Raw genomic sequence first — 56,121 nt, 5'->3', positions numbered from 1 at the left:
GGAAATGGTGGCGGCGTCCAAGATGCGCAAGGCTCAGGAACGCATGCAGGCCACGCGCCCGTATGCGGACAAGATGCGGCAGGTCATCGGGCACATCGCACGCGCGAATGCCCAGTATGTGCATCCGTTCATGGTCGAACGCGACGTCAAGCGCGTCGGCTATATCGTGGTGTCCTCAGACCGGGGCCTCTGTGGTGGTTTGAACATCAACCTGTTCAAGACCCTGGTCCGGGATATGCGGCAATGGAAGGAAAAGGGCGTGGACGCCGATCTCTGTGCCATCGGCCAGAAAGGCGCCTCCTTTTTCCGCAACTACGGCGGCAACGTCATCGCAGCACTGACCCAACTGGGGGACACCCCGGGTGCCGACCAGCTGATCGGTAACGTCAAGGTCATGCTCGATGCCTTCGCCGAAGGCAAGATCGATCGTTTGTACCTGGTGTCGAACGAGTTCGAGAACACCATGACGCAGACGCCGAAGGTTGATCAGCTGCTGCCGTTGCCGGCGACTGAAGACACTGATGAAGACGTCAAAAAGAACCAGTGGGATTACATCTACGAGCCAGATGCCCGGCCGATTCTCGATGGTCTTCTGACACGTTATATCGAATCTCAGGTTTATCAGGGTGTGATGGAGAACCTTGCCTGTGAACAGGCGGCGCGGATGATTGCGATGAAGAGCGCCACCGACAACGCGGGCAACATCATCGACGACCTGCAGCTGGCCTATAACAAGGCCCGCCAGGCAGCGATCACCCAGGAGATTTCGGAAATCGTGAGTGGTGCAGCATCGGTCTGATGACCTCACGACCCAACTGGTTTTTGTGACTTTAAGATAACGAGGAACCGAGCATGAGTAGCGGACACATCGTTCAGATCATTGGCGCGGTTATCGACGTGGAATTCCCGCGTGACTCCGTACCCAAAGTATATGACGCGCTGCTGCTTGAAGGTGGCGAAACAACCCTGGAAGTCCAGCAGCAGCTGGGCGACGGTATTGTTCGTACCATCGCCATGGGCAGCACTGAAGGCCTCAAGCGTGGCCTGAAGGCAGAAAACACTGGCAAGGCCATTTCCGTTCCGGTCGGCACCCCGACCCTGGGCCGGATCATGGACGTGCTGGGCCGTCCCATCGACGAAGCCGGCGACATCGGCGAAGAAGAGCGTTGGGAGATTCACCGCAAGGCGCCGGGCTACGCCGACCAGGCCGCTTCCGCCGACCTGTTGGAAACCGGCATCAAGGTCATCGACCTGATCTGCCCGTTCGCCAAGGGTGGTAAGGTTGGCCTCTTCGGGGGTGCGGGTGTTGGTAAGACCGTCAACATGATGGAGCTGATCAACAACATCGCCAAAGAGCACTCCGGCCTGTCCGTATTCGCCGGTGTCGGTGAGCGTACCCGTGAGGGTAACGACTTCTACTACGAAATGAAGGAGTCCAACGTTCTCGACAAGGTGGCGATGGTTTACGGCCAGATGAACGAGCCCCCCGGGAACCGTCTGCGTGTAGCCCTGACCGGCCTGACCATGGCGGAAAAATTCCGTGATGAAGGCCGTGACGTCCTGCTGTTCGTCGACAACATCTACCGTTACACCCTGGCGGGTACCGAAGTATCGGCCCTGCTGGGTCGTATGCCGTCCGCGGTAGGTTACCAGCCGACCCTGGCCGAAGAGATGGGCCAGCTGCAGGAGCGGATCACCTCCACCAAGACCGGCTCCATCACGTCAGTCCAGGCGGTCTACGTACCGGCGGATGACTTGACCGACCCGTCGCCGGCCACCACCTTCTCGCACCTGGATGCGACCGTGGTACTGAGCCGTGACATCGCCTCCAAGGGTATCTACCCGGCGATCGACCCGCTGGATTCCACCTCCCGTCAGCTGGATCCGCTGGTCATCGGTCACGAGCACTACGACGTGGCCCGTGGCGTGCAGACCGTTCTGCAGCGCTTCAAGGAGCTCAAGGACATCATCGCGATCCTGGGTATGGACGAACTGTCAGAAGAAGACAAACTGACCGTCGCCCGCGCCCGTAAGATCGAGCGTTTCCTGTCCCAGCCGTTCCACGTGGCTGAAGTCTTCACCGGCGCACCGGGTAAATACGTGCCGCTGAAGGAGACCATCAGCAGCTTCAAGGGTATCCTGGACGGTGACTATGACGACATGCCTGAGCAGGCGTTCTACATGGTCGGTACAATTGAAGAAGCCGTTGAGAAAGCGAAGGAAATGAAGGCCAAAGAAAGCTGAGGCCCGATTTCCTAGGAGCCTCTGATTAAGTCTATTGGCGATTCTGCAAGCCTTGTGAGCCTTTCTGGCAAGGCGCGAATCGCCAACAATGGTGGTTCCATTGGCAAGATGAGCAACGCAGACCAGAAAGGCTCACAAGGCTTGCCCGTAAGGGGCTCGCCCTGAAAGCCGGACTCTGCGTTGCGCCTTTTTGAAAGGCAACCAGCCTTCCTGCAAAGCCGCGCCTTGATTCCGGCTTTCAGGGCGAGCCAGAATCACCAATAGACCTGATCAGAGGCTCCCTACTGATCAAAGAGGCTAAGAAATGGCTATGACCATACATTGCGATGTCGTCAGTGCTGAACAGAAAATCTTCTCCGGACTGGTCGAGATGCTGATCGCGGCCGGTTCCGAAGGGGACCTGGGTATTGCACCGGGACACACGCCGCTGCTGACGGCCCTGAAACCGGGGCCGGTTCGCGTGATCAAGCAGGGCGGTGAGGAGGAAATCCTCTACGTGTCCGGGGGCTACCTGGAAGTTCAGTCCAACCTGGTGACCCTTCTGGCGGACACCGCTGAGCGCGCCAAGGACGTGGATGAAGCCGCGGCCCAGGAAGCCCAGCGTGAAGCCGAGAAGGCACTGGCGAACAAGACCAGTGAGTTTGAGTACAGCCGGGCGGCTGCCGAACTGGCAGAAGCCGTGGCCAAGCTGAGAACCATCCAGCAGCTGCGCAAGAGCCGCTAAACAGCGCTCCCGCTGTACTGTAAACTCGAAAGCCGCCTTCCGCTGTAACGGCGCCTCCGGGCCTGTTGCGACGGAACGCGGCTTTTTTCATAACGGCCCGGGCCGATTTTCCCCGGCTCCAGCACAGTGGGTCGAACGCACGGATCATTGATGATGCAAGGAACCGACATTCCATGACATCCCCCCTCCACGTCGTCATTCTCGCCGCGGGTGAAGGCTCGCGCATGAAATCCAGCCTGCCCAAGGTCCTCCATCCGGTGGCCGGCAAACCCATGCTGCATCACGTCATCGATACGGCCCGCTCCCTGGACGCCGCCGGCATCCACGTGGTGATCGGTCACGGCGCGGACAAGGTGCGGGCGTCGATCAGCGACGACAACCTGCACTGGGCGCTGCAGGAACAGCAGCTGGGGACTGGTCATGCCGTGGCCCAGGCGCTGCCGGACGTGCCCGAGGACGCCCGGGTGCTGGTCCTGTACGGCGACGTGCCGCTGATTCGCAGCGAAACCCTGAGCCACCTGGCCGGCCAGGTGAGTGAGACGGCGCTGGGGCTGCTGACCGTGGAACTGCCGGATCCCGACGGCTACGGCCGCATCGTGCGGGACGACGGGGGCAATGTGCAGGCGATCGTCGAGCAGAAAGACGCCAGCGACGACCAGAAGCGCATCCGTGAAGTGAACACCGGTATCCTCGGCGTTCACGCCCGCCACCTCAAGGACTGGCTGCCCCAGCTGTCGAACAGCAACGCCCAGGGCGAGTATTATCTGACCGACGTGATCGCCATGGCGGCGAGTCGCGATGTGGCGGTGAAAGTGGCCCATCCGCAAACCGCGTTCGAAGTGCAGGGCGTCAACAACCGCATCCAGCTGGCGGAGCTGGAGCGCTGGCACCAGGCGGAGGAAGCCCGTCGCCTGATGATCGAAGGCGCGACGCTGCTGGATCCGGCGCGGGTGGACGTGCGCGGCCGGCTTGAGGTCGGGCGCGACGTCGTCATCGACGTTAACGCCGTGTTCGAAGGCGACGTGACCCTTGCCGACGGCGTCGAGATCGGTCCCAACTGCCTGCTGCGCAACGCCCGTCTGGGCCCCGGCACCAGAGTCGAGGCTAACAGCGTGATCGACGGCGCCATCGTCGGCGCCGGTGCCCAGATCGGACCGTTTGCCCGCCTGCGTCCCGGCACGGAGCTGGCTGATCGCACCAAGGTGGGTAACTTCGTCGAAACCAAGAAAGCCGTGGTCGGCGAAGGCTCCAAGATCAATCATCTCAGCTATGTGGGCGATGCCACCCTGGGGCGGGACGTCAACGTGGGTGCGGGGACCATCACCTGCAACTATGATGGGGTGAACAAGCACCAGACCCGCATCGGCGATGGCGTGTTCGTAGGGTCCAATACCGCGCTGGTGGCGCCGGTCAGCATTGCCGACAACGCCACCGTTGGCGCCGGTTCGACCATCACCCGCAACATCGAGGCGGACGAACTGGCGGTGGCCCGGGGCCGGCAGCGCAACATCCAGAACTGGTCACGCCCGGAAAAGTCGTAATCCGTAACAGCAGCAACATCAGGTACAGGACAGTCACATGTGTGGAATCGTAGGCGCCATATCCGAGCGGGATGTTCCCGCCATTCTCCTGGAAGGGCTCAAGCGCCTGGAATACCGGGGCTACGACTCGGCCGGCATGGCCGTGCTCAATCCGGACGGCGAGCTGCAGCGGGAGCGGGAAGTGGGCAAGGTCAGCGCCCTGGCCGAGGTTCTGGACAAGGCCCATCACCGCGGTGTGATCGGCATCGCCCACACCCGCTGGGCCACCCACGGTGAGCCGTCCCAGCGCAACGCCCACCCGCACATGTCCGGCGAGCGCCTGGCGGTGGTCCACAACGGCATCGTTGAGAACTACCAGGCCCTGCGCGAGCGTCTGAAAGGCGAAGGCTTCGAGTTCAGCTCCCAGACCGACACCGAGGTGGTCGCCCACCTGATCGAATCCTGGTTCCGCAAGCAGGGCGATTTCATCAGCGCGGTGAAAGCCGCCATCGCCGAGCTGGAAGGCGCCTTTGCCCTGGCCGTGCTGCACGCCGACGAGCCCGAACACCTGATCGTTGCCCGCCAGGGCAGCCCGCTGGTGATCGGCGTTGGCATCGGCGAGAACTTCATCGCCTCCGACCAGCTGGCGCTGCTGCCGGTCACCGACCGTTTCATGTTCCTGGAAGAAGGCGACATCGCCGAGATCCGCAAGGACCGGGTGCAGGTCTGGGACGCCGACGACAAGCCGGTGGAGCGCCCGGTCAGCCGTTTCGAGCACAGTCTGGAAGCCGCCGACAAGGGCGAGTACCGGCACTTCATGCTCAAGGAAATCTACGAGCAGCCCAAGGTCATCCAGGCCACCATGGAAGGCCGTCTGACCGAGACCAAAGTGCTGGAACAGGCCCTGGGCACCAGCGCCGGTGATCTGTTGGCCGATGTGCGCCACGTGCAGATCATCGCCTGCGGCACCAGCTACCACGCCGGCATGGTGGCGCGCTACTGGATCGAAGAGCTGGCCGGTATTCCCTGTTCCGTCGAAGTGGCGTCGGAATTCCGCTACCGCAAGCACGTGGTCCAGCCCGACACCCTGTTCCTGACCATCTCCCAGTCCGGCGAAACCGCCGACACCCTGGCGGCCCTGCGCCAGGCCAAGAAAGCCGGCTTCCGCGCCGCCCTGGCGGTGTGCAACGTGCCGGGCAGCTCGCTGGTGCGCGAATCCGACCTGGTGATCATGACCCAGGCCGGCCCGGAAATCGGCGTGGCCTCCACCAAGGCCTTCACCACCCAGCTCACCGCGCTGCTGATCTTCACCCTGGCGCTGGCCCGTCACAACGGCCTGGACGCCGAGCAGGAGGCCGACATCGTGCGCGCCCTGCGCGATGTGCCGCGTCAGACCGAGCAGGTCCTGGCCCTGGACGGCCGCATCGCCGACCTGAGCCGGGCCTTCATGGACAAGAACCACAGCCTGTTCCTGGGCCGTGGCGCCATGTTCCCGGTGGCGTTGGAAGGTGCCCTCAAGCTCAAGGAAATCTCCTACATCCACGCCGAGGCCTACCCGGCCGGTGAACTCAAGCACGGTCCGCTGGCGCTGGTGGACAGCGAAATGCCGGTGGTCACGGTGGCCCCGAACAACGCGCTGATGGAAAAGCTCAAGTCCAACCTGGAGGAAGTCCGGGCCCGGGGCGGCGAGCTGTTCGTCTTCGCCGACAACGGTGCCGGCCTGGAAGAGGAAGAGGCGGTGCACGTGCTGTCGATCCCGGAGGTGCATCCGATTACCGCGCCCATCGTCTACACCCTGCCACTGCAGCTGCTGTCCTACCACGTGGCGGTGCTCAAGGGCACCGACGTCGACCAGCCCCGCAACCTGGCCAAGAGTGTGACGGTGGAGTAGCGGCGGGTTGATCGCCACGTAACCCGATCCAGCCATCGAGCATAAGTGTTTTCCGAAATAGCTGTCCTTGCTACTATGCGATGAAGGGTGTCCCGCGAGGGACCCTCGTCGCAGCGGGAGAGACTGGTTCAATCCAGCGCCGAAGGAGCAACGACCCCGGAAACTCTCAGGCAAACGGACCGCTGTTACGATCACTTTCCGAAGAGCTGCCGACGCCCCCAATACAGGGCGTGCGGCACACCGAAGGAGCAAGCGGTCTCCGCCCGCGGAGAATTCGTGAATCTCTCAGGTTCCATGACGGAAGGGGTGCTTTCGCCGGAAACGGCGCAGGGAAACCCATTCGACCTGGAGATCTGCATGAAACGCATTGCAGTCATCGGTGGTGGCATTACCGGCATTACCACCGCATACAGTCTGGCCAAGCGCGGCTACGACGTGTCCGTTTTCGAGAAGAACCGTTACGCGGCGATGGAAACGTCCTTTGCCAACGGCGGCCAGCTCTCGGCCTCCAACGCCGAGGTCTGGAACAACTGGCAGACCATCATCAAGGGCCTGAAGTGGATGATGCGCGCCGACGCACCGCTGCTGGTCAACCCCAAGCCCTCCTGGCACAAGCTGAGCTGGTTCGCCGAGTTCATGGGCGCCATTCCCCAGTACGCCGACAACACCACCGAAACCGCCCGCCTGGCCATCACCGCGCGCGACTACCTGTTCCAGTGGGCGCGCGACGAAGGCATCGACTTCGATCTCAAAAAGAAGGGCATCCTGCACATCTATCGCGACAAGGCCGGCTTCGACCACGCCGCGAACGTATCAAAGCTGCTGGCGGCCGGTGGCCTGGAGCGGCGCGCGGTCACGCCGGAGGAGATGCGCTCCATCGAGCCCACCCTGGCGGGGACCTACTACGGCGGTTTCTTCACCGAGAGCGACGCCACTGGCGATATCCACAAGTTCACCTTCGGCCTGGCCCGGGCGGCGGAGCGGTTGGGGATGTCCCCGTTCTACGAGCACGACGTGAAAGATGTGGGCGCCAGCGACAGCCATGCCTGGGTCGTGGCGGACAACGGCGAAGGCGAGCGGCGTCATACGTTTGATGGCATCGTGATTTGCGCGGGCACCGGCAGCCGGGCGCTGGCGGCCAAGCTGGGTGATCGCGTGAACGTCTACCCGGTAAAAGGCTACTCCATCACCGTGCAACTGGACGACGAGCGGTCACGGGCCTCTGCGCCGGAAGTGAGCCTGCTGGACGACGAGACCAAGATCGTGACCAGCCGTCTGGGGGACGACCGTTTCCGGGTGGCGGGCACCGCCGAATTCAACGGTTTCAACCGGGACATCCGCGCCGACCGCATCCGCCCGCTGACCGATTGGGTGGAACAGTGTTTCCCCGGCGTGAGCACACGTCGTGTGGTGCCCTGGGCGGGCCTGCGACCGATGCTGCCCAACATGATGCCCAAGGTGGGGTCAGGGCACCTGCCGACGGTGTTCTACAACACCGGCCATGGCCATCTCGGCTGGACCCTGTCCGCGGCCACGGCCGAGCTACTGGCCGACGCGGTGGAAGGTGCGAACGCGGCCGAATCGGTCAGCGTGTCGCACTGATCCGACGTCTGTCGATCCTCGGGGCGGGGCGAGACCGCTCCGCCGTACTTCCGGTATCCCCGTCAGGAGGAGGCCGTCGCCGATGCGGGTCGACCGCGCGGACGACGCGGGATCGGCTGGCGTTCGTTGCGGGCCTGATTGCGCAGTTTGCGCCAGGCCTGGCACAGGGTGGTGGACGATCCTGCCATCTGGGTCACGGATTCACTCATGGGGCTGCTCCACTGATATCTTCCCACTGGTGAGTCTCTGAAAAGTCCAGACCCTGCCGACCGCACTGTTGGCGGAGTCGCCGCAGCTTGGGCTTTTCAGAAGCTCCCTAGCAGATTGGTCCAGCTCGCCGCAAAAGGCAAATGAAAATTATTATCATTTGATGAGCGGTGCAATGTTTTACCTATCAGCGCTGGCCTCCAGCCAGGAGAGGTCCGTCCGGGCTTCTGCCTTGGTGCCGAAGGGATACGTCTTTAGGCCTCTATTCCCGGCCTGATATGCCATTCATTTGGCCTGTTTGCTAAGATGCCGGACATTTTTCAGACAGGCCGTGCGGGCGATCCTCGCCGCAGCCGGCTGCAGCGAATCAATCGGCCAAGGCTGTCCATCCATGCCAAAGACACTGTTCGGCGGTTTTTCCGCCAATTTCCTGGGCAATGCGCCCAACTGGTACAAGCAGACCATCCTCTTTTTCCTGGTCGCCAACCCGTTGCTCATGCTGTCCGTGGGGCCGGTGGCGACCGGCTGGTGCCTGGTGGCGGAATTCATCTTCACCCTGGCCATGGCCCTCAAGTGCTATCCGCTGCAGCCGGGCGGCCTGCTGGCGGTGGAAGCCCTGCTGATCGGTCTGACGGATTCCGACTCGGTCTATCTGGAAGTGCTGCACAACCTGCCGGTGATCATGCTGCTGATGTTCATGGTGGCGGGGATCTATTTCATGAAGGACCTGCTGCTGGTGACCTTCACCCAGATCCTGGTGGGGGTGCGGTCGAAGACCAAGCTGGCGTTGCTGTTCTCGCTGATGGCGGCGCTGCTCTCGGCGTTCCTCGATGCCCTCACCGTCACCGCCGTGATCATCAGCGTCGCGGTTGGCTTTTACTCGGTCTACCACCGGGTGGCCTCAGGCAAGGGCTATCATCACGACGACCACGATGCCCAGAGCGACCACGAGGTCGTCGAACTGCACCGGGAAGACCTGGCGCAGTTCCGCGCCTTCCTGCGCAGCCTGTTGATGCACGGCGCGGTGGGTACGGCGCTGGGCGGTGTGGCGACCATGGTGGGCGAACCCCAGAACCTGCTGATTGCCAAGGAAGTGGGCTGGGATTTCGTCGCTTTCTTCGAACGTATGGCGCCGGTTAGCCTGCCTGTGCTGGCGGCGGGCCTGCTGACCTGCCTGCTTCTGGAAAAGACCGGCCGCTTTGGTTACGGCGCACGGTTACCCAAACCGGTACGCCGGGTGCTGGAGGAGTTTGCCGATGACCAGCGCCGCAAGCGCACCCCTGCCGACCGGGCGGCACTCTGCGTCCAGGCGCTGGCGGCCGTGGTTCTGGTGCTGGGGCTGGCGCTGCACGTGGCGGAAGTGGGGCTGATCGGGTTGCTGGTGATCGTGCTGATCACGGCGTTTACCGGCATCACCGATGAACACCAGATTGGCAAGGCGTTTCAGGAGGCCCTGCCGTTTACCGCGCTGCTGGTGGTGTTCTTCGCGGTTGTCGCGGTGATCCACGAGCAGCACCTGTTCTCGCCCGTGATAGACTATGTGCTTTCGCTACCCGATGCCCAGCAGCCGGGCATGTTCTTCGTGGCGAACGGGTTGCTGTCGATGATCAGCGACAACGTGTTCGTGGCCACCGTGTACATCGGCGAAATCAAGCAGGCCCTGGAGTCAGGCGCGATCTCCCAGGCGCATTTCGAACAGCTGGCGGTGGCCATCAATACCGGCACCAACCTGCCCAGCGTGGCCACGCCCAACGGGCAGGCGGCCTTTCTGTTCCTGCTGACCTCCGCCATCGCACCGCTGGTGCGGCTGTCCTACGGCCGCATGGTGATGATGGCCTTCCCCTACACGCTGGTGATGGGGAGCGTCGGGCTGTTGTGTGTCATCTACCTGACGTAATCGACTGGCACAACCAATGCTTCAAACAGACACGGTGCGCAGGCGCCGTGTCTGTTTTCGTATGACATCCCCCAAAGGTTTTTGGCATGTTGAATTCCATTAAGAAAAACTGGTTCTCCAACACGCGTGCGGACGTGCTGTCCGGCATCGTGGTGGCGCTGGCGCTGATTCCCGAGGCCATCGCGTTCTCGATCATTGCCGGCGTGGACCCGCGTGTGGGCCTCTACGCCTCGTTCTGCATCGCGGTGGTGATTGCCTTCGCCGGCGGTCGGCCGGGCATGATTTCCGCGGCCACCGGCGCCATGGCGCTGCTGATGGTGACCCTGGTCAAGGAGCACGGACTGCAGTATTTAATGGCGGCGACGTTGCTGACCGGTGTGTTCCAGATAATCGCCGGCTACATCCGGCTGGGTTCGCTGATGCGCTTTGTGTCGCGCTCGGTGGTGACCGGCTTCGTTAATGCCCTGGCGATCCTGATCTTCATGGCGCAGCTGCCGGAGCTGACCAACGTCACCTGGCACGTCTACGCCCTGACCGCCGCGGGTCTGGGCATCATCTACCTGTTCCCGCTGATACCGAAAGTGGGCAAGGTGCTGCCGTCGCCGCTGATCTGCATCATCTCCCTGACCATCGTCTCCATCCTGCTGGGGCTGGACGTGCGCACCGTTGGCGACATGGGCGACCTGCCCGACACCCTGCCGGTGTTCCTGTGGCCGGACGTGCCGATGAACCTCGAGACCCTGTGGATCATCCTGCCGTACTCGCTGCCACTGGCCGCGGTGGGCCTGCTGGAATCGCTGATGACCGCCACCATCGTCGACGACCTGACCGACACGCCCAGTGACCGCAACCGCGAGTGCAAGGGCCAGGGCCTGGCCAACATCGGTTCCGGCCTGCTGGGCGGCATGGCCGGTTGCGCGATGATCGGCCAGACGGTGATCAACGTGAAATCCGGCGGCCGCACCCGGCTGTCCACCCTGGTGGCCGGCTGCTTCCTGCTGTTCATGGTGCTGGTGCTGCAGGACTGGCTGGTGCAGATCCCCATGGCGGCCCTGGTGGCGGTGATGATCATGGTGTCGATCGGGACGTTCAGCTGGGATTCGGTGCGCAATCTGCGCCACTACCCGCTGTCCACCAACCTGGTGATGCTGGTCACCGTGTGTGTGGTGGTGGCCACCCACAACCTGGCGCTGGGCGTGCTGGCCGGCGTGTTGCTGGCGGCGCTGTTCTTTGCCAACAAGATCGGGCACTTCATGGCGGTCACGTCCGAGCTGGATGGCGCAGGCCGTCGCCGCGTCTACACCGTGGTGGGGCAGGTGTTCTTCAGTTCCACCGAGAAGTTCCTGGCCTCGTTCGACTTCAAGGAAGGCGTGGATAACGTGGTCATCGACCTGAGCCGGGCCCATTTCTGGGACATCACCGCCGTCGGCGCGCTGGACAAGGCGGTCATCAAGTTTCGCCGGGAAGGCGCCGATGTGGAAGTGATCGGCCTGAACGAGGCCAGCGCCACCATCGTCGACCGCTTCGGCGTGCACGACAAACCCGGTGCCGTCGACGATCTGATGGGCCACTGATGACGTGGCCCCGTCATTCGGGGCAAACTGGTCGAAACTGCTTTGATCGAACAAGAAAGCCGGACCCACAAGCGAAAGGAATACTGACATGTCCGACGTCGTCGCCTGTATCGATGGTTCCCGTGCCACCACCGCGGTGTGCGATTACGCCGCCTGGGCCAGCCAGCGCCTGGATGCGCCCGTCACCCTGTTTCACGTGCTGGATCAGGAGCGCTACCCGACCGAGCCGGACCTGGCGGGCAGCATCGGGCTGGGCAGTCGCGAGCACCTGCTCGAGGAGCTGGCGGACCTGGACCAGCGTCGCAGCAAGCTGGCCCTGGAGCAGGGGCGCCACATGCTGGATGCGGCGGAGTCGCGGATCCGCGAGGACGGCGTCAGCGAGGTCCGCCAGCGCCAGCGCCATGGCGACCTGGCGGAAAGCCTGCTCGACATCGAAGACGAAACCCGCCTGCTGGTGATGGGGCTGCACGGGGAGAGCAGCACCGATCGCGATGTTCACATCGGCAGCCAGCTGGAAACCGTGATCCGTACCCTGCACCGGCCCATGCTGTTGGTGCCGGATGAGTATCGCGAGCCGCGCAGCGCCATGCTCGCCTTCGACGCCAGCGAGACCATGCAGAAAGGCGTGGATCTGCTGGCCAACAGCCCGATCTTCCGCAAGGTTCCGCTGCATCTGGTGATGGTTGGCGACGAGACCGATGAACGCCGTGCGGCCCTGGACGCCGCCGCGCAGAAGCTGGAAGCGGCCGGTTGCTCGGTGGAGGTGGCGGTGCGGGCTGGAGACGTGGAAAAAACCCTGCACGCCTACCAGGAAGAGCAGGGCATCGACCTGATGGTGATGGGCGCCTACGGCCATTCCCGCATCCGTCAGTTCCTGGTGGGCAGCACCACCACCAGCATGCTCAAGACCAGCGAAACGCCGCTGATCATCCTTCGATAGTAAGTGCTTGCTTGCGCCGTTGGCTTCTCATGCCGGCGTCTATCCTGTCAGCGTGAGAGCCGGATGTCCCCGTAGTAGGCGGTGGCGGCCGAGCCGGTATTGTCGCCGTCCGTCATCACGGCAATGCCGGTTATGCGCGGCGGATCCTCGCCGAAGGCGGCGCGGTAGTCCGCCACCAGATCCCGGCTCTCCTCCATCCACTGTCCCGCATGGTCCGATCCGCTCTGCACCGCGATCATTCGTGTTTCCTCACTGAACGGGTTGGGCACGGATTCGCCCCGGGGCAGGCGGTTGGCCCAGATGTAGTTGAGCGCGCTGCCGGGCAGGGCGTCGCCGTGAACCAGCTCCACCGCTTTGCGTTTGGCCCGCTCGAAAAACCCCGCCTTGTCCGGTTCGAAGGCAAACGCCACGTAGATCCGGGCGGGATAGTCGTCACCGTCCTTGCGGCGTGCGTCCCCCTTTGCGTAAACGCCGTCCACTTTCCAGCGCCAGTGCAGCACCAGCTTTTCACCGGGCTCGATGTCGACCCGGTGAATCAGTCCCGAGGCGCCGCCGTCGGTGTCCGCGCGCAGCACTTGGGTACCCTGGTCGTCGACCAGTCGGTAGCGGGTGTGGGTATCGATATCGGGGAAGGTCAGCGGGGTCCAGCCGTCGTCCAGGGTCTGCAGGGTGGAGAAGGGCGTCAGCGACTCGGCGGTGGCCGGAACGCTCTGCAGCGCCAGCGCCGCCACCAGTAGGGATGTGGCCATTCGTATCAACATTGGCTTGTTCCTGTCAGGCTTCATCTATATAGTGCTCTTATCCTTGGTTAGACACCAGATCTAGTGGTTTATCGTTAACCAGCGCACTGCCAACCGGGAGTCGTAAGGCGCTCCCGGCTGCACAGCGCCGTTATCCACAACCTCTGGTGTCCGGGAATCCGGTGAGAATCCGGAACTGACGCGCAGCGGTATTGGGGCACGAGCGTGACACGATGACACTGGCATCTGCTGGGAAGTCGTTACGCGAGGCGAACCGGAACGGTTCAGACCCCTGAGTCCGAAGACCTGCCAGGGAGGTGTGGCCCCACCAATGGGACCACGCGACTGCACCTTCGCGACTCAGGGTGAGCAGCAAACGGCAATCCGACTCCACACCCCCGTGGAGGCCTGCCGTCCTGCGTACGCGAAGGTAAGACTTTTGACAACGCGTACCCAGGAGAACCGTCATGTCCAGCGCTGCAGCAGCCCCAACCGATGCCCAGGAACAGACCCTGGCCCTCCGAGTCATCAAGCGAAACGGCCAGTTGGTCGATTTCGATGCCAGCAAGATCAGTGTCGCCATCACCAAGGCGTTCCTCGCCGTGGAAGGCGAGAAAGCCGCCGGTTCTGCCCGTATCCACGACAGCGTCCGCCGCGTCAGCCGTCAGGTCATCCAGGCCCTGAGCCGGCGCCTGCAGGCTGGCGGCACCGTGCACATCGAAGACATTCAGGATCAGGTGGAACTGGCCCTGATGCGGGCCGAGGAACAGAAGGTGGCCCGGGCCTACGTGCTGTACCGCGAAGCCCACGCCCAGGAACGTGCCACCCAGGCGCCGGTGGAAGCCCATCCCACCCTGACGGTCTCCCTGGCCAACGGCCAGACCGTGCCGCTGGACGTGGGCCTGATGAAACATCAGGTGGAGCAGGCCTGCGCCGGACTGGACGCGGTGGACGCCGAAAGCGTGGTGGAAGACGCCGTGCGCAACCTCTACGACGGCATTCCCGAGAAAGACGTGCTCAACGCCCTGGTCATGACCGCCCGCGGGCGCATCGAGCAGGAGCCGGACTACAGTGCCGTCACCGCCCGCCTGCTGCTGGAACAGCTGCGTCTGGAGGCCGGTCAGGCCCTGTCCCTGCCGCTCGATCAGACCCTGGCCGAGGTTTATCCACAGGCGCTGTCCAGTTTCATCGGTTTCGGGATCGAGCGTGAGCTGCTGGACCCGGCCCTGGGCGAGTTCGACCTGGAGCGCCTGGGCGCTGAAATCAAACCCGAGCGCGACCGGCAGTTCGGCTTCCTCGGCCTGCAGACCCTGTACGACCGCTACTTCGTCCATTTCGAGGACCAGCGCCTGGAGCTGCCGCAGGTCTTCTTCATGCGTGTCGCCATGGGCCTGGCTTTGCGCGAGGACGACCGCAACGCCCGCGCCATCGAGTTCTACGATCTGCTGTCGTCGTTCGACTACATGGCTTCCACGCCGACGCTGTTCAACAGTGGCACCCGGCACTCGCAGCTGTCCTCCTGCTACCTGACCACTGTGTCCGACGACCTGGAAGGCATCTACGGCGCCATCAAGGACAACGCGCTGCTGTCCAAGTGGGCCGGCGGCCTGGGCAACGACTGGACGCCGGTGCGTTCGCTGGGCTCCCACATCAAGGGCACCAACGGCCGCAGCCAGGGCGTCGTGCCGTTCCTGAAAGTGGTCAACGACACCGCCGTGGCGGTCAACCAGGGCGGCAAGCGCAAGGGCGCGGTCTGCGCTTACCTGGAAAGCTGGCACCTGGACATCGAGGAGTTCCTGGAACTGCGCAAGAACACCGGCGACGAGCGTCGCCGCACCCACGACATGAACACCGCCAACTGGGTGCCGGACCTGCTGATCGAGCGCATGCGCGCCGATGCCGACTGGACGCTGTTCTCGCCGAGCGACGTGGGCGACCTGCACGACCTTTACGGCAACGAATTCCGCACCCGCTATGAAGAATACGAGGCGATGGCCGAGCGCGGCGAGATCAAGCTATCCAAGAAGATTTCCGCCAAGCAGCTCTGGCGCAAGATGCTGACTGTGCTGTTCGAGACCGGTCACCCCTGGATCACCTTCAAGGATCCCTGCAACCTGCGTTCGCCGCAGCAGCACAGGGGCGTGGTCCACTCCTCCAACCTGTGCACCGAGATCACCCTGAACACCAGCGCCGACGAGATCGCCGTGTGCAACCTGGGCTCGATCAACCTGGCGGCCCACATCGACAACGGCGAGCTGGACGTGCTGCGCCTGGAGAAGACCGTTAACACGGCGGTTCGGATGCTCGACAACGTCATCGACATCAACTTCTACGCCGTGCCTCAGGCGCGCCAATCCAACCTGCGCCACCGTCCGGTGGGCATGGGCATCATGGGCTTTCAGGACGCGCTTTACCGCCTGGGCCACGCCTACGCCAGTCCGGAAGCGGTGGAATTCGCCGACCTGGCCATGGAGCAGATCAGCTACTTCGCCCTGCGGACCTCCGCCCTGCTGGCGAAGGAGCGTGGCGCCTATGAAAGCTACGAGGGCTCGCTCTGGTCGCAGGGCATCCTGCCCATCGATTCGTTGAACAACCTCAAGGAAGCGCGTCGCGAGGGCGACCTGAGCGTCAACACCGAGACGCGCCTGGACTGGGAGCCGGTGCGCAAACTGATCGCCGAGCATGGCATCCGCAACTCCAACGTCATGGCCATCGCGCCGACCGCGACCATCTCCAACATCGTCGGCGTTAGCCAGTCCATCGAACCGGCGTACCAGAACCTGTTCGTCAAATCGAACCTGTCCGGCGAGTTCACGGTGATCAATCCTTCGCTGGTGGCGGACCTGAAAGCCGAAGGGCTATGGGACAACGTGATGGTCAACGACCTGAAGTATTACGACGGATCGGTACAACAGATCGACCGCATTCCGCAGGCGATCAAGGCCCGCTACGCCACCGCCTTCGAGATGGACGCCCGCTGGCTGGTGGAAGCCGCCGCGCGCCGCCAGAAATGGCTGGACCAGGCCCAGAGCCTGAACCTGTACATGGCCGAGCCGTCCGGTCGCAAGCTGGACGAACTCTATCAACTGGCGTGGGAACGCGGTCTGAAGACCACCTACTACCTGCGCTCGCTGGGCGCGACCGGCGCAGAGAAAAGTACGCCGGTGGCCGCCCCGGCGCCGAAGGTGTGCACCATCGACGAGCCGGATTGCGAGGCCTGTCAGTAGCGGGCTGCTAGAAGGGGGACGGATTTAAATCCGTCCCCTAAACCATGGGCACCTTGCGGCGCCTCAGAAGCTGAAGCGTCTGCTACATACTCGAGTTCGATGAAAAATGTAGCCGATGCTTCAGCTTCGGAGCAGCCCACAGGGCTGCCCATGTCCCGCACCGAACTCACGGATTTCCAAAGAGGAACAACCATGCTGGACTGGGACGACGAACCCAAGACGCAAAAACAATCCCGAACTCCGGGCGAAGGCCCGGCGCCGGTCAACGTCGACGATAAGCGCGTGATCAATGGCGAGACCGACATCAACCAGCTCGCCCCGTTCAAGTATCCCTGGGCCTGGGAATACTTCATGAACGCCAACAAGAACCACTGGACGCCCCTGGACGTGAATATGTCCCAGGACATCCACGACTACCACCATCGCCTCAACGACGCCGAAAAGCACGTCTACGAGAACGTGCTGGCCTACCTGACCACGGCGGACATACTGGCCATGCGCAATATCGGCCTGGCGGTGATGGAAAAGATGAGCGCGCCGGAACTGCAGATCTACCAGGCCCGCCAGGTCTACGAGGAATCCATGCACACCTGGGCCTACCAGCACTGCATCGAAACCCTGAACCTGGACCAGAGCGAGATCTACAACCGCTACCGCGTGGTGCCGGAAATCAACCGCAAGATCCAGCTGGCCAACCGCCGCCTGGACGCCGCCATGCGACCGGACATGAACCTGCGCAACCCGGACGACCTGCACGAGTTCGTCATGTCCTACCTGTTCTTTGCGGCGGTTTTCGAGGGGGCCTGGTTCTACAACGGCTTCAGCCCGATCTTTGCCCTCCAGCGCCGGGGCCTGATGCGTGGCACCGGCGAGCAGCTGCAGTACATCCTGCGGGACGAGGCGATGCACTTCTCGTTCGGGCTCAAGGTGGTCAACCAGATCTTCGAGGAAGAGAACATCACCCTCGACCCGAAGGCCCTGCGCGAGATGTGGGACGAGGCCGAAGCCGCCGAGAACGACTACGCCAACTACATCCTGCGCGACCCGATCCTGGGCTACTCGGCGGAATACCACCGCGAGCAGTTCCGCTTCATCGCCAATCGCCGCGCTCGCACCGTGGGGCTGGAAGAGCCGTTCCCCGGGGCGAAGAACGTCTCGCCCTGGCTGGATGAGCAGGCGACGATGCGCAAGGAGAAGAACTTCTTCGAGACCCGTGTGATCGAGTACCAGACCGGCGCGCAGCTGGAGTGGTAACCGTCGCGCCATCGGGGCGTCCATTCCCTTCCCGGTGAGTCATCGGGACGACGGGGAGTGGACCCCCGGCCCCACGTGGAAACCGGATCGCCGCCACAACAGGGCGATCCACAGGGCGTGCAGGTTTAACAGCAGTGCCAGCCACCATTCGAAGGCGTCCTCGAAGCGTTCGTGGGTCTCGGGCGCGACGGCGTCCATGATGAGCGAGGCGATGCCCAGCGCCAGGGTGAGCTGGCACAGCCGCAGCAAGCGCCGGCCTGTCGCGGCCCAGTCGGGCAGAGTTAGCAGGCGCGCCGTCACCAGCAGCTGCGCGATGAAAGTGAACGACAGGTAGGTGATCACCCCGATCCGGCGCACCAGCCAGTACCCGTCGCCGGTATGCCCCAGCGCCAGGGTATAGGCCACCAGCGCCAGCCCGCCGATCAGACCCAGCCAGAACAGCCCGCGCAGGCCTTTGGCGGAAGCGCCCAGCGAACGCAGCCAGACGCCGTTGAGCCACCAGTAGGTCATGCCCACCACCGCCGCCGGCAGCATGCCGCCCTTGAACAGGAAATAGGCCAGCCCCTTGTGGCCCGTGCGGCTGATGCTGTGGCAGTCCAGCCCGTAGGGCAGGCACCCGTGGATGTAGCCTTCCAGCGTGGCCACCGGCCAGGTGGTGTGCATGGTCACAAAGGGGAGCAGGGCCGCCACGAGGGCCAGCCACCAGAGCGGAATGTCGTGGTGTCGAAGGGATGGATCGGTCATGGCGGCACCGGTCACCGTGTCCTGCGTCCAGTATAGAAAGCTTTGCCTGCCAAGCGCAGCCTGATTACTCTGGAAGCCTGCCATCGCGCCAGGGAGGGGCAACCGATGCAATCGGGACATGAACAACGCGGCCGCACACGCCGGCGCTGGTGCCTATTGGGCCTGCTCTGGCCTTTCGCACTGAGCGCTCAGGAAAGTGACACCCTGCAGACCGGGCGTGAGCTGACCGAACGGTTCTACGCCGGCCAGACCGACGCGCTTTGGGATCGCTTCAATCCGGCCATGCGCGAAGCGCTGGGGAGCCTCCAGCAGTTCGCGGACTTCCAGCAGCAGGTCGCCGGGCAGTTGGGCGACGAGCAGGCCGTCCTGTCCGAGAACGTGGCGCCGGCCGCCCGGTACCAGGTGTATCTGCGCCAGGCCACGTTTGAGCAGGGACCCGGTCCCATCGTGATCCAGTGGACCGTGACCGACGCCGACCAGGTGGCGGGTTTCTTTATCCAGCCGGCGCAGGCCGCCCCGAGCCCTTATACCGATTACCAGACCCATGCCCGGCTGCGTTTGCCGTTCCGCGGAGACTGGTTCGTCTACTGGGGCGGCCGCGACGTGGCCTCCAACTACCACGCCCGCGCCCGGGACCAGCGCTACGCCTACGATTTCCTGCGCCTGGAGGACGGGCGGTCCTACCGCGGCGAGGGAACGCGCAACAGCGACTACTACTGCTTCGACGAGCCCATTCTGGCGCCGGCGCCCGGCACCGTGCTGGCGGTGGAGAACGAGCTGCCGGACAACGCGCCGGGCGCCATGGACCCACTCCGGCCGCTAGGCAATCACGTCATTCTCGATCTGGGGCAGGGGGAATACGCGTTCTTCGCCCATTTTCGCCAGGGCAGCGTAGCCGTCGAAACGGGCGATCAGGTGGCGACCGGTGACACGCTGGGGGCGTGTGGCAACAGCGGCAATTCCAGCGAACCCCACCTGCATTTCCACCTGCAGGATTCGCCCCAACCGTTCGGCGGCGATGGCCTGCCCGCGGCGTTCATGGATTACCGGGTGGATGGCGAAACGGTCGAGCGGGGTGAGCCGGTGCGCGGCGAACGCATCCGGCCGCTGGCGAAGTGACTCAGCCGCGTTCGCCGAGGCGCGCCAGCTTGTGGGCGAGGGACTTCTTCACCGTCGGCCACTCGCTTTCCAGGATCGAGAACACCACCGTGTCCCGGTAGGCGCCGTCCGGTTCGATGTGATGGTTGCGCAGCACCCCGTCCTGCTTGGCGCCCAGCCGGGCGATGGCCTGGCGCGAGGCGTGGTTGTGCCAGTGGGTGCGGAACTCCACGGCAATGGCGTGGAGCGTTTCGAAGGCGTGGGTCAGCAGCGCCTGCTTGCACTCGGTGTTGACGCGGGTCTTCTGGAAGCGCCGGGCGTACCAGGTGTAGCCGATTTCCAGGCGGCGATGGGCGGCTTCGACGTGACAGTAGCGGGTGCTGCCGATGACGTCGCCGGAGGACTTATCCACAACCACGAAAGGCAGTGACTCGCCTGCCGCCTTCTGCGTCAGGGCACGCTCGATGTAGCCGTCGACCGTGTCGGCCGAGGGCACGCCGGTGAACCAGAGTTCCCACAGGCGGCCATCGGACGCCGCTTCGAGCAGCGCGTCGCGGTCGCGGACCGACAGCGGTCGCAGGATGACACTGGGGGTTTCGAGCTCGACGTCCTGAATCCATTGCTGCATGCTTTTTCCCTGATTGCCGAAAGGTTGTGCGAAGGAAACCGTCCATGGAGTTGTACCTGTTTTTCCTGCTGGTGGCGACTGCCACCGCATTCAGCCCCGGCCCGGGCGTGGTGATGACGTTGTCCAACGCCTTGCGCGGTGGCTGGCGGGAAACGGCGGGCGGCATCCTGGGCATTGCTGCCGGCGCGTTGTTGGTGGCGGTGCTGTCTGCCACCGGTCTGGGCGTACTGCTGATGACGTCGGCGGCCGCCTTCACCGTGCTCAAGGTGATCGGCGCCATCTACCTGTGTTACCTGGGCATCAAGCTGTGGCGTTCGCCGTCGCTCCCGATCCGGGTGGAGGGGGCCGAGCGCACCGTTGTCCGCCCCGGCCGGCGTTTCGTCGAAGCGATGATGCTGCAGGTCACCAACCCCAAGGTGCTGCTGTTCTTCCTGTCGGTCTTCCCCCAGTTTATCGACGACCGCAGCGCCTATCTCGAGCGTTTCCTGCTGCTGTCGCTGACCTACGCGCTGGTGGTGATGGTGGTGCACACGGTGTACGCCGGATTCGCCATGCGCGCCCGTCACTGGCTGCTGTCCGAGCGCGGCGGGCGGCTGGTGAACCGCACAGCCGGCGGACTGCTGGTGTTCTTCGGCGGCGTGCTGGCCACGGCGCATCGTTAGACGGGACACTAGGGATTGCTGGCCGTGCGCCCGTTGGGGGTGTACCAGTAGCGGGCCGGAATCCGCCCCAGCGCGCTGGACTCCGGCAGCGCCAGGCGGATGAGCCGCCGGTTCTGCAGGCGACTCTGGTCAAGGGCGGTGCGAATCTGCGGGTGGGACAGGAAATGATCCATGAAGGCGCCGTTGCGATAGGCCGTCTGTAACCCCTGGAGCAGGATGTCGTGCAGGTCGGTTCGATCCCGGGCGACGTAGAGGAAATAGTCGTAGCGGAAGGCCAGGGCGACGCCGGGCAGAACCGCCAGGTTTTCGCGGCCGGGGCGGGCCAGCTCGGTGAAAATCTCCTGGATGCCCCGGTGGAACAGGTCAAAGCGCTCGTAGTTGAGCATCTCCCAGAGGTTGTCGTAGCTGCTGGTTTTCAGGTCGAGTCCGTTCTGGCGCATGATCGTATTCTCCGGCCAGCCGGTCCCCGAACCGATGCGCCACTGGCGCAGATCGTCGAGGCTGTGGATGCCGCTCAGCTCGTCCAGGCGCGCGTTGTCCACGGCGAACAGCCGGACCCCCAGCAGCCCGCGGGTCATGGGGATGTCCACCTGGCGCAGACGCTGCTCCCGCTCCGGGCTGTAGCCGCTGAAGAAAAGGTTAATCGGGCCGGGTGTCTGATTCAGGATGGCGAAGATCCGGTTCTGCGGGACGCCGGGCATGGGCACCACTTCCAGCTCGTGCTGCCCCGGCGCATGGGCCAGGGCCAGGCGAATCACCGACAGCTCGTAGTCGAAGATCCTGGCGTCCCCGTGCAGCAGACCGACCCGAAACGTGGCGGCGCTGGCCTGCGTCGCGAACAGCAGACACAGTAATCCCGGTAATACGCGAAAAAGCATGACGATCGCTCCGGTGGATCATTTCCCGCCGCGTTGGATCATGGATAGCGGTTATCCACAGGGCTGGAGGATCGTGTTGTGTCCCCAACTCTGGTAACCTGCCTGGCTTCCTGCCTCTAAGGATTTACCGCTTCCAGTGCGGTGACCCCATGCCAGACGGCCTTTCAGAGGGCAGCGCCGATGAACCGGGCGCCTGCAGTCGTTGTTTTTATCATAGCAGCCGCGCTCTGTCAGAGGGCCGTTGCGACCAAGAGAACCTGTCTATGAGTTTTGCTTCACTCGGCTTGTCCGAGGCGCTGGTGCGCGCGACCCGCGACCAGGGCTACGAAACCCCGTCCCCGATCCAGGCCCAGGCTATTCCGGCCGTGCTGTCCGGCGGTGACGTCATGGCCGCGGCCCAGACCGGCACCGGCAAGACCGCCGGTTTCACCCTGCCGTTGCTGCAGCGTCTGGCGGAAATGCCGCGTCGGGGCAAGGGCGTGCGCGCGCTGATCCTGGCGCCGACCCGTGAACTGGCGGCCCAGGTGGGCGAGAGCGTGGCCCTGTATGGACGTCACCAGTCGATCCGTTCGGCGGTGGTGTTCGGCGGCGTGAAGATCAACCCGCAGATCCGCACCCTGCGTCAGGGCGTGGACGTGCTGGTGGCAACGCCGGGCCGGTTGCTGGACCTGCACCAGCAGGGCGTGGTCAGCTTCGACGGGCTGGAAACCCTGGTGCTGGACGAAGCCGATCGCATGCTGGATATGGGCTTTATCCGCGACATCCGCAAAGTCCTGTCCCTGCTGCCGAAACAGCGTCAGAACCTGCTGTTTTCCGCCACCTTCTCGCCGGACATCCGTAAGCTGGCGGAAGGCCTGCTGAACGACCCGGTCCAGGTGGAAGTGGCCGCCCGCAACACCACGGCGGAAACCGTTCGCCAGACCGTGCATCCGGTGGACCAGACCCAGAAGTCCGCGCTCCTGAGCCGGCTGGTGCACGACAACGACTGGCAGCAGGTGCTGGTGTTCACCCGCACCAAGCACGGCGCCAACCGCCTGTCCCAGAAGCTGGAACGCGACGGCATTACCGCTGCGGCGATCCACGGCAACAAGTCCCAGAACGCTCGCACCCGGGCCCTGGCCAGCTTCAAGGACGGCGACATCCGCGTCCTGGTGGCCACCGACATTGCCGCTCGCGGTCTGGACATCAAGCAGTTGCCCCAGGTGGTCAATTTCGAGCTGCCCAATGTGCCGGAAGACTACGTGCACCGCATCGGCCGCACCGGCCGGGCCGGCGCCGATGGTCATGCGGTATCGCTGGTCAGTGCCGACGAAGGCAAACTGCTGGGCGGTATCGAGCGGCTGATCAAGAAAGAGCTGCCGCGTGAGGTCGTGGACGGTTTTGAACCCAGTGTGGAAATCACCACCAAAGGCGGCCCGGGCGGCAATGGCGGTCGTGGGCGGGGCAACGGCCAGCGTAACGGCGGCAACCGGAACGGTGGTAATGGCAACGGCCGTCGCAATAACCGTAGCCGTGGTCGCGGGCAGGGCGCCCGTTCTTCCGGGCAGCGCAACGCCGGTCGTCAGGACGGCTAAGGCGTGCCCTGAGCGCCCGTGACCGACGGTCACGGGCGCTTCCTCTTCTCCCTGACCGGTTGGTTTAGAACCGGTAGCTCAGCCCCACCATGTACACGAACGGATCGATATCCACGTCGACTTTGCCCGTGGCCACCTTGGCCCCGCTGCTGTCGTAGGCCTTGATGGTCGCTTCGGTATCGATGTCCGCATACCACACCGCCGCGTTCACGCCGACGTGATCGGTCAGCATCCAGTCCAGCCCGAGTTCCGCCGCCAGGCCCACGCTGTCGTCCAGGTCGATGTCGGTGGACGCCGCGCCCAGGGCGTTGGTCAGGGTGTCGGTGGTCTGCTCGTCGAAGAAGGTGGTGTAGTTCACACCGACGCCCACGTAGGGCTGCACGGCGCTGGCCTTGTCCAGCGGGAAATACTGCAGGGTAAGGGTGGGCGGCAGGTGCTTGATGTCCGCCAGTTTGCCCGCGCCCGCCAGCGCATCACCGGCGCCGTTGATGTCGTGCTGGAACGGCGTGGCGGCCAGCAGGCCGATGCCGACGTGGTCGGTGAACATGTAGCTGACGGTGAGGCCGAACTGGGTATCGGAATCGACGCCGACTTCCCAGCCATCCAGGCGCGTGCCGCCGACGTGGACGTCACCGCTGGATTCCTGCGGGTCCACCAGGGCCGCACCGCCGCGCACGATCAGATCGCCCGCCTGGTGGGCCAGGGCGAGCGTGGGGATTGCGGAAAGTGTGGAGAATGCGAGTGTGGGGAGCAACAGGCCACCGGCGAGCCGGGCGTAACGGGTCTTGCGATGCATGGCTATCTCCTTGATCGGTAAGCGGGATGGCTCCCAGATTAAGGAAGGAGAGGGCCTGGGGATTGATCTGGCGCAAGGAAAGCGTCGGCGTCGCCGACCGTTCGGCAAAACCTTGATATGACTCAAAAAGTGAGAAGCTGAATGATCAGCCGGTGTGACGCTCCGGATCGTCGGTCGCGTCGGTCTCGGGCATGAACACATCGCGTACCGACAGCGGGTCGCCCTGGGCGCTCTGGACGGTCATGGTGCGGATCGGCTGTCCGCTGACCCGGTCGCGCAGATCCAAAGGTGGGCAGCTCGGCGCCGGATTCCACTTGTCGCCCCATTGACGCAACGCCACCACGACCGGGAACAGGTCGCGGCCTTTCTCGGTCAAGCGGTACTCCTGCCGGGAGCCGTGCTCGCCCACTTCTTCCTTGCGCAATACGCCGTTATCCACAAGCCGCCCCAGGCGGTCACAGAGGATATTGCGGGCGATGCCCAGTTCCTGCTGGAAATCGACGAAGCGGCGGGTACCGTACATCGCCTGCAGGACAATCAGCAGCGACCACCAGTCCCCAACCTGGTTCAGGGCCCGGGCGACGGAGCAATTGGAATCATCAAAGCGTTTTCTGGCCATGAGCCGAGTGTAGCGAATAGGGTTGCATTTTAAAACCGGATTAAATAGAGTTTCGTTATGAAACTGAATTGCCGTGTCCGTTGCCCGGCGATCCCACCTTTCAACGAACGTTGTTTTTGACGAATCCGGAGATAGCCTCATGTCGATGAATCTTGGCCCCCTGTTTGAGCCATTCGAGAGCGAGAACCTGACCCTGCGCAACCGCGTCGCCATGGCGCCCATGACCCGCAACTTTTCCCCGGGCAACGTGCCGGGCGACAACGTGGTGGATTACTACCGTCGTCGTGCCGAAGGCGGTGTGGGCCTGCTGATCACCGAAGGCACCACGGTTAACCACAAGGCCGCCAACGGTTATGAGAACGTACCGGCCTTCCACGGCACCGAGGCCCTGGCGGGCTGGAAGAAGGTGGTGGACGCGGTTCACGACGCCGGCGGTAAGGTCTTCCCGCAGCTGTGGCACGTGGGCGCCGTGCGTAAGGAAGGCATGGAACCGGATGGGTCCGTGCCGGGCTACAGTCCTTCCGGCCTTTACGCTCCGGGTAAGCCCAACGGCAAGGCGATGACCCAGGACGACATCGCCGACGTGGTGCAGGCGTTTGCCGATGCGGCCCAGGACGCCAAGGCCATCGGCTTCGACGGTGTGGAAATCCACGGCGCCCACGGCTACCTGATCGACCAGTTCCTCTGGGAAGGCACCAACCAGCGTGACGACGAGTACGGTGGCAGCATGGCCAACCGGCAGCGTCTGGCCATCGAGATCATCGAGGCCGTGCGTCATCGCGTGGGTCCGGATTTCCCCATCATGCTGCGTTTCTCCCAGTGGAAGATGCAGGATTACGAGGCCAAGCTGGCCAGGACGCCGGCAGAGCTGGAAGCCTTCCTCAAGCCGCTGGTGGATGCGGGTGTGGATATCTTCCACGCCTCCACGCGCCGCTTCTGGGAGCCGGAGTTCGAAGGCTCCGACCTGAACCTGGCGGGCTGGACGCAGAAGCTCTCCGGCAAGCCCACCATGTCCGTGGGCAGCGTCGGTCTGACCGAGGACTTCATCAGCGGTACCTTTGCGTCCAAGAAGGAAGCGGTGGAGCAGTCCGGCATCGACGAGCTGGTGGAACGCATGAACAACCACGAGTTCGAGCTGATCGCTGTGGGTCGCGCCCTGCTGCAGGATCCGGAGTGGCTGGTGAAGGTGAAGGATGGCCGCATCGGCGAGGTGGAGCCGTTTGCCAAGAAGTCATTGGCGAAGCTTTACTGATTGGAAAGCCTGCGACAGCGGGCCGGGTTACCGGTCCGTAATCGCAGGCGTCACATCTTTCCGTATGATGGGATCATCATCCATTGCAGGGAGAGATGTTATGACAGGATTCAAATCTATCCTGGGCGCCACCGTAGTCGCTTCCACGCTCGCGGCGACCGGCTGTGCCACCGTCGGCCACGATTTCCCCACCCACAACGTTGACCAGATCACGGTGGACCAGACCACCCGGTCCGATATCCAGGCCATGTTCGGCGATCCCTGGCGTACCGGTATCGAGGACGGCAAACCCACATGGACCTACGGCAAATATCACTGGTCCGCGTTCAGCGAGGCGGAAACCACGGATCTGGTGGTGCGCTTCAACGGGGACGGGACCGTGGATTCTTACGTCTATAACACCACTGAAAAGTAGACCTGTTTTCGCTCAGGACTGAGAACCGGTGCCAGAAGCGCCTGTACGATCAAGCCTGCGCCGCAACTGACCGCCATCCCTGGCCGGATGTTGCGGCCGGGACATCCCTGTCCCTGCTCCGGCAAGATCGTCCAGGCACTTCGTTCCGATGGTGAGTTGTCGCTGAGAATCGCGAGTTCACCCGCCTCTCCGAATCAGTGCCCGACCCATCGGGCAATTTCTCCCGGCTCCACCCTTTCCACCAAAGCCCCCCGAAACTGCCGGTTGATGAATCGTTCCGTCTCCAATTGGATGCGCTCGCGCTGATCCGGCTTTTCGATGTAGTCCATGGCCCGGAACAGGATGTAGCGGATGGTCATATGGGAGATTTCGTGGATGGTGGCCTCGTCGACGCCCGGCACCAACTGGCGCTCGATGATGTCTTCGGCCATTTCCCGGGCGCTGGCGTCCAGTTGGGCTTCCAGGGCGCGGCGCAGGACCGGTGACGGGCCGTGGAGCTCGCGCACGGCGACCGTGGTGGCGGCGGCGTTGCTCTGGAAGTAGTGGTAGACGAAGGCCACGGTCTCCCGCGACGCCTGGTCGGAACTCTCCGCCATGCGGCGCAGTTCGCGGACGCCTGTTTTCATTTCCTCGGCGATGTAGCCCAGTACGTGCAGGCCGAACTCGTCCAGGCTGCTGAAATGGCGGTAAAAGGTATTGGGGTTCAGCCCCGCTTCCCGCGCCAGTTCGCGCAGGCCCAGGGAGGTCAGGCTGCGGCTCTGGGTAATCAGCCGCAGCGCCGCCTGCACCAGTTTCAGTTTGCCGCCAGTCATCACGCTCATCGGGACGCCTTCTTGTCTGCCGGGGCCAATCGCCCGTTTTTTGATCACCGGAAGTATACAGGCGTCTACTTGTGAGTGTATACATCTGTCTACTGAATTCGGTAGACGCGTGTCTACTGCGAACCTGCCGCCGGCAAGAGCCGCGGTAATAACAAGAGACTCGCACGAGCAACGACGAGGTGTGGTGGTTATGAGCAACAAGACCCCGATTGCCATCATCGGTACCGGCTTTGCCGGACTGGGTATGGGCATCAAGCTGAAGGAAGCCGGCTACGAGGATTTTGTGATCCTGGAGCAGGGCAGCGACGTGGGCGGTACCTGGCGCGACAACCATTACCCGGGGTGCGCCTGCGACGTGCAGTCGGCGCTGTACTCGTTTTCCTTCGAGCAGAACCCCGAGTGGTCGCGCATGTACGCCCAGCAGTCGGAAATCCTGGCGTACCTCAGGCATTGCGCCGAGAAATACGGGCTGATGCCGCACATCCGCTTTAACACGCACCTGACGGCGGCGCATTTTGACGAGACCCGCAACCGCTGGACCCTCGACCTGGCCGATAGCGGTCGGCTCTGGAACTACATGCAGCGACACGACCTCAAGCCCGGCGACGCGCTGGACCTGGAAGACCCCGAACTGCCGGACATGGAGCAACTGGAAGCGGGCGTGCTGGTCTCGGGTATGGGCGGGTTGAGCACGCCGGCCTACCCGAACATCGAGGGTCTGGACCGGTTCCAGGGCAAGCTGTTCCATTCCCAGGACTGGGACCACGGCTACGACCTGAAGGGCAAACGCGTGGCGGTGATCGGCACCGGCGCCAGCGCCATCCAGTTCGTGCCGGAAGTGGCGAAGGAAGCAGCCCGGGTGGACCTGTACCAGCGCACGCCGCCCTGGATCATGCCCAAGCCGGACCGACCCATGAAAGGCTGGGAAAAGGCCCTGTTCCGGCGCGTACCGGCGGCCCAGTCGGCGCTGCGTAACTCGATCTACTGGCAGCTGGAGTCCCGCGTGCTGGCTTTGGCGTTGAACCCGCGCCTGATGAAAATCGCCGAGCTGGAGGCGCGGCGCCATATCCGCAAGCAGATTCCGGACAAGGCCCTGCGCCGCAAGGTGACGCCGGATTACACCATCGGCTGCAAGCGCATCCTGCTGTCCAACAACTACTATCCGGCGTTGGCTCAGGACCATGTGGATGTGCTGACCGACGGCATCCAGAAAGTCACCGCCAAGGGGGTTGTGGATAAAAACGGCGCCGAGCGGGAGGTGGACGCGATCATCTTCGGCACCGGCTTCAAGGCCCAGGACCCGATTCCCAAGGGGATGGTGTTCGGGCGTGGCGGTCGTGACCTGCTGGACGCCTGGCGCGACGGCGCGGAAGCCTACAAAGGCACCACGGTGCACGGTTTCCCCAATTTCTTCATGCTGGTGGGGCCCAACACCGGGCTCGGTCACAGCTCGATGGTCTACATGATCGAATCCCAGATCCAGTACGTGATGGACGCCCTGGCCAAGATGCGTCAGAAGGGCTGGGAAGCGGTGGACGTCAAGGAAAGCGTGCAGGCGGACTACAACGCCATGCTGCAATCCAAGTCCGATGGCTCGGTCTGGGACAGCGGCTGCAACAGCTGGTACGTGAACGAGAACGGCAAGAACACCACGCTGTGGCCGAGTTTCACCTGGGCCTTTCGGCAGCAGACCCACCGCTTCGACGCCCAGCACTACGAGTGCGTGACCTCCGCGCCGCTGCGGGAAGTGGCCGGGGAGGCGGTGCCGGCCTGATTGGGTTGGAGTGGGCGTAAAAATGTAGCCGACGCTTTAGCTTCGGAGGGCCCGATAGGGCCCTTGGTTTATCGGCGAGCCTGCGACCCGCTCGGAAGCTAAAGCGTCCGCTACATGGCCTGGGGGATGAGGCTAAACTCAGGACACCAACGTCCCCCCATCCACCGCCAGGCACTGCCCGGTAATGTGCCGTCCGGCCTCTGATGCCATCAGCACCGCCGCACCTTTCAGGTCCTCGTCACCGCCAAACCGGTTCAGCGGAATCCGCTCCAGCATGGTATCGCCCTGGGCGTCCAGCAGCCCCTGGGACATTTTCGACGGGAAGAAGCCCGGGCACAGGGCGTTGACGTTGATGTTGTGGTGGCCCCATTCCGCCGCCAGGGCGCGGGTGAAGTTCACCACGGCGCCCTTGCTGGTGTTATAGGCGATGGTCTGCATGGCTTCCGGATTGCCGGACAGGCCGGCGATGGACGCAATGTTGATCACCTTGCCGGTCCGGCGCGGGATAAAGCATTTTTTTCCCACCGTCTGGGTCAGGAAGAACACCGCGTTGACGTTGAGGTTCATCACCTTCATCCAACCTTCCGCCGGATAGTCCTCGGCGGGCGCGCCCCAGGTGGCGCCGGCGTTGTTGACCAGGATGTCGATATCGCCCAGTTCGGCGACGATCCTGTCCACAACGGTCGGAATGCCTTCCAGGTTGGACATGTCCGCCGCCAGGGTCATCACCTCGATGCCCTGGCTCTTCAGATGGCCTTCGGCCTCGTCCAGTTCGTGCTGTTTGCGGGCGGTGAGGGCGACTTTCGCCCCCATCTCGCCCAGTGCTTCGGCCATCTGCAGACCCAGACCCCGGGAACCGCCGGTGATCAGGGCCACCTTGCCGCTCAGGTCGAAGAGTTGTTTAACGCTCACTCACATCCCCTTGTGGTTGAAGCCGGCGCTGCCGCCGTGACAGCCCCGGCCGGTGTTTCAGGCGCTTTTCAGCATCCCGTCGCTGACCTGCCCCAGGTGGTAATCGGCATCGCCGAATTGCAGGTTGATCAGGGTCAGCCGCTTGAACAGGTGGGCGGCGAACATCTCGTCGGTCACGCCCATGCCGCCGTGCAGCTGCACCGCCGTCTGGCCCACGAAACGGGCCGACTGGCCCACCAGGGCCTTGGCCATGGACACCGCCCGCCGGCGCTGGTCGCGGTCGTCGGAATCCGACTCGCTGGCGGCCAGGATGGCCATGGACCGGGCCTGCTCGGTGGCGATGAACATGTCCGCCAGCTTGTGCTGGATCACCTGGAACTTGCCGATCGGCATGCCGAACTGCTGGCGGGTCTGGACATATTCGCGGGTGGTTTCGTTGAGCGCCTCCATGGCGCCCACGGCCTCCGCGCACAGGGCGGCAATGGCCCGGTCCACGCCTTTCTCGATGATGGGCATGGCCTGGCCGCGGCCGCCGATGCGGTCGTCGTCGCTGACCATCACGCTGTCGAGGATGACATCCGCGACCCGGTGGCCGTCGTGGGTGGTGTATTCCTCGATCTCCACCCCGGACGAGTCGTGATTGACCAGGAACAGGGACACCGGCTCGGTGGGCCGTCCCTTGCGGCGCCCGGAAACGATCAGGTAGTGGGCCCCGGCGGCGTCGAAAACGGCGGTCTTGCGGCCGTTGAGGATGTAGTCGTCGCCGTGCGTCTGGATCTCGGTGCGCACGTAATCCAGGTTATGACGCCCACTCGGCTCGTAGTGGGCGAAGGCCAGGAATTCCTCGCCGGTGGCGATCTTCGGCAGGATGCGCTGCTTCTGCTCGTCGGAACCGGCTTCGCTGATGATGCTGCCACCGAGCACCACGGTGGACAGGTAGGGCTCCACCACCAGGGCCCGGCCGAAGTTTTCCATCACCAGCATGGTGTCGAGGCCGTTGCCGCCCAGACCGTCGTACTCCTCCGGCAGGGTGTAGCCCAGCAGGCCCATTTCAGCGAAGGCGTTCCAGGTGGCCTTATCCACACCCTGGCCGCCGGCGACGATGTCCCTGCGCTTGTCGAAGCCGTATTCGTTGGCCAGGAAGCGGCGCAGGGAGTCCTGCAGCATGTGTTGTTCTTCGGTGAGATTGAAGTTCATGATGCGCGCCTCCTTACAGTCCCAGAACCCGTTGGGCGATGATGTTGCGCTGGATCTCGTTGGATCCGCCGAAGATCGACAGCTTGCGCATGTTGAAGTAGTCGCCGGCCGCCGGTGTGGCGTCGATGGAACCGACCCGCGCGCCCTCGTAGTCGAGCTCCAGGGCATCCGGAATATGGGCGAGGGCAGCGGGGCCCACCGCTTCCATGGCCAGCTCGAACAGCGCCTGGCCGATCTCGGTGCCCTTGATCTTGAGGATCGAGGCCTGCGGCCCGGGGCCGTTGTCGTCGGTCAGCACGCGCAGGACGGTCAGCTCCAGTGCCTGCAGTTCGATGTCGAGCTGCGCCAGGCGGTCGCGGAAGCGGGCGTTCTCGATCAGCGCCCGGTCGCCGTCCGGCTGTTCCTCGGCGATTTCCTTGAGACGCTTCATCATGGCTTTCCACTGGCCCACATTGGCCAGGCCGGTGCGTTCGTGGCCGAGCAGGAACTTGGCGTAGGTCCAGCCCTGGTTTTCCTCGCCCACCCGATTCTCGACCGGGACCTTGACGTTGTCGAAGTAGACTTCGTTCACCTCGTGCTCGCCGTCGAGCATGATGATCGGGCGGACCTCCACGCCCGGGGTCTTCATGTCGATCAGCAGGAAGGAGATGCCCTGCTGCGGCTTGCCTTCATTGCTGGTGCGCACCAGGCAGAAAATCCAGTCGGCGTGCTGGCCCAGGGTGGTCCAGGTTTTCTGGCCGTTGACCACGTAATGCTCTCCTTCGCGCACTGCTCGGGTCTTCAGCGACGCCAGGTCGGAACCGGCGCCGGGCTCGGAATAGCCCTGGCACCACCAGTCCTCGCCACTGAGGATGCCGGGCAGGAAGCGTTCTTTCTGCTCGTCGTTGCCGTACGTCATGATCACCGGCGCGACCATGCGCAGACCAAAGTCCAGCTGGCGCGGGGCGCCGGCCAGGGCGCATTCCTCCTCGAAAATCAGCTGCTCCAGCGGCGACCAGCCCGGACCGCCGAATGCCTCGGGCCAGGTGGACGCGCCCCAGCCCTTGTCGTGGAGGATTTTCTGCCAGCGCTGGGTCATCGCCTTGTCCGGGCGCAGGCGCTTTTTCACGCGTTCGCGTATGTCTCTGGGGAGGTTCTCTTTCAGGAACCGGCGCACTTCGGTCCGGAAGGCTTCATGCTCCGGGGTGTAGTTCAGGTCCATGGCTTACCTCGCTGTCGGGTCGACGTCTGGATAAACACGGTGTTGTTGTTGGTTTTCGGACTACTCACAGTAACTGTAGTAGAAGCTCGGGCTTCGATGGGTACTTGAGTACGCCTGAATCATTGCGCTGTGTTCACGTGGCCTCTGATGCCAGCATGGCTCCGCTCCCGGCGATAGGCCGCGGGAGCGAAGCGAGCGCTGTGGGCGGCCTCAGGCCACCTCAAACAGACCGGCGGCCCCCATGCCGGTGCCCACACACATGGTCACCACCACATACTTTACGCCGCGCCGTTTGCCTTCGATCAGCGCGTGGCCGACCAGGCGGGAACCGGTGGTGCCGTAAGGGTGGCCCACGGCGATCGCGCCGCCGTTCACGTTCAGGCGATCCATCGGGATACCCAGTTTTTCCTGGCAGTACAAAACCTGGACGGCGAAGGCCTCGTTCAGTTCCCACAGACCAATGTCATCAACGGTCAGGCCGTGGCGCTTGAGCAGTTTGGGCACGGCGAACACCGGGCCGATGCCCATTTCGTCCGGCTCGCAGCCGGCTACGGCAAAGCCGCGGAAGATGCCCAGTGGCTCGACGTTGCGCTGCTCGGCCAGGGTGCCGTCCATCAGCACGCAGGCGGAGGCGCCGTCGGAGAACTGGCTGGCGTTCCCGGCCGTGACCACGCCGCCGGGCATGGCCGAGCGGATCTTGCTGACGCCTTCCAGGTGGGTGTCCGGGCGGATGCCTTCGTCCTGGCTGACGGTGACTTCCTTCGTGCTCAGCTGGCCGGTGGCCTTGTCCGCCACGCCCATGGTGGTGGTGATGGGCACGATCTCGTCGTTGAACTTGCCGTCTTCACGGGCCTTGGCGGCCAGCTGCTGGGAGCGCACGCCATACTCGTCCATGGCTTCCTTCTTGATGCCATAGCGTTCCGCGACGGTTTCCGCCGTCTGCAGCATGGACCAGTAGAGCTCCGGCTTGTGCTTGGCCAGCCAGGGTTCCATCAGGTAGTTCTGGTTGACGTTGGCCTGGACGGTGGAGATGGATTCCACCCCACCAGCGACCATCACCGGCACTTTATCCACAGCAATGTGCTGGGCGGCCATGGCGATGGCCTGAAGGCCAGACGAGCAGAAGCGGTTGATGGTGGCGCCGCCGACGGTGACCGGCAGTCCGGCGCGGATCGCGCCCATGCGGGCCACGTCGTTGCCGGTGGAGCCTTCGGGCAGGGCACAGCCCATCAGCACGTCTTCGATTTCGTTGGGGTCGACCCTGGAGCGCTCGACCGCGTGCTGTATCGCATGGCCGGCCAGGGTGGCGCCGTGGGTCATGTTCAGCCCGCCGCGCCAGGACTTGGCCAGCGGGGTACGGGCGGTGGATACGATGACGACATCATTGGACATAACCATTCTCCTGTTGGCGGGCCTGCCCGCAGGCAGCCCCGCTGAAATTCGTTGACCGGATACCCGACTTATTTGGCGCGCTCATCGAAACGCTTGCCTTCGGCGGCGCAGCGCGCCAGCAGCGGCGCCGGTTCCCAGAAGCCCGGCTGGGTGTGGGTGTCGGCGAAGGGTTCCATGGCGCGGACCACGTTGGGCAGCCCCACTTCCTCGGCGTAGTGCATGGGGCCGCCGCGGAACACGGGGAAGCCGTAGCCGGTCAGGTACACCATGTCGATGTCGGAGGCGCGCTGAGCGATGCCTTCGTCCAGCAGGCGGGCGCCCTCGTTGACCAGGGCGTAGACGCAGCGCTCGACGATTTCCTGGTTGCTGATCTTGCGCGGGGTGATGCCCAGCTCGGCGCGGACCTCGTCCACCACCTTGTCCACTTCCGGGTCGTGCAGGGCATTGCGGTTGCCCGGCTCATAGCGGTAGAAGCCGGCACCGGTCTTCTGGCCGAAGCGGCCCATCTCGCACAGGCGGTCGGCCACGACCATCCTGGTCATGCCCGGGTGCTCGGCATACAGGCGCTTGCGGATGGCCCAGCCGATGTCGCCGCCGGCCAGGTCCGCCATGCGCAGCGGGCCCATGGCGAAGCCGAATTTCTCGATGGCCTTGTCGATCTGCTGCACGGTGGCGCCTTCTTCCAGCATCAGGATGGCTTCACGCTGGTACTGGTTGATCATGCGGTTGCCGATGAAGCCGTCGCAGACGCCGGAGACCACAGCGGTCTTCCTGATGGTCCTGGCCAGTTTCATGGCGGTGGCCAGCACGTCCTTGGCGGTCTTGTCACCACGAACCACTTCCAGCAGCTTCATGATGTTGGCCGGGCTGAAGAAGTGCAGGCCGATGACGTCTTCCGGGCGTTTGGTGAAGCTCGCGATCCTGTTCAGATCCAGGGTGGAGGTGTTGGAGGCGAGGATCGCGCCCGGCTTGCAGGTGGCGTCCAGCGTTTCGAAGACGGATTGCTTGACGCCCATTTCCTCGAACACCGCCTCGATGACCAGGTCGGCGTCCTTCAGGTCGTCATAGGAGAGGCTGGGCGTGAGCAGATCCATGCAGGCTTTCGCCTTGTCTTCGCTCATCTTGCCTTTCTTCACACGGCCTTCGTAAACCTTCTGGATGGCCGCCACGCCGCGGTCCAGGCCTTCCTGCTTCATTTCCACCAGGGTCACCGGGATGCCGGCGTTGAGGAAGTTGATGGTGATGCCGGTGCCCATGGTGCCGCCGCCGATCACGCCCACCTGCTGGATGTCGCGGGTCGGTGTGTCGCTGGGCACGTCGGCGATCTTGCTGGTCAGGCGCTCGGCGAAGAAGGCGTGGCGCAGGGCCCTGGATTCCGGCGTCTGCAGCAGGTTGGCGAAGGCTTCGCGCTCGACCGCCATGCCCTGGTCAAACGGCTTGGTCACGGCGGCTTCCACGGCGTCCACGCACTTCAGCGGCGCCGGGTAGTTCCTGGCCACCGCGCCGACGGTATTGCGGGCAAACATGAAGAAGCCTTCCGGGTTCTCATGCTTGGCTTTCAGGTCGCGTACGCGCTTGAGGGGCAGGTTCTCGCTGATCACCTTTTTGGCATAAGCCAGTGCGCCTTCGAGCAGATCGCCTTCGACGATGTCATCGAACAGCGGACTGCCCTGGAATTGTTTGGCGGGCAGTGCCGCGCCGGAGACGATCATGTTCAGTGCATGCTCGACGCCAATCACCCGCGGCAGGCGCTGGGTGCCGCCGGCGCCGGGCAGGATGCCCAGCTTCACTTCCGGCAGGGAAATCTGCGCATCCGGTTTGGCGACGCGATAGTGACAGCCCAGCGCCAGTTCCAGGCCACCGCCCATGCAGGCGCCGCTGATGGCGGCAATGACCGGCTTCTTCGCCGTCTCGATGACGTTGATCACGGTGGTCAGGATCGGTTCGGCCAGCATCCTGTCTGTACCGAACTCGCTGATGTCGGCGCCGCCGGAAAACGCCCGGTCGGAGCCGATCAGGACCACGGCCTTGATGGCGTCATCGCCTTCGGCCTGCTTGATGCCATCGACAATCCCCTGGCGCAGGGCCAGGCCCAGGCCGTTCACCGGTGGGTTATCCAGGCGGATGACGGCGGTGTCGCCGTTCACATCGTAGTGCGCGCTGCTCATCACGTTGCTCCCTGTTGGCCAGCGGGGCGGCGTGGGCGCCCCGCTGTGGGTCTGAGAAGGGTTCGGAGGTCGTATCGCCGAATCCATACACTGGTGTATTGTTTTTCCGTACACTAATGTATGTTCAGGAAGCGGTCAACGGCTGGCGCTATGCTGTAGAATCCCCGGCCAGATTGATGGAGAGGCAGTGGACACCGAATGAGCGAAGCAACCCAACGAAGCAAACGCGGCCGCAAGAGCGACGGCGACAAGGCCCAGTTGACCCGGGACGACTGGCTCGATGCTGCGGCCGGCGAAGTGGCGGCGGGCGGGTTCGGCCAGCTGCGGGTGCTGACCCTCTCCAAGAAGCTGGGCGTCACCCGGGGCAGTTTCTACTGGCATTTCAAGGACCATGAGGATCTGGTGGTCAGCTTCCTCAATCGCTGGCGCGACCGGCGTTTCCACGAGCTGCAGTACTGGAAGCCCAAGGGGGATGATCCCGAGGCAGAATTGCGCGACATCCTGCGTCTGATGCTGACCGATTCGGCGCGCAATGTGCGTCGCCTGCAGGTGGAGCTGGCGGTCCGCGATTTTGCCCGGCGCAACGACTACGCGGCGCAACTGGTTCAGGAGGTGGACGAGTCGCGCATGAACCAGAACTGCCTGCTGTTCCAGAACCTCAACAGCGAACCCGAGCGGATTCGCGACCTGTCGATGCTGCTTTACGTGGCCACCATCGGCGCCCAGGTGGTGCTTACGGGGCATGGCAACGAGGGCGAGGATATCCGCCGTGTGGAAGATATGATCTCGCGGATTGTGATGGAGCGGCGGGAGAACCTGACCGATTAGTGCTTTACATTTTGGTAAGGGCGCCATAACGGCCGCTCGTGGTAGGTTTCGTGGCATTGGCCATTGTTAGGGAGTCATCGCCATGAAACGCTTTTTACTGGCGGCTACGCTGATGCTGGGTGCCGTTGGACTGGCCCAGGCCGGTGATCGCCACCATCACGATGATAACCTGCCGCCAGGCTTGCAGAAGAAGGTCGACCGCGGCCAGTCGCTGCCGCCGGGCTGGCAGAAGAAACTGCACCGGGGCGACCACCTGCCGCACGACTATGATCGCTATGGCGATGTCCACCATCTGGACGATCGCTATGACCGTGTGCGCATCGAAGACAGGATTTACCGCGTGATTCGCGACACTCGGGAGATCGTCGAGATCCTGTCCAACTCCTGATCGGATCCGGGGCGGCTGCCTGTCGCCGGCAGCCCCGTTCATAAAGCAGTAATTTCCCGCTGGTTGCGCTAACCTTTGCGTCCTGTTTCCAGGATTTCGCGACAAGGACGTAACCTATGCCCATCGCCGCCCATTACGCCCTGACGGTCCTGATCTGGGGCCTGACCTGGACGGCGATCCGTCTGCAGGTGGAGTCGGCGCCGGTGGACCTGTCCGTGTTCTACCGGTTCGTGCTGGCGGCGGCGGTGACCCTGGGCGTGCTCAAGCTGGCGCGCCAGCTGCCGCGACTGAGCCTGGTGCAGCACCGCTGGCTGGTGCTGCAGGGCCTGACCCTTTACAGCGTCAACTTCCTGCTGATTTACCGTGCCGCCGAAACCATGACCTCGGGCCTGCTGGCGGTGGTGTTCTCGCTGGCAGCGTTGTTCAACGCGTTCAACGGCTGGCTGCTGCTGCGCCTGACGCCCAACCGGCGTCTCTATCCGGCCGTGGCCCTGGGTGTGACCGGCGTGGCGCTGCTGTTCTGGCACGATCTGCAACTGGGTGATGCGACCCTGGCCGCCATTGGCTTCGCCCTGGCGGGCACCTACTGGTTTTCCTTCGGCAACCTGATCAGCGTGAAGGTACGGGCGGCAGAGGTGCCGCTGCTGGCGGGCAACGCCTGGGCCATGTTCTACGGCGCGGTGATCCTGGGCGTGTGGTGCCTGGTCAAAGGTGTCGACTGGCAGGTCCCCACGGCCGGAAGCTTCTGGGGCGCGACGCTGTTCCTGGCCATTCCCGGCTCCATCGTCGCCTTCTACAGTTATCTGACGGTGATTCGCGTGCTCGGCGCCGACCGCGCCGGCTACGCCACGGTGCTGTTTCCCGTCGTGGCGCTGAGCGTATCGACCTGGCTGGAGGGTTTCCAGTGGACCTGGCCGGCCATTCTGGGCGCCGGTCTGGCGTTGCTGGGCAATGTCGTGCTGTTCCGGCGCCCGGCCTCCGCGAACCGCGCCGAGGCCGTCGCGACCAAGTCGGATTAGTCGGCCAGGAAGCGATCCAGATGGCCGGCCACCTCGGCCGGCTGCTCCTCCTGCAGGAAATGCCCGGCGTCCACTTCTTCCACGTGGATGGACTCGAAGCAGTCCTCGATGTGGTTGAGGTACTGCGGCAGGATCACCTTGTCCCGGTTGCCGTAGATGTAGAGGCCGGGCATGGGCCAGACGTGGCCGGCGATGCTGGCCCAGCGCTTGGCGTCGTCGCGGAAGGTGCGGTAGTAGTTGGCGCTGGCGCCCGCGGTGCCGGGAATCCGGAACATGCGCACGTATTCCTGCAGGGCCTCCTCCGGAAAGGTCCGACCGTGGGCCGCGCGCAGGAAATGGCGCAGCCACGGCTCCTCGTTGCCGGGGATCATGGCCTCCGGCAGGTCCGGCGTCTGCAGGAAATGCTGGTACCAGTACACGCTGGCGCTGCCGGCGCGCACCGTGTCGATCACTTCCTGGTTGCCCTTGCGGTTGTTGATGATGGCGATGTTCATGATCACCAGCTTGCGCACGCGCTCCGGAGCGGCCAGCGCGATTTCCTGGGCCACCACGCCGCCCCAGTCGTGGCCGGCCAGGAAAAAGTCCTCAATTCCCAACGGGTCCAGCAGTGAGATCACGTCCCCGGCCAAGGCCTGTTTGCGGTAGTGCGCCAGGCCGTCACTGCGATCGCTGTCGCCCAGCCCGCGCAGATCCGGGGCGATGATCCGGTAGCGCGGGTCCAGGTGTTCCGCGACGGCGGCCCAGCAGTAGCTGCTTTCCGGCCAGCCGTGGATCATCACCAGCGGCTGGCCGTCGGGGTCGCCGCCCTCCCGGTAGGCGAACCGGCCGCGGGGCGTGTTCAGGCTGCGGGGGCTGCTGAGGGACATGTTCATACTCCAGCGGTTGTTTATTGTTGGCAGGCAGCTTCCCACAGTACACCGGTGTATGGAAAGGGCTGGTTATAACTACGCATAGTGGCCCATCAGAGGCTAGGTTAATGTCTGCACCCTTTTGAAAAGACACTCTTTTGTTCCCTGAGGACACCATGCTGCAGACGTTTCTGGCCACCTACCTGAGCAGTGCCATCCGTTTCCTGTTCCTGCTGGCGCCCTTCTTTGTGGTGACCATGTTCCTGGCCCTGACCCGGGGGGACGACAAGGCCCACAAGACCAAGGTGATCCAGCGTTCGGTGCTGGCGGCGCTGATCCTGGGGTTGGCTTTGTTTTTTGCCGGCCCGGTGCTGTTCGAGGCCATCGGCATTACCCTGAACTCGTTCCGCATCGGCGCCGGCTCGCTGCTGTTCCTGACCGCCATCAGCCTGGTCAACAGCGGCACCCGCAACCACGCCACCAGCCTGCCGCAGGAGGACCGCGACGACATTGCCGTGGTGCCGCTGGCGATTCCCATCATCATCGGGCCGGCCACCATCGGTGCCATCCTGGTCTACGGTGCGGAACTGACCACGGCGCCGGAGATCGCCGGTGGTGTCCTCGGGCTAGTGACGGGGCTGCTGGCGCTGGCGGTATTGCTGTACCTGTCCGGCTATCTGGAGAAGGCCCTGGGCAAGACCGGTCTGAACATTATGTCCAAGATCAGTGGCCTGATCCTGTCGGCCATGGCGGCGGAAATCGTGATGTCCGGGATTTCGGGATTTATCAGTACTTCCGGGCTGATAGGCGGGTGACAGCGGGTTCATAGACGGAGGCGATGGATTTGCGGGTGACGGATCTCCGGGGTTGTGCGTTATGATCAGGAGTTCGCCGTAAACCGATCCCGGGGCGGAGGGCTTATGGATCTCGACAATCCCGCTGCGATCCATCGCATGGTGCAGCTGTTCTACGCCAGTCTGCTGGACGATCCCGTGATGGAGCCTGTCTTCACGGAGGTGGCGGGCGTGCACCTGGCCGATCACTTGCCGCTGATCGAGGGCTACTGGTGCAAGATGCTGCTGGGCAAGGACACCTACCACCGCAACATGATCGAAAAGCACGAGAAATTACACGATCATTTCCCGTTGAGCCGCGAACATTTCGAACTCTGGTTTGATCACTTCAATCACACCCTCGACATCCACTTCGAAGGCCCCTACACCGAGAAGGCGCGCAAGCTGGCGCGACGTATCCTGCGCAACCTGGCCCGCTGGCTGGCGGCCCGGGACCGGGAACTGGAGTCGGCCAATACCGGCTCCTGATCAGGAGCCGGCGGGACAGTCGGCGGTCACCGGTGCCCAGTGGGGCGGCTCGGCCACGCCGGGCATGTCGCCATTGCTGGGGCGGGTGGCGCGGTAGATCCGTCCTTCATGGGTGACCCACTGGCCCACGCTGTAGGCTTCCGAGAAGGTCCAGACCGGCGCCGGCTTGCAGTCGGTCTGCGCTGGGGTATCGCCTGTCACGCTGCTGCCACCCTCGGCTGACGTGGCCGGTGCCGCGCCATTCGCGCCGGACTCGACCGCTTTTTGCGGCGCATCGCATTCCGGCGCCTGGTCCAGCGGCTTCCAGGCAAAACCGCCGCCGTCGGGGCGCTGTCCTTCCTGCCATTCGCGGGCGGCGTACCACTGGCCGTCGTAGAACACGATCTGGCCCACGTCGTAGTAGCGCGACGGCAGCCAGGTGTTGTCCTCGGGGGTGCAATTGCGTTCCAGGGCCTGGACGGGCAGGGCGACGGCGGTGAGCAGGGCGATCAGGCAGGTCAGGGCAAGGCGCATCATGGCATTCCGTATGGTCTGGTCGGGCCGCGAACGGCCGGGCCGGAGAGTTGGCTCGTTGTTGTGGTCTCAAGACTGCCCGCTAACCGCATTTGGATCAAGCCGGGAATGACGCCGGTATGGATTCCCGCCCGACCCGCGTGGAACGACTCCGTAGTTGTCCCGCTGGCCGCCTGATAATGCCTCGGGTACCCTGTCGGGCTCCCCATTGATTTGTGTCACGGGATTGGTTTGGCGCAACGATACTGGCGCGGCGCCACTGGTTAGAGAGGAGTCTGGACCATGCAACATTGGCTCATGCTGGCCGCGGCCATCTGCTTCGAAGTGGTGGCGACGTCGGCCCTGAAGGCGTCTGAAGGTTTTTCCCGGCTCTGGCCGTCGGTGATCGTGGTGGTCGGTTACGGACTGGCCTTTTACTTCCTGGCCATCACCCTGCGCACGATTCCTGTTGGCATTGCCTACGCGGTCTGGGCCGGCGCCGGGGTGGCGTTGATCACGTTGATTGGCTGGCTGGTGTTCGGCCAGGCGATGGATCTGGCTGGCATCATCGGCATCCTGCTGATTGTCGCCGGGGTGATGGTGCTCAACATTTTCTCCAGCGCGTCGCCCCACTGAGGCGACCGGCGCCGGGACCACTGTCCCGGCGCGAACCGTTTACTCGTCTTCCAGCGGTTCTTCCGGGCCGCGCGCTTCGGTGCCCATGTGGTAGGCGGCAAAGCCGGCCATCACCACCTGGTCCACCGCCATGCCGATCACCCGGCCGTCCTGTTTCGCCCGGACCGGATGCTGGGCGTTGGTGATCGGATCGGTGACGATCCCCAGGGTTTCCCCGGCGACCACTTCCTGCCCCAGCTCCACATCGCTCACCAGGATGCCGCCGTGGGTGGCGCGGATCCAGCTGGAGTTGTAGTAGACCGGCTCGGGTTTGCCCCACACGAACAGCCGCGACATCATGCCCTGTTTCTCCAGCAGGCTGTTGATGCTGTTGACGCCCGCCTTGATCTGTTCCTCCTGGATACGCAGGGATTCGCCGGCTTCCATGGTGACCGCCGTAATGCCGTTGCGGGTGGCGGCCGTGCGCAGCATGCCCGGGCTGCCCTGGCTGTGGACCACGGCCATCTGGTCAAAGCCCTCGGTAAAGCGGGCGACGGCGTCGTTGTGCATATCCGCCCGCAACTGGGCCAGGTTACTGCGCTTGAGTGAGCCGGTGTGGATGTCCACCAGCATATCGCAGTGCTTGATCACGTCGTTGAACAGCGAGTAGGCGATGCGCGAGGCCAGGCTGCCGTTGGGGTCGCCCGGGAAATTGCGATTCAGGTCGCGACGGTCGGCCAGGTAGCGCGAGCCGCGCTGGAAGCCCTGCAGGTTGACGATGGGAATCCCGATCAGGCGGCCACTCAGCTCCTCGGCCTGGATGTCGTACATCACTCGCCGGATGATCTCGATGCCGTTCAGCTCATCGCCGTGCACGGCGCCGGTCAGGCACAGATTGGGGCCCGGCTGGGCGCCGTTGATGACCAGTACCGGGGTGGGCTGTTTGAGTCCGGCCATGGTGGTGTCCGGGGTCCAGCCCAGCCGGGTGGAGGTGCCCGGTCTGACCTCCGAACCCAGGATGACCAGCGGTTTGGCCTGAGGGGCGGGCTCGGCCGGTGCTTCGGTGCCTGTGCTCGTTCCCGTGTCGGGGGCGGTGGCCGTCTCGGGTGTCTCGGCCGATGGCTGTTCGGTCTTCGTCGTCGGCGTGTCGTCCGCGGCGGGCTCCGGGCTGTCCGGCGATGTGGTATCGCCGGATGATTGGGAAGCGGTGTCCGACGTGGCCTTTTTCACCGGCTCCGGGGTGGGCGCGACTTCCTTGAGATCGACGTTGGGCGCAACCTGGGTAGCCTGTTCCGGCTGGGGCTCCGGGGCCGGATCAGCCTCCGCCTCGGTTGAGTCGGCGTTGTCTGTGGCGCCCGGGTCCTGGCTGGCTTCGATGTCCTCGACGCTTTCGTCCTCGGGTACCTCCACCGGGTGAGGTTGTTCGGGCGCCGGGTCCTGGGCGTGCAGGGCGGCACTGAAAGTTAGCGCACCCAACAGGGCCAGAAAGCGGCGCGGGCGGTAAACGGTACTGCGGTCCAACGTCATGTCTGCGGGGTCTCCCGTCGTGTCGTGGCGGGTCGGTCAATGTCTTGGAAGGGCCTATTCTGCCTGCTGCCGGCCGTGACGACCATTAAGATCCTGTTGTCTTTCGCCGCCTCCGTATTCGCCACAGCAGCCCACCGTACACCAGCAGGTTGAAGCCGAACACGCCCGCGCCGAGCAGGATCTGTACGGGGCGCGTCAGACCGGGTGGGTAGATCAGTGGTAACAGGTAATGGGCAATGAAGCTGCCCTGGTAGCCCGCGTCGCCGGCGAGCTGGCGCAGTTCGATTTCCAGCGGCGTCAGCGGGCAGAGCCACCCGTTCAGCATGACCAGGGTGGCCCAGGCGAGCGTGGGGATATGCAGCCACAGTAACCAGCGGCGCCAGAGCACGGCCAGCCCGCCGAATATGGCAAACAGGATGAACGCGAGATGCGCGATCAGGACCGCATCCGCGGCGAGCCGCCACCCCATGGTCGCATCACCGGGCTCCCGGCCTGCCCGTAATGATCACGGGCGGGCCAGGGTCTGCTGGGTTAGTGAATGAGTTGGCACAGGACCTAGCGGGACTTGATCATCCCCTGCTGGTCGGAGATCACGATCTCCACGCGCCGGTTCTGCTGGCGTCCGCTGGAGGTGTCGTTGCTGGCCACCGGATAATCCTCACCGTGGCCGATCACCTCGACGCGACCAGAGTCGATGCCTTCCAGCATCAGCGAGTTGCGCACCGATTCCGCCCGACGCTCGGACAGCTGCTGGTTGTAGCTGGCCGCACCGGTGCTATCGGTGTAACCCTCGACCCGCACCCGACGCTCCGGGTATTCGGCCATGAAATCGGCCAGTCGCTGGACCGTACGTTCGCCGGCCGGCTTGAGATCCGCCTTGTTCACATCGAACAGCACGTCGCCCAGGGTCAGCACCATCCCTCGCTCGGTCTGTTCGGCCTGCAGGGCCTCCATCTCCGCGCGCAGACGGTCGGCCTCGGACTGCGCCTGCTGCAGCTTGAGTTGCTCGCGGCGGCTCTGCGCCGAGGCGATCTCTTCCTGCAGGCGCGCTCTTTCGCCCTGCTGGCTTGCGATTTCAGCATGGCTGCGCGCCAGATAGGCGGCCTGTTCCACGCGATCGGTGTCGGCGCCCTCTTCGAGCAGGGAATCGGCCTCCTTCAAGGCCAGTTCAGACTGGCGCAATTGGGTCGACCCCGCGCGGGCAACGTAGGGATCGTCCTCGATGGCCTGGTAGGCGGAGCGTGCTTCATCTACCTTGGCATTCTGGGCGGGACCGCTGGCGCAGGCTGACAGCAACAGGGCCAGGGTCGCCGCGGAACCTGACATCAATATCCGTTTAGTCATCGTAACCTCCTGGCATCCGCTCACTGTTGAGCCGCGTTGAGTTGCTGGCGCAGCTGCTCGATATTTTCGTTGATCTCATCGACGGCTTCGCGGGCTTTGGCGGTCTCGGTCCGCGCCGCCGCCAGTTCGGCGTCGACCGTGGCCTGCTCAAGCAGGTCTTCGGCCTCCCGGAACTTCTCCGCGTCGATCAGCTGTTGGGCGTCCGCCACCTTATTCTGTGCCCGGTTGAGTAATACCGGCTCGTAATCGCGGGCGTCGGACGTTTCCGCCTGCCGGATCGCGCCTTCAGCGGCGCTCTTGTCCTCACTCGGCATTGTTCCGGAACTGGCGCAGGCCGCCATGAAACCGGCCAGGCCCAGCACCAGTGCCAGTCTGGCTTTCTCGTGATGCCTGTTCATGCACCTTCTCCTTGTGTTTCTGAAGTCACGGTGTTTGAAATCACCATCTCTTGGATCACTGGCCGCGCTGGAAGCGCGGTGTCATCGTCGGGCCAGACCCCGGAAAACGGGGCCTTGTGCCCACCGAGGGTACGTTTAAAAATAGCAGGCAGGTCGTTAGTTTGTATGAAAAATGTGCAATGACACCGGTCAGGTCGCACCCATCGACGTATGAAATAATCGCCTGAAAGCGCTGATTGACGCGCTTTTTCAAAGGCTTACGAAATGGTCATCAGTCGTTCGAGCAACGCCAGGGAGGAATCATGGGGGAACGCGTTCGAGGCCCGGTGACGCTGGAATGCGTGCGGGGCGATATCACCCGGCAGGCGGATCTGGATGCCGTGGTCAACGCCGCCAACGCCGAGCTCCGGCCCGGGGGCGGCGTAGCCGGGGCCATTCATCGGGCGGCGGGGCCGGAGCTGGACCGGGCCTGCCGGCCTCTGGCGCCGATCCGGCCGGGGCAGGCGGTGATCACCGAGGCGTTCGGGTTGCCCAACGATTACGTGATCCATTGCCTGGGACCGGTCTACGGCGTGGACCAGCCCTCCGACCAGTTGCTCGCCGATTGTTACCGCAACGCGCTGCGGTTGGCGGAGTCGGAGGGGCTGGCATCAATCGGTTTTCCCGCGTTGTCCACCGGCGTGTTCGGCTACCCGATGGCGGATGCCGCCGGGGTGGCGCTGCACACGCTCTGGGACGAGTGCTTCGGGCTGGCATCGGTGCGCCGGATCCGCTTCGTGCTGTTCAGCGATGCCGATGCCGAGATGCACAATCAGGTGTTGCGGGGATTGACGGACTGAGCGTCAGCACAGGACCCAGTCGTCGCCCTCGCGGCGCGCCCGGCCGTCCTTCTCCAGCTTGAGCAGGTGGGCCAGCAGTGAGCGCGCGGCCATGCGGTGCAGGGCGGTGGCGGCGTCGGCGTAGGCCTCGCCCACCAGAGTCTCCAGCGGCGCCGGGCCAACCTTGCGCAGGGCGCGGACCACCTTGCGCTCGCGACTCAGGCGGTGGGTGACCAGCAGGTCGATCACCAGTTGCGGGTAGGCCATGAGAAAGCCGTGCCCCGGGGCGATCCACTCCATCTCTTCTTCCAGAAGATTCATCAGGGCGTTGAGGTAGTCCGTCATGTCGCCGTCCGGCGGGTTAATCACCACCGTCGAGCCCTGCATGATGTGATCGCCGGAGAACAGCATGCCCTCGCCCTCGTGCAGGAAGCAGAGGTGGTTGGAGGCGTGTCCCGGTGTGTGCAGGATTTTCAGCCGGGTGCCATCCAGCTCGATCGTCTCGCCGTCGGCGGGGATGTGATCGGGACGGAAGGTCAGGTCCTGGTGGCCGTCGGCGGGCGGCGGCAGGCCGATCAGCGGCGCGCCGGTGGCGGCCTTGAGAGCCTGGGCGCCGGGGCTGTGGTCGCCGTGGGTGTGGGTCACGAGAATCGCCCGCAGCTGGCCGCCGCACTGATCCAGCAGGCGGTGCAGGTGTTGCTCGTGGTGTGGTCCGGGATCGATCACCAGATCGCCGCCGGGATCGCGGATCAGGTAGCTGTTGGTGCCGGGGCCGGTCATTACGCTGGGGTTGGGGACGGTCAGCCGCCAGATGCTCTCGCCGATCGGCGTCCACTGGCCGGGCTCGATCCGGGCCTCAAGCTGGCCGTAGGCCTGGGGATCGCGCTTGCGCACTTCCGGGTAGGCCGCGTCGCCGGGGTGGAGCAGGATCGGATCGCCGTTCTTGCGCGCCGGCCAGGGTTCCGTCGGGAACGGTTTGGGTTTGCGGCGGCGGGCGTCGTCCAGCGCGTCTGCGGCGTTGTTGAAGCGGGCCAGGCGACGCAGCACCGTCAGCGTCGGCGCGCCGAACTGGCGCTTGCCGGCGCGGTGCTGGGTCAGCGCGTCATGCGGCGTCAGCCAGCAATGGTTGATGGTCTCGCGGCCGTCGTGGGCGGGTACCTGATCCGCCGGCGCCCGGGTCAGGAAGAAACGGGTGTCGAAGCGGCGCGGCGCCCCCGGCGGCGTGACCCAGTGGTCGATGTAGATCATCTCGTCCAGCGGCAGGCGCAGACCATGGGCGTCGCACAGAGCGGCCAGCGACAGCTCGCCCCGGGTCACCGGCTCCCGCGCACTGGCCAGCACGGGGTGGGCCGGGCCCGGATGCTGACCGGCGTCGTCCCGCGCCAGCAGCAGGCCGGCTTCTTCGAAGCATTCCCGGATGGCAGCGACCAGATAACCCAGGGCATCATGTTCCACACCCAGCAGTTCCCGCGCGGAGGCTTCGTCGTGGCCGTCGGCGAAGGCGGCGAGTCCTGAATCGGCGTCGCCGGCATCCACCGCGCCGCCGGGGAAGACGTAGTATCCCGGCAGGAACGCGGCCTTGCGGCTGCGCTGCAGCATCAGCACTTCGAAGCCGTCGGCGCTGTCCCGCAGCAGGGCCAGCGTGGAGGCAGGGCGTGGTTGCATCATGGTGTTGTTGTCACGCTCAGTGGATCGGAACTGCTCTCACCATAGCGGCTCGATAGCGGGATTGCGACTGCGGTCTTGGCCCGGGACCGGTACACTGGCGTTTTGACCCCATGATCAGAGTATTGCCCTATGGCCCGTGTCCAACTGTCGTTTCCCGATGATGCCTTTATCTTTTCCACTTCCCTGCCGGTGCGGATCACCGACATCAACGGCGCCAACCACCTGGGCAACGACGCCCTGATTTCCATGCTGTCCGAGGCCCGGGCGCAGTTCCTGGCCCATTACGGCGTCGAGGAAACGGATCGCGACGGGGTCGGCATCATCGTCACGGATCTGGCCACCATGTACCAGGGGGAGTCCTTCTACCCGGATGAGCTGCGTTTCGAGATTGGCCTGCTGGATTTCAACAGGTACGGCGGGGACTTCGTGTTCCGGGTGACCAAGGCAGACACTGGCCAGGCGGTGGCGATGGCCAAGTACGGATTCGTGTTCTTCGACTATTCCCGGCGCAAGGTCGCGCCCATGCCAGCGGCCTTTCGCGCGAAGTTTGATTAGGTAGCCGGAGCCGGCGTCGCCTGCAGTCGGCGCATGCCCTGGCGGTAGAACAGATAGGCCTGGGTGCCGGCCAGCAGGTTGCCGATCAGCGCGCCGCTGAGCAGCCCGTCGATACCGCCGATTTGCGAGCCCACCCAGAGGAAGGGCAGGAAGCACGCGAACAGCCGCAGCACCGAGATCAGCAGCGCCCGCATGGACAGCCCCAGCGCGTTGCACACCGACACCATCAGCATGCAGACCCCCAGCCCGCTGTAGCTCAGCGGTACCCGCACCAGGTAGCTGTGCAGGATGTCGGTGACCGAGGCGTCGGCGCTGAACAGTTCCGACACCAGCCCAGACAGCACCAGCCAGATCAGACCAATCGCCAGCTGCCAGACCACCACGAAGCGCACGCTGATGCGCACCAGCGCGCGGATGCGGTCGATGTCACCCGAGCCCAGCAGGCGCCCGATCATCGGCGGCAGCGACATGGTCAGCGCCAGCACCACCACGATGGAGAAGAACTCCAGCCGCGTGCCCAGCCCCCAGGCGGCCACGGCAGCGGTGCCGAAACCGGCGACCAGGGCGGTGGCCAGGCTGGCGGCGATGGGCGGCATCAACTGGCTCATCATGGCCGGCGCCATGATCCCGCCCAACTGGCGGATGGCCGGCCCCAGCGCCAGCGCCGACAGATCGAAGCGCAGCCAGCCGCGTTTGAGCAGTTTGGGATAGACCACCAGGCAACTGATGCCGAAAGCGGTGATGGTGGCCATGGCGGCGCCGGGGAGACCCCAGCCGAAGACGAAGATATAGAGCGGATCCAGGGCGATGTTGACCAGGCTGGTGACCACCATCATATAGCCGGGCAGTTTGGTGTCGCCGTGGGAGCGGCTGACGCTGTAGCCGAAGTAGGCCATCGCACCCATCCAGGCGGCGCCGAGCCAGGGCACCCAGTAGGCCGAGATCAGTGGCATCAGGTCCGCTTCGGCGCCCAGCAGCCCCATGATCCCGTGCCGGCCCAGCCACAGGCCGACGAGCAGGAGCAGCGCCAGTGAGCCGCCGATGATCACCACCAGGCCGCCCAGGCGTTCGGCCCGCGCCACGTCGTCGGCGCCCAGGGTGCGGGAGATGATCGCGGTGGTAGCGATGCCCAGACCCACCTGCAGGCCGATGATCAGCTGCTGCATGGGCACGGTGAAACCCAGCGCCGCCAGCGGATCCCGGCCCAGCTGGCCGATGAAGATACTGTCCACCAGCTGGAAACTCATCAGCGACAGCACGCCGAACAGCATGGGCCAGGTCATGACCAGCAACTGGCGGCTGAGGGGACGGTTGTCCAGGGCGGGATTCACGACGGTGTCGGTCTCCGGGGCGTTGAGCGGTAACGGATGCGTTGGGAGCGCAGTCTACCAGTCCCTGGAGACGGGGGAGAGTGGGGTTTGCCGGTACGGTCGCCGGCAAACCCCGATGGGAAGCGTTACAGCACGGCCAGGGCCGCGTCGTAATCCGGCTCGTCCTTGATCTCGCCGACCAGTTGGCTGTGGATCACGGTGTCGTTCTCGTCCAGCACCACCACAGCCCGGGAGCACAGGCCGGCCAGCGGGCCGCTCTCGATCGCCACGCCGTAGTCCTTGCGGAACTGGTCGTTGCGGAAGGTGGACAGGGTTTCCACGTTATCCAGCCCTTCAGCGCCGCAGAAACGGCCCGCGGCGAACGGCAGGTCGGCGGAGACCACCAGCACCACGGTGTTGTCCAGGCTGCCGGCTTTCTCGTTGAACTTGCGGGTGGAGGCCGCGCACACGCCGGTATCAATGCTGGGGATGATGTTCAGGATCTTGCGCTGGCCGCTCCAGGCGCTCAGGGATTTATCTTCCAGGCCGCCGGTGGTCAGTTTGAAGTCCGGTGCCTTATCGCCCTTGGCGGGAAACTGGCCGGCTACGTCGATCGGGTTGCTGTCGAGGGTCACCTTGCTCATTCGAACACTCCTTGGGATTTTTCCTGATAGGCCATCCGCTTTGTACCGCAGGCGCGGCGGGATGGATGATGAGACTTTCGGGTGAAACCGTAATCCGGTCCCGGATGGCAGAAAGTCTAGTCAGTCTAGCTCTTTTACCTGAACTGTCCTGTGGTATGGGGACGCGGGGGCCGAGAATCAACCGTGGCTGGGTGCGGCATCGAAGCCGGGCGCCGGCTGCCGTGCCGCCCGCAACAGGTAGCTGAGGCCGGCGGCGAGGGCGCAGATGGCGATCACCGTGGCCATGGTCTGGCTGGTGCCGTTGTGGAAGTGCCCCACCAGCAGGCCGGTGAGGGCGGCGGCACTCATCTGCAGACAGCCGTAGATGGCCGAAGCGGACCCGGCCATATGCGGGAAGGGCGCCAGGGCGCCGGCCAGGGTCTGGGGCAGCGTCAGGCCGACACCGATCATGAACAGCATCTGCGGCAGGATCACCGCCATCCGGGTGAACACCTCGGCCCATGCCAGTGCCGCCATCAGGCCGCTTCCCAGGACGGCGATGCCCAATCCCGCGCGCAGCAGTTGATCGGGCGAGAACCGCCGCGCCAGTCGGGCCGACAGAAAGCTGCCCGAGACGAAGCCGAACACGATCACCGAGAAATAGGCGCCGAAGGCGGACGGACTGACCCCCAGGAAATCAATCAGCACGAAGGACGACCCCGACAGGAAGGCGAACAGCCCGGAAAACACCAGCGCGTTGGTCACCGCATACCCCTGGAACGAGCGGTCGCGCAGCACCGTGCCGTAGTTGCGCAGCAGCGGCCTCGGGCGCAGCGGCTGGCGGTAATGGAGCGGCAGCGGTTCGGGCAGACGCAGGGCGATCAGCGTGACCATCAGCAGGGCATAGCCGGCCAGGGCCAGGAAGATCGCCGGCCAGCCGGAGGCGGCCAGCAGCAGCCCTCCCAGCGTCGGGGCCAGCGCCGGCGCCAGGCCCATGATCGCCGCCATCAGTCCCATGATGCGCGCGGCTTCACGGGGGCTGTGGATATCCCGCACCGCGGCGCGTCCCAGCACCGGCCCGGCGGAGCCGCCCAGGGCCTGCAGGAAACGGCACAGCATCAGGCCTTCGATGTCCGTGGCCAGGGCGCAGCCCACGCTCGCCACGGTGAACAGCAGCAGACCACCGATCATCACCGGCTTGCGTCCCAGGCTGTCCGCCAGCGGCCCGCAGATCAACTGGGCCAGGGCGAAGCCGGCCATATACAGGCTCAGGGTCATTTGCACCTGGCCGGTACTGGCGCCCAGCAGCTCGCCCATCTGCGGCATGGCCGGCAGGTACATGTCGGTGGCCAGCGGCCCCAGCGCGACGGTGGCCGCCAGCAATAGGGTCGTGGACAGGCTGGTCAGTGACAGCATGGTGCAGGGTTTTCCGGTTGGGCCGCTGGCCGTGAAATGGGTTTGAAAGACAAAGGGTACGAAACCGAAGCATACGGGAGTCATCCGGCGGGATAACGCCCGGGGCGCTCATTCTACCTATGAACAGAATCGATCGGTATGTTGGCGATCAGGCGGGCAGACGACCGGCGACGTCCAGCAACTGCGACCGGATCCAGCGGTGGGCGGGGTCGTCCTGGTAGCGCTGGTGCCAGAGCATGTAGAGGCTGAACGGGCGATGGTTGAACGGCAGCGACGCCTGGGCGAATTCCCGCATCATGCCCTGGTGCAGCCGCGCCGGCGCGCTTGCCAGCAGATCGGAACCGCGCAGGAAGGCGGCCAGCCCGGAGAAGTTGGATACGGTCACCGCGGCGTCGCGGTGGATACCCTGGGCCGCCATGGCGTCGTCCAGTCCCAGTCGCTCGCCGGTGTTGAAGACAATGGAAATGTGCCGGCTGGCCAGGTAGTCGTTCAGATCGGCCGGGGCGTCGCGTTGCGCCGGATCGTAGAAAACCACCATGCGATCGTCCAGCAGACGCTGTTGCAGGATATCGCTGGCGGGCGGTGGATGCGGCGAAATCATCAGGTTGCACAGGTCCCGACGCAGCCGGTCCGGGGTTGGTATACCCGAGGGCACCACGTGCAGTTCGATGCCGGGCGCCTCCCGCTCCAGGACGCGCGACAGCGCCGGCAGCAGCAGGTCGCGCTGGTAGTCGTTGGCGGCCACGGTCAGCGTCAGGTGGGTATCGGCCGGTGCAAACGGCGGCCCCAGCGGCAGGTTGCGCAGTTCCTGCAGGATCTGGCGCACGTGGGGGCCGGTGCGCAGGGCGTAGGGGGTGGGCGTGATGCCGCGCCCGGCCTTGACGAACAGCGGGTCGCCCAGGGTCTGGCGCAGGCGGTCCAGGGTGTGGCTCACCGCCGACTGGCTGACCCCGAGGCTGACCGCCGCGGCCGACACGCTGCCGGCGTCCAGTACCGCCAGGAACACGTCGAGCGCACGGGTGTCGAGGTTCAACCGATCAATCGAGTTCATGAATCGCAGTGTAGGGCGATTCCTCCCCTGCGGCCAGGGCGTCGTCCAGGAAGTGGCGGATGCCGCCGGCGAGTTCGTCGAACCAGGGGTTGAAGGTCAGGCGGCTGGTGGGCACGTCCCGGGCGCCCTCGTGCCAGGCGCTGAACCACAGGTCTTCCGGGCCCAGCGCGTCGCAGTCGTCCAGGCTCAGGCCGTTGGGTTCGAGGCAGCGGTTGAGCGGACCGTCGAGGCCGTAGAGCGGGTTGTCCGGCGCGTTGTTCAGGGACATGTGGGACATCTCCAGAATGCGCTGGTCCGGCAGATAGCTGTTGCGCACGGTGATGCGCGGATCGTCCGGCAGTGTGGCGTCGTCGCGGGTGTCCCGATACACCAGCATACGACTGGCGGGGCTGGCGAAGCGCCGGTGGAACTGGTCAGCCAGGAAGGCCAGGTTGATCACCGAATCCGCCTCGGTGGCCACCAGCATCAGCGGCAGGTCGATCCGCTCGCGGGCGTCCAGTTCCTCCTGCACCCGGGCGCGCACGTCCGCCACCTGGGCCGCCGCGTTGATGGCCATGGACTCGTACTTGACCGGGTTCAGCTCCGGCTCCTCCTCAACAAAATCCTTGAACACCGAAGCGATGGGCGCCAGCCACAGGTAGTTGCGCAGCCCGTTGAGCTCCCAGGCCGGGGCGAGGGCCAGCAATCCGGCGGGGGCGGGCTGATTGGCGTCCAGGGCTCGCTCGGTGGCCAGCGCCCCACCCAGGGAAAAGCCGCCGATAAAGGCGTGATCCACCTCGTCGGCCAGGGCTGCGAAGTGGGTGTTCACCTGGGCGCGCCAGACCTCGGCGTCGGCCTCCACCATGTCGCCGGGGCGGGTGCCGTGGCCTTGCAGCAGGAGGGTGCGGACCCGCACGCAGCGCTCGGCCAGCGCCTGGCCCAGATCGCGGAACACATACGGCGAATCGCTCAGCCCGTGCACCAGCAGCAGGCCGATACGCTGCCTTTCGCCGCTGCAATGTGCCGCAGGGCTGGCTTCGAAAGGCATGTTCCAGACCACCTGATCGGCGCGCGGAAAGCCGTCCACCGGCACCAGGTAGTGGTCCAGGTGCTGGCGCACGTCCCGGGAATAGGCATCGAAATCGTTGATGGGCGGTGCCCCAAGCTGTTGCGGCGCGGGTTGGTACAGGGATGGCGTCGCGCTGCAGGCGGACAGCCAGACCAGGGACAGGCTGACCACAAGGCGGCGGAGTCGGCGTGGTAATCGGACAGCGGGTTCAATGGCGTACACTGGGACGGCGTCTTCCTTTATCACAGGGGTGCGGGCCTTTACGTTGCCGCACCCCAAACTGGATGAAAACCGGGCACAGGAACCACCTATGACAATCCATCTTGCCTTCGATGTCTACGGGACCCTGGTCGACCCCCAGGGTATGGTCGACCACCTGCGCGACGATTGCGGCGAGCGGGCCGCCGCCGTCAGCCGGTTGTGGCGACAGAAGCAGCTGGAATTCAGCTTCCGCCGCGGCCTGATGCGGGATTACGCCGATTTCGGCACCTGCACCCGACAGGCCCTGCGCACGGCGATGGCCAGCTATGGCATCGATCTGGCAAGGGCGCGGGAAGATAAGTTGATGCGGGCCTACCTGAGCCTGCCGGCGTTCGCCGACGCCGGGCCGGTGCTGAAGGAGCTGGCGGGGGAATACCCCTGCTTTGCCTTTTCCAACGGCACGCCGGAGGCTCTGGAACAGGTTCTGGGCGCCAACGACCTGCTGGATCATCTGGATGGTCTGGTATCGGTGGATGCCGTCCGCAGCTTCAAGCCGGACCCGGCGGTGTACGCCTACGCCCGCCGCGCCACAGGCGCCTTCGACCAGCCCCTGTGTCTGGTGTCCTCCAATGCCTGGGACGTGATCGGCGCCCGTGCCGCCGGGCTGATGGCCATCTGGGTGCAGCGTGATCTGGACCAGCCGTTTGACGACTGGGAGCTGGCGCCCTCAGCCGTGATTCACGGGTTGCAGGCGTTGCCGGAAGTGCTCGAGCAATTCGGCTAGACAGAAAGCCGGATCACTTGCCGGTGAGCAACTTGTTGCCCAATCAAGCAAGATCTTGCTCGATTTGAGCAACTTGTTGCCCGGCGACCGGTGGGTGAATCGAGCGGGGTAGTGTTAGGCATTTGTTTTTATTGCCCTTTCTTTTTCTGGCACAGGACTTGTCTCTCAGAGTGGACCCTTTGCGAAGGGAATCACTTATTCAATCGCTAAGAGGGGTTTTCAAGCGCCACGAACGCAGTAGCTTGACACCCCCTCCACGTCACGGAGCAGACCCCATGCCAACCCCTTGTTATATCAGCATCGAAGGCCAGACCCAGGGCAACATCACCGCCGGTGCCTTCACCGCCGATTCGGTCGGTAACATCTACGTCGAAGGCCACGAAGACGAAGTGCTGGTCCAGCAGTTCGACCACACCGTTACCGTCCCGACCGACCCGCAGTCCGGCCAGCCGTCCGGCCAGCGCGTGCACAAGCCGTTCAAGTTCACCGCCGCCCTGAACAAGGCCACGCCGCTGATGTACAACGCCCTGGCCTCCGGCGAGATGCTGCCCAAGGTCGAGCTGAAGTGGTACCGCACCTCCGTTGAGGGCAAGCAGGAGCACTTCTTCTCCACCATCCTGGAAGACGCCACCATCATCAACATCGACTGCACCATGCCGCACTGCCAGGACGCGGCCAAGACCGAGTTCACCCAGCTGGTCGAAGTGTCCCTGGCCTACCGCAAGGTGACCTGGGAGCACGGCATCGCCGGCACCTCCGGTTCCGACGACTGGCGTTCCCCGGTCGAGGCCTAAGGCCCGACCGCGTGCACGGGCCCGGATCGATGGATCCGGGCGTCCGTGTCGCCTGACCGGTCCGGGCAACGATTGCTTACACAAGCGGTCGCCCGGATCGGTTAGACTCAGTCGACCCACTTGCAGGAGGCAAGTGACCGTCCGAATCCCCTGTGACGGGAAGGTTGAGCCCGTTTTTGAGAGCGCGAAGGGCAAGCATCTTCGTCTTCTCAAAAGCGAGACCGCGGTTTTTCCAGTTCAAGGATGAATAGCATGTCCCTACCCCAAGGCCTGCAGTTCACGGCCCGCCTCGGCAGCCTGCCGGACGACACCTTCGCGGTGGTCGAGTTCGAGCTGACCGAGCGCCTGTCCCAGCCCTTTGTCCTGACCCTGAAGCTGGCCAGCTCGTTTGCCGACATCGAGGCCGTAGACGTGCTGGACCAGGCCGCCGACCTGGTGATCTGGCAGGACGGCGAGGCCTTACGCGGGGTACAGGGCGTGGTCAGCGCCTTCCGCCGCGGCGCCAGCGGCCACCGCCGCACCCGCTACGAGGTGAAGATCGAACCCGCCCTGTGGCGCCTGGGGCTGATGCACAACAGCCGCATCTTCCAGCAGCAGGCCCCGGATACTATTCTCGGCACCCTGCTGGACGAACGCGGCCTGGTGGACAAGACCTTCAACCTGCAGCGCCGCCCCGCCGAGCGGGAGTACTGCGTGCAGCACCGCGAGAGCGACCTGGCCTTCCTCCAGCGCCTGGCCGCCGAGGAAGGCTGGCACTACCGCTTCGACGCCGCCACCGCCGGCCAGCCCATCGTCATCGCCGACCACCACCGGGACGCCCCGGAGCTGCCCGAGGTGGGCTACAACGCCACGTCCGGCGGCACCCACAAGACGCCCTGCGTGTTCAAGTTCGAGTACACCGAGAGCGTCGCCGTCGCCGGCGTGGCGATGAAGGACTACACCTTCCAGAACCCCGCCTACGCCCTGCAGCACGAATCCAACGCCGCGGATCTCGACAACCAGCGCACCGACTACGAACACTACGACTACCCGGGCCGCTTCAAGGCCGACCAGTCCGGCCAGGCCTACACCCAGGCAAGACTCGACGGCCTGCGCGCCGACGCCAGCGTGGGGGAAGGGGA

At 64.4% G+C, this 56,121-nt stretch carries 53 protein-coding genes and 2 riboswitches (1 of these 55 only partly in view); of the genes, 28 read left to right on the top strand and 25 right to left on the bottom strand.

All coding sequences use genetic code 11. The features are described from left to right. From atpG to GQB00_RS16625, 6 genes are all read left to right on the top strand, one after another. Positions 1-799 carry the 3' portion of a F0F1 ATP synthase subunit gamma gene (atpG, locus tag GQB00_RS16650; RefSeq protein ID WP_111498381.1) on the top strand. The gene continues 71 nt to the left of window position 1, outside the view, so the window shows 799 of its 870 coding nt (coding positions 72-870); the start codon falls outside the window, past its left edge; its stop codon occupies positions 797-799. Positions 800-852: 53 nt separating this feature from the next. Continuing rightward, positions 853-2,244, top strand: coding sequence for a F0F1 ATP synthase subunit beta (gene atpD / locus GQB00_RS16645; protein WP_111498380.1), 1,392 nt, complete (start codon positions 853-855; stop codon positions 2,242-2,244). A gap of 304 nt (positions 2,245-2,548) precedes the next feature. Beyond that, entirely contained in the window at positions 2,549-2,968 is a 420-nt protein-coding gene (locus GQB00_RS16640; RefSeq protein WP_111498379.1) for a F0F1 ATP synthase subunit epsilon, read from the top strand. A 173-nt stretch (positions 2,969-3,141) separates the two neighbouring features. Beyond that, entirely contained in the window at positions 3,142-4,509 is a 1,368-nt protein-coding gene (gene glmU, locus GQB00_RS16635) for a bifunctional UDP-N-acetylglucosamine diphosphorylase/glucosamine-1-phosphate N-acetyltransferase GlmU (RefSeq protein ID WP_165857162.1), read from the top strand. Between the two features lie 37 nt (positions 4,510-4,546). Next, on the top strand, positions 4,547-6,379 hold the full coding sequence (gene glmS, locus GQB00_RS16630) for a glutamine--fructose-6-phosphate transaminase (isomerizing) (protein ID WP_165857161.1): 1,833 nt from the start codon (positions 4,547-4,549) through the stop codon (positions 6,377-6,379). Positions 6,380-6,483: 104 nt separating this feature from the next. Beyond that, a riboswitch (glycine riboswitch) is annotated at positions 6,484-6,571 on the top strand. 165 nt (positions 6,572-6,736) lie between these two features. After that, positions 6,737-7,981 carry a D-amino acid dehydrogenase gene (locus tag GQB00_RS16625; RefSeq protein WP_165857160.1) on the top strand — a complete coding sequence of 415 codons (1,245 nt, stop codon included), beginning with the start codon at positions 6,737-6,739 and terminating at the stop codon, positions 7,979-7,981. A 62-nt stretch (positions 7,982-8,043) separates the two neighbouring features. Here the strand turns inward: GQB00_RS16625 and GQB00_RS16620 are convergent, their stop codons facing one another. Further along, positions 8,044-8,190 carry a hypothetical protein gene (locus tag GQB00_RS16620; RefSeq protein ID WP_162628894.1) on the bottom strand — a complete coding sequence of 49 codons (147 nt, stop codon included), beginning with the start codon at positions 8,188-8,190 and terminating at the stop codon, positions 8,044-8,046. A gap of 389 nt (positions 8,191-8,579) precedes the next feature. Between GQB00_RS16620 and nhaB the strand changes: the two genes are divergently transcribed. From nhaB to GQB00_RS16605, 3 genes are all read left to right on the top strand, one after another. Next, positions 8,580-10,085 (top strand): sodium/proton antiporter NhaB, encoded by a 1,506-nt coding sequence (nhaB, locus tag GQB00_RS16615; protein WP_165857159.1) that lies wholly within the window; start codon positions 8,580-8,582, stop codon positions 10,083-10,085. An 86-nt stretch (positions 10,086-10,171) separates the two neighbouring features. Further along, complete coding sequence (locus GQB00_RS16610; RefSeq protein ID WP_165857158.1) at positions 10,172-11,659, top strand: SulP family inorganic anion transporter; 1,488 nt, start codon at positions 10,172-10,174, stop codon at positions 11,657-11,659. Positions 11,660-11,747: 88 nt separating this feature from the next. After that, the gene (locus GQB00_RS16605; protein ID WP_165857157.1) at positions 11,748-12,599 is read left to right on the top strand and encodes a universal stress protein; all 852 of its coding nucleotides are present in this window, start codon (positions 11,748-11,750) and stop codon (positions 12,597-12,599) included. A 47-nt stretch (positions 12,600-12,646) separates the two neighbouring features. Here the strand turns inward: GQB00_RS16605 and GQB00_RS16600 are convergent, their stop codons facing one another. Then, on the bottom strand, positions 12,647-13,360 hold the full coding sequence (locus GQB00_RS16600; RefSeq protein ID WP_165857156.1) for a DUF3047 domain-containing protein: 714 nt from the start codon (positions 13,358-13,360) through the stop codon (positions 12,647-12,649). A gap of 127 nt (positions 13,361-13,487) precedes the next feature. Then, positions 13,488-13,668: riboswitch (cobalamin riboswitch) on the top strand. A 138-nt stretch (positions 13,669-13,806) separates the two neighbouring features. On the opposite strand from GQB00_RS16600, the gene GQB00_RS16595 reads away from it, so the two are divergent. Continuing rightward, positions 13,807-16,566, top strand: coding sequence for a ribonucleoside-diphosphate reductase subunit alpha (locus tag GQB00_RS16595; RefSeq protein ID WP_165857155.1), 2,760 nt, complete (start codon positions 13,807-13,809; stop codon positions 16,564-16,566). Positions 16,567-16,758: 192 nt separating this feature from the next. After that, positions 16,759-17,820 carry a ribonucleotide-diphosphate reductase subunit beta gene (locus GQB00_RS16590; protein ID WP_165857154.1) on the top strand — a complete coding sequence of 354 codons (1,062 nt, stop codon included), beginning with the start codon at positions 16,759-16,761 and terminating at the stop codon, positions 17,818-17,820. Between the two features lie 39 nt (positions 17,821-17,859). Here the strand turns inward: GQB00_RS16590 and GQB00_RS16585 are convergent, their stop codons facing one another. After that, positions 17,860-18,564 carry a hypothetical protein gene (locus tag GQB00_RS16585; RefSeq protein ID WP_111498370.1) on the bottom strand — a complete coding sequence of 235 codons (705 nt, stop codon included), beginning with the start codon at positions 18,562-18,564 and terminating at the stop codon, positions 17,860-17,862. 105 nt (positions 18,565-18,669) lie between these two features. Between GQB00_RS16585 and GQB00_RS16580 the strand changes: the two genes are divergently transcribed. Further along, a complete protein-coding gene (locus GQB00_RS16580; protein ID WP_165857153.1) occupies positions 18,670-19,683 on the top strand; it encodes a M23 family metallopeptidase in 1,014 nt (337 codons plus the stop codon). Between the two features lies 1 nt (position 19,684). Here GQB00_RS16580 and GQB00_RS16575 read toward each other — a convergent pair whose 3' ends face one another. Continuing rightward, entirely contained in the window at positions 19,685-20,290 is a 606-nt protein-coding gene (locus tag GQB00_RS16575; protein ID WP_111498368.1) for a GNAT family N-acetyltransferase, read from the bottom strand. Between the two features lie 44 nt (positions 20,291-20,334). On the opposite strand from GQB00_RS16575, the gene GQB00_RS16570 reads away from it, so the two are divergent. Then, entirely contained in the window at positions 20,335-20,952 is a 618-nt protein-coding gene (locus GQB00_RS16570; protein WP_165857152.1) for a LysE family translocator, read from the top strand. 8 nt (positions 20,953-20,960) lie between these two features. Here GQB00_RS16570 and GQB00_RS16565 read toward each other — a convergent pair whose 3' ends face one another. Next, a complete protein-coding gene (locus GQB00_RS16565) occupies positions 20,961-21,830 on the bottom strand; it encodes an ABC transporter substrate-binding protein (protein ID WP_165857151.1) in 870 nt (289 codons plus the stop codon). 263 nt (positions 21,831-22,093) lie between these two features. Between GQB00_RS16565 and GQB00_RS16560 the strand changes: the two genes are divergently transcribed. Then, on the top strand, positions 22,094-23,404 hold the full coding sequence (locus GQB00_RS16560) for a DEAD/DEAH box helicase (protein ID WP_111498365.1): 1,311 nt from the start codon (positions 22,094-22,096) through the stop codon (positions 23,402-23,404). A 64-nt stretch (positions 23,405-23,468) separates the two neighbouring features. Here the strand turns inward: GQB00_RS16560 and GQB00_RS16555 are convergent, their stop codons facing one another. Next, entirely contained in the window at positions 23,469-24,200 is a 732-nt protein-coding gene (locus GQB00_RS16555; RefSeq protein WP_111498364.1) for an OmpW/AlkL family protein, read from the bottom strand. 145 nt (positions 24,201-24,345) lie between these two features. After that, positions 24,346-24,819 carry a winged helix-turn-helix transcriptional regulator gene (locus GQB00_RS16550; RefSeq protein WP_165857150.1) on the bottom strand — a complete coding sequence of 158 codons (474 nt, stop codon included), beginning with the start codon at positions 24,817-24,819 and terminating at the stop codon, positions 24,346-24,348. 139 nt (positions 24,820-24,958) lie between these two features. On the opposite strand from GQB00_RS16550, the gene GQB00_RS16545 reads away from it, so the two are divergent. Both GQB00_RS16545 and bamE read left to right on the top strand, forming a co-directional pair. Further along, positions 24,959-26,071 carry an NADH:flavin oxidoreductase gene (locus GQB00_RS16545; protein ID WP_165857149.1) on the top strand — a complete coding sequence of 371 codons (1,113 nt, stop codon included), beginning with the start codon at positions 24,959-24,961 and terminating at the stop codon, positions 26,069-26,071. A gap of 100 nt (positions 26,072-26,171) precedes the next feature. After that, positions 26,172-26,486 carry an outer membrane protein assembly factor BamE domain-containing protein gene (bamE, locus tag GQB00_RS16540; RefSeq protein ID WP_111498361.1) on the top strand — a complete coding sequence of 105 codons (315 nt, stop codon included), beginning with the start codon at positions 26,172-26,174 and terminating at the stop codon, positions 26,484-26,486. A 194-nt stretch (positions 26,487-26,680) separates the two neighbouring features. Here the strand turns inward: bamE and GQB00_RS16535 are convergent, their stop codons facing one another. Then, on the bottom strand, positions 26,681-27,307 hold the full coding sequence (locus GQB00_RS16535; RefSeq protein ID WP_165857148.1) for a TetR family transcriptional regulator: 627 nt from the start codon (positions 27,305-27,307) through the stop codon (positions 26,681-26,683). Between the two features lie 190 nt (positions 27,308-27,497). Between GQB00_RS16535 and GQB00_RS16530 the strand changes: the two genes are divergently transcribed. Continuing rightward, positions 27,498-29,081, top strand: a complete 1,584-nt coding sequence (locus GQB00_RS16530) for a flavin-containing monooxygenase (protein WP_165857147.1) — start codon at positions 27,498-27,500, stop codon at positions 29,079-29,081. A gap of 138 nt (positions 29,082-29,219) precedes the next feature. Here the strand turns inward: GQB00_RS16530 and GQB00_RS16525 are convergent, their stop codons facing one another. The 5 genes from GQB00_RS16525 to GQB00_RS16505 all read right to left on the bottom strand — a co-directional run bounded on the left by GQB00_RS16525 (position 29,220) and on the right by GQB00_RS16505 (position 35,951). Continuing rightward, positions 29,220-29,993, bottom strand: coding sequence for an SDR family oxidoreductase (locus GQB00_RS16525; protein WP_165857146.1), 774 nt, complete (start codon positions 29,991-29,993; stop codon positions 29,220-29,222). A 57-nt stretch (positions 29,994-30,050) separates the two neighbouring features. Continuing rightward, the gene (locus tag GQB00_RS16520; protein ID WP_111498357.1) at positions 30,051-31,190 is read right to left on the bottom strand and encodes an acyl-CoA dehydrogenase family protein; all 1,140 of its coding nucleotides are present in this window, start codon (positions 31,188-31,190) and stop codon (positions 30,051-30,053) included. 13 nt (positions 31,191-31,203) lie between these two features. Continuing rightward, on the bottom strand, positions 31,204-32,391 hold the full coding sequence (locus tag GQB00_RS16515) for an acyl-CoA dehydrogenase family protein (protein WP_165857145.1): 1,188 nt from the start codon (positions 32,389-32,391) through the stop codon (positions 31,204-31,206). A 210-nt stretch (positions 32,392-32,601) separates the two neighbouring features. Further along, positions 32,602-33,783: an acetyl-CoA C-acyltransferase gene (locus GQB00_RS16510; protein ID WP_165857144.1), complete on the bottom strand. Its 1,182-nt coding sequence runs from the start codon at positions 33,781-33,783 to the stop codon at positions 32,602-32,604. A gap of 68 nt (positions 33,784-33,851) precedes the next feature. Then, positions 33,852-35,951, bottom strand: a complete 2,100-nt coding sequence (locus tag GQB00_RS16505; protein WP_165857143.1) for a 3-hydroxyacyl-CoA dehydrogenase NAD-binding domain-containing protein — start codon at positions 35,949-35,951, stop codon at positions 33,852-33,854. 198 nt (positions 35,952-36,149) lie between these two features. On the opposite strand from GQB00_RS16505, the gene GQB00_RS16500 reads away from it, so the two are divergent. The 3 genes from GQB00_RS16500 to GQB00_RS16490 all read left to right on the top strand — a co-directional run bounded on the left by GQB00_RS16500 (position 36,150) and on the right by GQB00_RS16490 (position 38,186). Beyond that, positions 36,150-36,779 (top strand): TetR/AcrR family transcriptional regulator, encoded by a 630-nt coding sequence (locus tag GQB00_RS16500; RefSeq protein WP_111498353.1) that lies wholly within the window; start codon positions 36,150-36,152, stop codon positions 36,777-36,779. Between the two features lie 82 nt (positions 36,780-36,861). Beyond that, positions 36,862-37,167 (top strand): hypothetical protein, encoded by a 306-nt coding sequence (locus GQB00_RS16495; protein ID WP_111498352.1) that lies wholly within the window; start codon positions 36,862-36,864, stop codon positions 37,165-37,167. 116 nt (positions 37,168-37,283) lie between these two features. Beyond that, positions 37,284-38,186, top strand: coding sequence for a DMT family transporter (locus tag GQB00_RS16490; RefSeq protein ID WP_111498351.1), 903 nt, complete (start codon positions 37,284-37,286; stop codon positions 38,184-38,186). Here the strand turns inward: GQB00_RS16490 and GQB00_RS16485 are convergent. Continuing rightward, entirely contained in the window at positions 38,183-39,052 is an 870-nt protein-coding gene (locus GQB00_RS16485) for an alpha/beta fold hydrolase (protein ID WP_165857142.1), read from the bottom strand. The genes GQB00_RS16490 and GQB00_RS16485 overlap by 4 nt on opposite strands. A gap of 158 nt (positions 39,053-39,210) precedes the next feature. On the opposite strand from GQB00_RS16485, the gene GQB00_RS16480 reads away from it, so the two are divergent. After that, positions 39,211-39,849 carry a MarC family protein gene (locus GQB00_RS16480; RefSeq protein ID WP_111498349.1) on the top strand — a complete coding sequence of 213 codons (639 nt, stop codon included), beginning with the start codon at positions 39,211-39,213 and terminating at the stop codon, positions 39,847-39,849. Between the two features lie 105 nt (positions 39,850-39,954). Further along, positions 39,955-40,356: a group III truncated hemoglobin gene (locus tag GQB00_RS16475; protein WP_165857141.1), complete on the top strand. Its 402-nt coding sequence runs from the start codon at positions 39,955-39,957 to the stop codon at positions 40,354-40,356. On the opposite strand, the gene GQB00_RS16470 is transcribed toward GQB00_RS16475, so the two are convergent. Then, positions 40,357-40,872 (bottom strand): carbohydrate-binding protein, encoded by a 516-nt coding sequence (locus GQB00_RS16470; RefSeq protein ID WP_111498347.1) that lies wholly within the window; start codon positions 40,870-40,872, stop codon positions 40,357-40,359. Between the two features lie 279 nt (positions 40,873-41,151). Here GQB00_RS16470 and GQB00_RS16465 point away from each other — a divergent pair, with 279 nt between their 5' ends. After that, positions 41,152-41,484, top strand: a complete 333-nt coding sequence (locus GQB00_RS16465) for a DMT family transporter (protein ID WP_111498346.1) — start codon at positions 41,152-41,154, stop codon at positions 41,482-41,484. A gap of 39 nt (positions 41,485-41,523) precedes the next feature. Here GQB00_RS16465 and GQB00_RS16460 read toward each other — a convergent pair whose 3' ends face one another. The 4 genes from GQB00_RS16460 to GQB00_RS16445 all read right to left on the bottom strand — a co-directional run bounded on the left by GQB00_RS16460 (position 41,524) and on the right by GQB00_RS16445 (position 44,732). Then, a complete protein-coding gene (locus GQB00_RS16460; protein ID WP_165857140.1) occupies positions 41,524-42,990 on the bottom strand; it encodes a succinylglutamate desuccinylase/aspartoacylase family protein in 1,467 nt (488 codons plus the stop codon). A gap of 85 nt (positions 42,991-43,075) precedes the next feature. Beyond that, entirely contained in the window at positions 43,076-43,459 is a 384-nt protein-coding gene (locus GQB00_RS16455) for a DUF2784 domain-containing protein (RefSeq protein WP_165857139.1), read from the bottom strand. Between the two features lie 86 nt (positions 43,460-43,545). Beyond that, the gene (locus GQB00_RS16450; protein ID WP_111498343.1) at positions 43,546-44,334 is read right to left on the bottom strand and encodes an OmpA family protein; all 789 of its coding nucleotides are present in this window, start codon (positions 44,332-44,334) and stop codon (positions 43,546-43,548) included. Positions 44,335-44,354: 20 nt separating this feature from the next. Then, positions 44,355-44,732, bottom strand: coding sequence for a DUF4398 domain-containing protein (locus GQB00_RS16445; protein WP_111498342.1), 378 nt, complete (start codon positions 44,730-44,732; stop codon positions 44,355-44,357). A 302-nt stretch (positions 44,733-45,034) separates the two neighbouring features. Between GQB00_RS16445 and GQB00_RS16440 the strand changes: the two genes are divergently transcribed. Beyond that, the gene (locus GQB00_RS16440) at positions 45,035-45,571 is read left to right on the top strand and encodes a macro domain-containing protein (RefSeq protein WP_111498341.1); all 537 of its coding nucleotides are present in this window, start codon (positions 45,035-45,037) and stop codon (positions 45,569-45,571) included. 3 nt (positions 45,572-45,574) lie between these two features. Here the strand turns inward: GQB00_RS16440 and GQB00_RS16435 are convergent, their stop codons facing one another. Then, the gene (locus GQB00_RS16435) at positions 45,575-47,218 is read right to left on the bottom strand and encodes an MBL fold metallo-hydrolase (protein ID WP_323127298.1); all 1,644 of its coding nucleotides are present in this window, start codon (positions 47,216-47,218) and stop codon (positions 45,575-45,577) included. A gap of 129 nt (positions 47,219-47,347) precedes the next feature. Between GQB00_RS16435 and GQB00_RS16430 the strand changes: the two genes are divergently transcribed. Continuing rightward, a complete protein-coding gene (locus GQB00_RS16430) occupies positions 47,348-47,773 on the top strand; it encodes a thioesterase family protein (RefSeq protein WP_165857138.1) in 426 nt (141 codons plus the stop codon). On the opposite strand, the gene GQB00_RS16425 is transcribed toward GQB00_RS16430, so the two are convergent. The 5 genes from GQB00_RS16425 to GQB00_RS16405 form a co-directional block, all read right to left on the bottom strand. Further along, positions 47,770-49,056, bottom strand: a complete 1,287-nt coding sequence (locus GQB00_RS16425; RefSeq protein ID WP_165857451.1) for an MATE family efflux transporter — start codon at positions 49,054-49,056, stop codon at positions 47,770-47,772. The genes GQB00_RS16430 and GQB00_RS16425 overlap by 4 nt on opposite strands. Positions 49,057-49,229: 173 nt before the next feature. After that, positions 49,230-49,727 (bottom strand): thiol peroxidase, encoded by a 498-nt coding sequence (gene tpx, locus GQB00_RS16420; protein WP_111498339.1) that lies wholly within the window; start codon positions 49,725-49,727, stop codon positions 49,230-49,232. Between the two features lie 177 nt (positions 49,728-49,904). After that, entirely contained in the window at positions 49,905-51,122 is a 1,218-nt protein-coding gene (locus GQB00_RS16415; protein WP_165857137.1) for a multidrug effflux MFS transporter, read from the bottom strand. A 148-nt stretch (positions 51,123-51,270) separates the two neighbouring features. Continuing rightward, positions 51,271-52,173, bottom strand: coding sequence for a LysR family transcriptional regulator (locus GQB00_RS16410; RefSeq protein WP_165857136.1), 903 nt, complete (start codon positions 52,171-52,173; stop codon positions 51,271-51,273). Continuing rightward, complete coding sequence (locus tag GQB00_RS16405; RefSeq protein WP_323127297.1) at positions 52,160-53,392, bottom strand: alpha/beta hydrolase; 1,233 nt, start codon at positions 53,390-53,392, stop codon at positions 52,160-52,162. The genes GQB00_RS16410 and GQB00_RS16405 overlap by 14 nt, the downstream gene beginning before the upstream one ends. A 139-nt stretch (positions 53,393-53,531) precedes the next feature. On the opposite strand from GQB00_RS16405, the gene GQB00_RS16400 reads away from it, so the two are divergent. The 3 genes from GQB00_RS16400 to tssI form a co-directional block, all read left to right on the top strand. Continuing rightward, positions 53,532-54,206, top strand: a complete 675-nt coding sequence (locus GQB00_RS16400) for a haloacid dehalogenase type II (RefSeq protein WP_165857135.1) — start codon at positions 53,532-53,534, stop codon at positions 54,204-54,206. Between the two features lie 275 nt (positions 54,207-54,481). Continuing rightward, positions 54,482-55,000, top strand: coding sequence for an Hcp family type VI secretion system effector (locus GQB00_RS16395; protein WP_111498578.1), 519 nt, complete (start codon positions 54,482-54,484; stop codon positions 54,998-55,000). Between the two features lie 252 nt (positions 55,001-55,252). Then, a partial coding sequence (gene tssI / locus GQB00_RS16390) for a type VI secretion system tip protein TssI/VgrG (RefSeq protein ID WP_165857134.1) occupies positions 55,253-56,121 on the top strand: 869 nt, incomplete at its 3' end.

It is taken from the genome of Marinobacter sp. JSM 1782161 (assembly GCF_011421605.1).
Taxonomy (GTDB): domain Bacteria; phylum Pseudomonadota; class Gammaproteobacteria; order Pseudomonadales; family Oleiphilaceae; genus Marinobacter_A; species Marinobacter_A bohaiensis.
The sequence above is the reverse complement of the archived record's forward strand: the minus strand, read 5'-3'. Positions and strand labels throughout refer to the sequence as shown.

Coding starts and splice junctions, on each gene's coding strand:
- GQB00_RS16575 (WP_111498368.1), bottom strand. CDS start 20,290: ATGCAGCAATGGATTCAGGACGTCGAGCTCGAAACCCCCAGTGTCATC.
- GQB00_RS16490 (WP_111498351.1), top strand. CDS start 37,284: ATGCCCATCGCCGCCCATTACGCCCTGACGGTCCTGATCTGGGGCCTG.
- glmS (WP_165857161.1), top strand. CDS start 4,547: ATGTGTGGAATCGTAGGCGCCATATCCGAGCGGGATGTTCCCGCCATT.
- GQB00_RS16495 (WP_111498352.1), top strand. CDS start 36,862: ATGAAACGCTTTTTACTGGCGGCTACGCTGATGCTGGGTGCCGTTGGA.
- glmU (WP_165857162.1), top strand. CDS start 3,142: ATGACATCCCCCCTCCACGTCGTCATTCTCGCCGCGGGTGAAGGCTCG.
- GQB00_RS16595 (WP_165857155.1), top strand. CDS start 13,807: ATGTCCAGCGCTGCAGCAGCCCCAACCGATGCCCAGGAACAGACCCTG.
- GQB00_RS16480 (WP_111498349.1), top strand. CDS start 39,211: ATGCTGCAGACGTTTCTGGCCACCTACCTGAGCAGTGCCATCCGTTTC.
- GQB00_RS16550 (WP_165857150.1), bottom strand. CDS start 24,819: ATGGCCAGAAAACGCTTTGATGATTCCAATTGCTCCGTCGCCCGGGCC.
- GQB00_RS16620 (WP_162628894.1), bottom strand. CDS start 8,190: ATGAGTGAATCCGTGACCCAGATGGCAGGATCGTCCACCACCCTGTGC.
- GQB00_RS16400 (WP_165857135.1), top strand. CDS start 53,532: ATGACAATCCATCTTGCCTTCGATGTCTACGGGACCCTGGTCGACCCC.
- GQB00_RS16625 (WP_165857160.1), top strand. CDS start 6,737: ATGAAACGCATTGCAGTCATCGGTGGTGGCATTACCGGCATTACCACC.
- GQB00_RS16570 (WP_165857152.1), top strand. CDS start 20,335: ATGGAGTTGTACCTGTTTTTCCTGCTGGTGGCGACTGCCACCGCATTC.
- GQB00_RS16435 (WP_323127298.1), bottom strand. CDS start 47,218: ATGATGCAACCACGCCCTGCCTCCACGCTGGCCCTGCTGCGGGACAGC.
- GQB00_RS16445 (WP_111498342.1), bottom strand. CDS start 44,732: ATGAACAGGCATCACGAGAAAGCCAGACTGGCACTGGTGCTGGGCCTG.
- GQB00_RS16425 (WP_165857451.1), bottom strand. CDS start 49,056: ATGACCTGGCCCATGCTGTTCGGCGTGCTGTCGCTGATGAGTTTCCAG.
- GQB00_RS16430 (WP_165857138.1), top strand. CDS start 47,348: ATGGCCCGTGTCCAACTGTCGTTTCCCGATGATGCCTTTATCTTTTCC.
- GQB00_RS16465 (WP_111498346.1), top strand. CDS start 41,152: ATGCAACATTGGCTCATGCTGGCCGCGGCCATCTGCTTCGAAGTGGTG.
- GQB00_RS16560 (WP_111498365.1), top strand. CDS start 22,094: ATGAGTTTTGCTTCACTCGGCTTGTCCGAGGCGCTGGTGCGCGCGACC.
- GQB00_RS16600 (WP_165857156.1), bottom strand. CDS start 13,360: ATGTTGATACGAATGGCCACATCCCTACTGGTGGCGGCGCTGGCGCTG.
- GQB00_RS16585 (WP_111498370.1), bottom strand. CDS start 18,564: ATGACCGATCCATCCCTTCGACACCACGACATTCCGCTCTGGTGGCTG.
- GQB00_RS16455 (WP_165857139.1), bottom strand. CDS start 43,459: ATGGGGTGGCGGCTCGCCGCGGATGCGGTCCTGATCGCGCATCTCGCG.
- GQB00_RS16515 (WP_165857145.1), bottom strand. CDS start 32,391: ATGGACCTGAACTACACCCCGGAGCATGAAGCCTTCCGGACCGAAGTG.
- GQB00_RS16580 (WP_165857153.1), top strand. CDS start 18,670: ATGCAATCGGGACATGAACAACGCGGCCGCACACGCCGGCGCTGGTGC.
- GQB00_RS16520 (WP_111498357.1), bottom strand. CDS start 31,190: ATGAACTTCAATCTCACCGAAGAACAACACATGCTGCAGGACTCCCTG.
- GQB00_RS16470 (WP_111498347.1), bottom strand. CDS start 40,872: ATGATGCGCCTTGCCCTGACCTGCCTGATCGCCCTGCTCACCGCCGTC.
- GQB00_RS16485 (WP_165857142.1), bottom strand. CDS start 39,052: ATGTCCCTCAGCAGCCCCCGCAGCCTGAACACGCCCCGCGGCCGGTTC.
- GQB00_RS16565 (WP_165857151.1), bottom strand. CDS start 21,830: ATGCTTTTTCGCGTATTACCGGGATTACTGTGTCTGCTGTTCGCGACG.
- GQB00_RS16460 (WP_165857140.1), bottom strand. CDS start 42,990: ATGACGTTGGACCGCAGTACCGTTTACCGCCCGCGCCGCTTTCTGGCC.
- GQB00_RS16545 (WP_165857149.1), top strand. CDS start 24,959: ATGTCGATGAATCTTGGCCCCCTGTTTGAGCCATTCGAGAGCGAGAAC.
- GQB00_RS16510 (WP_165857144.1), bottom strand. CDS start 33,783: ATGTCCAATGATGTCGTCATCGTATCCACCGCCCGTACCCCGCTGGCC.
- GQB00_RS16530 (WP_165857147.1), top strand. CDS start 27,498: ATGAGCAACAAGACCCCGATTGCCATCATCGGTACCGGCTTTGCCGGA.
- GQB00_RS16440 (WP_111498341.1), top strand. CDS start 45,035: ATGGGGGAACGCGTTCGAGGCCCGGTGACGCTGGAATGCGTGCGGGGC.
- GQB00_RS16605 (WP_165857157.1), top strand. CDS start 11,748: ATGTCCGACGTCGTCGCCTGTATCGATGGTTCCCGTGCCACCACCGCG.
- GQB00_RS16395 (WP_111498578.1), top strand. CDS start 54,482: ATGCCAACCCCTTGTTATATCAGCATCGAAGGCCAGACCCAGGGCAAC.
- GQB00_RS16555 (WP_111498364.1), bottom strand. CDS start 24,200: ATGCATCGCAAGACCCGTTACGCCCGGCTCGCCGGTGGCCTGTTGCTC.
- GQB00_RS16450 (WP_111498343.1), bottom strand. CDS start 44,334: ATGACTAAACGGATATTGATGTCAGGTTCCGCGGCGACCCTGGCCCTG.
- GQB00_RS16410 (WP_165857136.1), bottom strand. CDS start 52,173: ATGAACTCGATTGATCGGTTGAACCTCGACACCCGTGCGCTCGACGTG.
- bamE (WP_111498361.1), top strand. CDS start 26,172: ATGACAGGATTCAAATCTATCCTGGGCGCCACCGTAGTCGCTTCCACG.
- GQB00_RS16415 (WP_165857137.1), bottom strand. CDS start 51,122: ATGCTGTCACTGACCAGCCTGTCCACGACCCTATTGCTGGCGGCCACC.
- nhaB (WP_165857159.1), top strand. CDS start 8,580: ATGCCAAAGACACTGTTCGGCGGTTTTTCCGCCAATTTCCTGGGCAAT.
- GQB00_RS16475 (WP_165857141.1), top strand. CDS start 39,955: ATGGATCTCGACAATCCCGCTGCGATCCATCGCATGGTGCAGCTGTTC.
- GQB00_RS16590 (WP_165857154.1), top strand. CDS start 16,759: ATGCTGGACTGGGACGACGAACCCAAGACGCAAAAACAATCCCGAACT.
- GQB00_RS16505 (WP_165857143.1), bottom strand. CDS start 35,951: ATGAGCAGCGCGCACTACGATGTGAACGGCGACACCGCCGTCATCCGC.
- GQB00_RS16610 (WP_165857158.1), top strand. CDS start 10,172: ATGTTGAATTCCATTAAGAAAAACTGGTTCTCCAACACGCGTGCGGAC.
- GQB00_RS16640 (WP_111498379.1), top strand. CDS start 2,549: ATGGCTATGACCATACATTGCGATGTCGTCAGTGCTGAACAGAAAATC.
- GQB00_RS16535 (WP_165857148.1), bottom strand. CDS start 27,307: ATGAGCGTGATGACTGGCGGCAAACTGAAACTGGTGCAGGCGGCGCTG.
- GQB00_RS16500 (WP_111498353.1), top strand. CDS start 36,150: ATGAGCGAAGCAACCCAACGAAGCAAACGCGGCCGCAAGAGCGACGGC.
- tpx (WP_111498339.1), bottom strand. CDS start 49,727: ATGAGCAAGGTGACCCTCGACAGCAACCCGATCGACGTAGCCGGCCAG.
- atpD (WP_111498380.1), top strand. CDS start 853: ATGAGTAGCGGACACATCGTTCAGATCATTGGCGCGGTTATCGACGTG.